Genomic DNA, 56931 nt, shown 5'->3' with positions numbered 1-56931 from the left:
AAGGCAATCTGATTCCAGGCGTGGCGACTCGCTGGCAGAGCAATGATAATCGCGTCTGGACATTTACCCTGCGCGATAACGCCCGCTGGTCCGACGGAACGCCGGTAACGGCGGAGGATTTCGTCTATAGCTGGCGGCGGCTGGTTGATCCTAAAACCACCTCCCCGTTTGCCTGGTTTGCTGCGCTGGCCGGAATCGCCAATGCGCAAAATATTATTGATGGTAAAGCTGCGCCGGATACCCTCGGCGTCACCGCCGTGGACGCGCGTACCTTGCGCGTGCAGCTGGATAAACCGCTGCCGTGGTTCAGCAATCTGACGGCGAGCTTTGCTTTCTATCCGGTGCAGAAGGCTAACGTGGAGAGCGGCGACAACTGGACGCGTCCGGGAAGCCTGATTGGCAACGGCGCGTATGTCTTAAAAGATCGCGTGGTGAATGAAAAGCTGGTGGTGGTTCCCAATACGCACTACTGGGATAACGGCAAAACGGTGATCCAGCAGGTCACATTTACGCCCATTAACCAGGAATCGGCGGCCACCAAACGCTATCTGGCCGGCGATATCGATATCACCGAGTCGTTCCCGAAAAATCTGTACCAGAAGCTGCTGAAGGATATTCCGGGGCAGGTCTATACCCCGCCGCAGCTGGGCACTTATTATTACGCGTTTAACACGCAGAAAGGGCCAACCGCCGATGAGCGCGTCCGCCTGGCGCTCAGCATGACTATCGATCGCCGTCTGATGGCGGAGAAAATTCTGGGTACCGGCGAGAAACCGGCCTGGCGCTTCACCCCGGACGTGACCGCAGGTTTTACCCCGCAGCCGACGCAAATCGAGAGCATGAGCCAGGCCGAGCTGAATGCCCAGGCCAAAGCGCTGCTGCAGGCGGCGGGCTACGGTCCGAACCGTCCGCTGAAGCTGACGCTGCTGTACAACACCTCGGAGAACCACCAGAAAATCGCGATTGCGGTAGCTTCCATGTGGAAGAAAAATCTGGGCGTCGACGTGAAGCTGCAAAATCAGGAGTGGAAAACCTATATCGACAGCCGCAATACCGGCAACTTCGATGTGATTCGCGCCTCATGGGTCGGGGATTACAACGAGCCGTCGACGTTCCTGTCGCTGCTCACCTCGGCCCACAGCGGTAATATCTCCCGTTTCAACGATCCGGCCTACGACAAAATTCTGACCCAGGCGGCGCTGGAAACATCGGAAAAGGCGCGCAATGACGATTACAACGCGGCGGAAAAAATCATTATGGCGAAAGCGCCCATCGCGCCGATTTATCAGTACACCAACGGGCGTCTGATTAAACCGTGGCTGAAAGGGTATCCGATAGCCAATCCGGAGGACGTGGCCTATAGCCGCACAATGTATATCGTGAAGCACTGATGCGTACTGACCTCCTGCTAACATCAGACAACCATCGCTAAACCCACAACTGGCGCGGCTTACAGCGCCAGTGTCTCCTTTCGCATTCTGAGTATCTTCATCCAGGTCGTTTCAGCCCCAAACTCCCACTTTCCGATGCTGTTATTCGTTCAGGATTAAAGCAGTGCCGTCAACTCAGTGAACAACTCTAGCTCGCACGCGTTGCAGGCGTCGCAACGTAATAGTACTGGCACCAGCAACCAGAGGCACGCCTTGCCCGGCTGTTGCTAATACAACAGGCTGTGTGCATCAGTTGGCGCATTCGCAACAGCTCTTGCGCAAGCCTATTTTTTAAAACCATTGATTAACATGAATTAAATAATGCGCAGCCTTTGGCATGATTATCGCTAACACCCATATAACAAAATTAAAATAAGTCTTCGATAAATATCGAATATGGTTATATAGGAAATGGATAATGACGCAGAAAGCTGACGATAATATCAACATATTGGCGTTCTCTCGCCGTAGATTGCTCTCGCAGAGCAACCTTAGCGGAGAAAGCGAGGAATGGCCTGGCGACTATCGGCAGGGAACGCTGCGCCAGCGCTTCCTGCATCATCTGCGTAGCTACTGGGATGTGTATCGTTATCGGAAAGCGCCACAGGTGGCCGATCGTGCTGCCGCCATTGCCGGAGAAACGCTGGCGACGCTGGGTTTCAGCCTGTCCGCCCGATGTCCCGAGTCCTGATTTTTTCCCCTTTTATCCTTTTCATTAATAAGCGTGTGCCAGTACCTGGACACACCGTGGAGAGCGCTATGCCATCGCAACGAGAGATTCGCCTTAACGCGTTTGATATGAACTGTGTCGGTCACCAGTCGCCGGGCCTGTGGGCCCATCCGCGCGACCGCTCCTGGCAATATAAAGATCTGGAATATTGGGTCGATCTGGCGCGCCTTCTGGAGCGCGGCAAATTTGACGGCTTGTTTATTGCCGATGTGCTTGGCGTTTACGATGTATTTAACGGCAACGGCGATGCGGCGATTCGTCAGGCGACGCAGGTGCCGGTAAACGATCCGCTGGCGCTGATAACCCCGATGGCGCTGGTGACGGAACACCTTGGCTTTGGTCTGACCGCATCGCTGTCATTTGAGCATCCCTATCCATTTGCCCGTCGGCTGTCGACGCTCGATCATCTGACCAAAGGACGGGTGGGCTGGAATATTGTTACCTCGTATCTGGAAAGCGGCGCCCGCAATATTGGGTATCAGGCGCAGACCGACCATGATGCGCGCTACGACTACGCCGATGAATACCTCGACGTCGTGTATAAACTGCTGGAAGGCAGTTGGGAAGACGGCGCGGTTTTGCGCGATCGTGAACGGGGAATTTTTAGCGATCCGCAGAAAATCCATCCGATTAACCATCAGGGCAACTTTTTCTCCGTTCCGGGCATCCATCTGTGCGAGCCGTCGCCGCAGCGCACGCCGGTTCTCTATCAGGCGGGGGCCTCCAGCCGCGGAAAACAGTTTGCCGCCACGCATGCCGAGTGCGTTTTTGTCGCTGCGCCGTCGAAAGTTCTGTTGAAGAAGACGGTCGCGGATATTCGTCGTCGCGCCGCGGAAGCCGGGCGCGATCCGCGCAGCATTCTGATTTTCAATCTGCAAACGGCGATCGTGGGCGAAACCGATCGCGAGGCGCAGGCCAAATGGCAGGAATACAAATCATACGTTAGCTATGAGGGCGCGCTGGCGCTGATCTCCGGCTGGACCGGTATTGACTTCAGTCAGTATCGGCCGGACCAGGTGCTGAAATACCTGCATACCAATGCCATTCAGTCGGCGGTTGAGGCGTTTTCCACCGCCGACCCGAATCGTCAATGGACGGTGGAAGCGCTGGCGGACTGGGTGGGCATCGGCGGCTTTGGCCCGCTGCTCGTCGGCAGTGCGGAAACGGTGGCCGATGAACTGCAATCCTGGGTCGAGGAAACCGATGTCGATGGCTTCAATCTGGCCTACGCCGTGACGCATGAAACCTTCCGCGACGTGGTGGAGCTATTAATACCAGAGCTGCAAAAACGCGGCGTCTTTAAGCAGGATTACCGGCAAGGCACGCTGCGCGAAAAACTGTTCGGCGCCGGGCCGCGCCTGACCGCGCCGCATCCGGGGGCAGACTACCGTCGCGGCGTGCGAAACGATGTCGGGGCGAAGGAGACGGCGGCATGATTGATATCGATAATCTGCATAAACGCTACCGCACGGCGGATGGCCGCGTCAGCGAGGTTCTGAAGGGATTATCGCTCAGGGTGCCCGCCAGCTCCATCACTGCGGTGGTAGGTCCGAGCGGTGCGGGGAAATCGACCCTGGCGCGCTGCATCAGCCTGCTGGAACGCCCCGATAGCGGCAGTATCAAGGTTAACGGCAAAGATTTGTCATTACTGTCAGGGGAGGCGCTGCGGCGTGAACGGCGCGCGATCGGTACCGTTTTTCAATCCTCAGCGCTGCTGAATCGCAAGACGGCGTGGCAAAACATTGCGGTGCCGCTGGAGTATCTGGGCGTGGTGGAACGCGACATTAAGGCGCGGGTCGGTGAATTACTGGAGAGCGTAGGGCTGAGTCACAAAGCGGAGGCCTATCCGTCCCAGCTTTCCGGCGGACAGCGTCAGCGCATTGGTATCGCTCGCGCGCTGGCATTACGTCCGTCGGTACTGCTGGCGGACGAGGCCACGTCTGGGCTGGATCCCCAGGCGACCGCCACGGTGCTGGGTTTGCTCCGACAGCTACGTGATGAGTACCGGCTGGCGATAGTCCTGATTACTCATGAAATGGATGCGGTACGCGCCGCGGCGGATGCGGTGGCGGAAATCCGCGATGGCGCGATAGTCCAGTACGGGCAGGTGAAAGAGCTGCTGGCCCGTCCGGATTCCCTGCTTGGTCAGCAGCTATTGCCGCTGTCGCCCATCGCTGTTAACTGCGATCTGCTGCTGCGCCTGAGTTATCGCTGGGATGTGCCGGTGGCGACTGACTGGATCAGCCGTCTGAGCCACCAGCATGCGCTACAGATAGATTTGCTCGGCGGCCATGTGGAAGTGATCAACGGTCAACTGGCGGGGCGTTTACAGGTCGGCGTCCGATTTCAGGGACAACGACTGTCAGTGGATCGAACGATCGCGCTTTTAGCGCAGCTGGGCATTGCGGCGGAAATCCTTGCACACGCCCCCGAGCTACAGGAGGCGGTATGAAACCGACAGTGATAAGCCAGGATACGCCGTGGCATGAAATCCATACATTGCTGCTGCCTGCTTATGGGGAAACCTGGCTGATGGTTGCCATTGTGATGCTGTTTGTGGTGACCCTTGGCGGCGTGGTGGGCGTGGTGTTATTCAACGCCTCGCCGCGAGGATTATTTCCGCATCCCGCGCTTTACCAGGTGCTTAACTGGGGCGTCAACATGGGACGCTCTCTGCCCTTTCTGGTGTTAATGGCGGCGATTATCCCGTTTACGTTCTGGCTTACGGGCACCACTATCGGCATCCCTGCCGCGGTGGTACCGATGATTGCCGCTGGCGTGCCATTTTTTGGCCGTCTGGTGGAAAACGCCCTGCGCGAACTCCCGGAGGAGGTTACCGCGGTGGGGCTGGTGTGCGGCGGTTCGCGCTGGCAGATAATCCGCCACGCGCAGCTCAGCGAGGCGCTGCCTGCGCTGGTGGCGGCGGTCACGCTTAACCTGGTGTCGATGATCGAATATTCGGCGATTGCCGGCACTATCGGTGCGGGCGGAATCGGCTATCTGGCGGTCGTGTACGGCTATCAGCGTTTCGACAATCACATCATGATCGCCACCATTGTCGTGCTGATCGCCACGATTCAGATCATTCAATTCTTTGGCGACCGTCTGGTCAATAAGCTTCGCCACACTCAGGGGATTTCTTCATGACAACAGAACAGTTTGAACTCCGTAAAGCCCGCCGCTGGCCATGGCTGGCGGCGCTGGCAGCGATCGCGGCGCTGGCCGTCGCGTTCTGGTGGTGGCGCGGATACGCGCAGGCGCCGCAGGTCGTTTTCGGTACGACGTTAAAAATTCACTACGAACCGGCGATGGCGGGCGAGCAGCGAATTATTGAGTACATCAGTCAGCATATTGCGCCCGATTATGGCCTGAAGCTGGAGGCGGTGGGCGTACAGGATCCGGTACAGGCGGACAGAGCCGTGGCGGAGGGGCAGTATGCCGGCACTATCTATCAACATCAGTGGTGGCTTAAGCAGGTGGTGGACGCCAACGGCTTTGCGCTTTCGACGACCGTGCCGGTTTTTCAGTGGGCCTTCGGGATCTATTCCGACCGCTATAAATCGGTACAGGATTTGCCCGTCGGGGCGACCCTCGTCGTACCGGATGATGGCGCTAACCAGGGGCAGGCATTATGGTTGCTGCAAAGGATAGGGTTAATCTCACTCGATCCGGCGGTTGAGCCGCGCACGGCGAAACTGAAAAATATTGTCGGCAACCCGCACAAGTTCAATTTTAAAGAGCTGGATTTATTAACCATGCCGCGTGCGCTGAATTCGGTGGATGCCGCTATTGGTTATGTCTCACAATTTGATGCCGGAAAAGTCCCGCGAGAAAAAGGCATATTATTCCCGCCTGCGCCTAAAACGTTTGCCTCGCAATTAGTCATCGGTACACCGTATTTATCGCAGGAGAATATTGTCAAATTAAAACAGGCTTTTTCCGATCCGCGTATTCAGACGTGGTTAAAGACCACTGACGATCCGCTGGTCAAAGACGTACTGGTTCCGGTCTCAGCAAACTAAGACATCATTGATGAAACGATAATAACCGGACGGGCATTTGCTCGCCCGGTTACTGGCGTCATTATTTATTAACTTATTGAATATATTGATAATTATATGATTATTTATTGTTTTTAATATGCTAAAGCCCGGCTTATAACCAGAGTCACCTGCACAATTATATAAGGTAAATAATATGAGTACTCTGTCTGTTGATAATGCTGGCGCCGTTTCGGCACCGGTGAGTAGCGTCGGGGATGTGGCGCGATTAATTAATTCCGGCAGGGAGCAGAGTAAATATGCGCGGATGATTGTATTCCTCGCGCTCGGCGGTGTATTCCTCGACGCTTATGATTTAACCACGCTCTCTTACGGTATTGATGATGTGGTGCGGGAATTCCAGCTCTCGCCGCTTTTAACCGGCATTGTCACCTCGTCAATAATGGTCGGCACGATTATCGGTAATTTAATCGGCGGCTGGCTGACGGATAAATATGGCCGTTATTCGGTGTTTATGGCCGATATGCTATTTTTTGTGGTATCGGCGATTGCGGCAGGACTGGCGCCGAATATCTGGGTATTAATCGGCGCGCGGTTCCTGATGGGGATTGGCGTCGGGATCGATCTCCCGGTCGCCATGTCTTATCTGGCCGAGTTTTCCCGCTTTAGCGGGAAGGGTAATAAGGCCGCGCGGCTCGCGGCCTGGTGTCCGATGTGGTACGCCGCCTCGACGGTCTGTTTTTTAATCATCTTTGGGCTCTATTTCCTGTTGCCAAAAGAACATCTGGACTGGCTGTGGCGCGCATCGCTGCTGTTCGGCGCGGTTCCGGCGCTGCTGATTATTGCCGTGCGCAGTAAATTCATGAATGAATCGCCGTTATGGGCGGCCAACCAGGGCGATTTGACCTCGGCTGTGCGTATTCTGCGCGACTCTTACGGGATCAACGCTCACGAAGCACCGCCAGAACGTCCTGCTCCACCGCCTAAAGTGAGCTTTCGCGTGCTATTTGCAAAACCGTACCGCGAACGCACTATTGTCGCCGGGGTGATGAACGTCTGTATCTCATTTGAGTATACGGCGATCGCCTTTTTCCTGCCGTCCATTCTCGCCCAATTCCTTGGCGCTGGCGTGTTCGAAACCATCTCCGCCTCGCTGGGACTCAATGCGCTGTTCGCCTTTACCGGTGGGCTGCTGGGGATGCACCTGGCATGGAAATACCCGTCGCGACACGTCGCGATCGCCGGGTTCGCACTGCAGTTTATCGCCCTGATCGTCCTCGCGCTGGTGGGGCAGCCGCAGGCCGCGCTGGGTGTAGCGCTGGCGATTGCGATGCTGGGGCTGTGGCTGTTTGCCGAGGGCTTTGGTCCCGGCGCGCAGTTGATGATCTATCCGGCGCTTTCATACCCAACCGCGATTCGCGCCACCGGGGTCGGCTTTAGCCGCGCACTTTCCGGTATTGGCAGCGCGCTGGCGCTGTTTGTGCTGCCGCTGCTGCAGGCATCGCTCGGTACGCAAATGTTCTGGGTCGTATCGCTGGCCGCCATTATCCCAATTTTCTTCCTGCTCGCGGTACGCCATGAGCCTACCCAATATGACATTGACGACAGCCACCATTGAGGAACAGAAAATGACTTTATTCTCTACCGGCACTGACTATGAACAGCTGGCGGCGACCTTCCGACCGATTTTTGCCCGTATCGCGCAGGGGGCGGCGGCGCGCGAACAAAACCGCATCCTGCCCGATGAGCAGATCCGCTGGCTGAAAGAGGCCGGATTTGGCACGGTACGCATTCCGCGGGAAAAGGGCGGCTGGGGCGCGTCGTTGCCGCAATTAATTGCGCTGCTTATTGAGCTGGCTCAGGCCGACTCCAACCTGCCGCAGGCGCTGCGGGCGCATTTCGCCTTCGTTGAAGACCGCCTCAATCAACCTGACTCGCCAGCGCGCGATCGCTGGTTCCGTCGCTTCCTCGACGGCGAGCTGGTGGGCAGCGGCTGGACCGAAATCGGCGCGGTCAGGCTGGGGGAGGTTTTCACCCGCGTAACGCCCGTTGAAGGCGGCTGGCGGCTGGACGGTGAGAAATTCTATAGCACAGGTACGCTGTTTGCCGACTGGATAGATGTTTTCGCCCGGCGCAGCGACAACCAGGGCGATGTGATTGCGCTGGTCAGCACGAGCCAGGCCGGCGTTGAACGCGAGGATGACTGGGACGGCTTCGGTCAGCGTCTGACCGGCAGCGGTACGACCCGCTTCAAACAGGCGCAGGTGGAGCAGGAGCACGTCTACGACTTTGCGCAGCGCTTTCGTTATCAGACCGCGTTTTATCAGCATATCCTGCTGGCGACGCTGGCGGGAATTGGCCTGGCGGTTGAGCGTGACGTCGCCGAAGGCGTGAAAAAGCGGACCCGGATGTACAGCCACGGCAATGCCGCCGTGCCGCGCGACGATGCGCAGGTACTCCAGGTTGTGGGACAAATCAGTAGCTGGAGTTGGGCGACGCGGGCGGCGGTATTGCAGGCGGCGGAATCGTTGCATCAGGCCTACCTTGCGCATGCCAGCGGCGACGAAGCGCTCATTGAACAGCGCAATCGCCTGGCTGAAGTCGAAGCGGCGCAGGCGCAGGTGATTGCCAGCGACTGGATCCCGCGTGCGGCCACCGAGCTGTTCAACGCCCTCGGCGCGTCGGATACGCGAGTGAGTAAGGCCCTGGATCGGCACTGGCGCAACGCGCGCACCGTGGCATCGCACAATCCGGTGATTTATAAGGCGCGAAATATCGGTAACTGGCTGGTTAACGGCGAAGCGCCAACCTTTATCTGGCAGATTGGCGACGGCGAGAAATCACAGGGCTGAGAAACACGGCGAAGGAGCCTCTCCGTAAGGATCGTTGGCACCCCCATCACGATTGAGCGGGGGAGCATCCCCCGGATCATGGACGACTGGGGGCAGCGATCGTGCCGGGTCTGGCTGGCTAACACCCCAGTATATTGGGTACGGATAAAGTAACGGGGCTACACTTCTTTCATCAACATTGTACGTAAGGGAAAACGACATCAGGGCAGCGGTGGGCTGGAGACGCTGGTGCAGGACGGCGACCTTTTTCGCAGATCTTGCAATACGGTCTGACTCTTAAACAACAAATAGCTACCGAAAATGCGGCAAGAAACTGCCGCATGCCACTCTTTAACGTGTTAAGAAGATGGCTGAGGTCCAAATCCGGGACTGGTCCTTTTGCCTGGCACTGATGAAGAACGGATGTTCCCGTTTTTCTGACAGGATAAGTTCAGAAAGTGGAATTTCGCCGCTGATATCACGTGGAAGCGGCTGTTCGGTAACCAGTTCAATATCTACCTGAAGTTCGGTGCCTGGAAGCGTAAAAGTCTCTTTGCCTGCAATCAGAAGCGTTTGACCATCAATATCCGTTTCAAAAACCGGCGCCCAGGCATGTGGTTGTGGCAAAAGCGGATCGCCCACTTTGATATAGCTACTGATGTCCAGATGAACGTGTATTTTTGCTCCGGCCAGCCCACCGGTACTGACAGTAACTGTGTCGCTGTCACCATTGGTGTCGGTCCGCAAGCCAATCTGTGTATGACTTTTACGCCAGACGGTCTGCTCCGGGTGATCTGCGCCCGAGAGGGAAAACGCATTGATTGGTGTCCCTGTGACCTCAATATGTCCCGTCCAGTAAGCACCCCGATAGCGGTCCTTAATGCGTGCCCCCCCCAGACGCACCCGGAACTGATATTTAGAGCGCCCAAATTCCGCGTGCAAATCGCGATGCCATACCTCTCTTTCTCCATCGTAAAGCGTTACCGCTTCCCAGCCCGCATCGCCTAACAGACGATAACGCAGTACATCTGCTGAACTGAATTCCGCTACATCTCCCATCAGCGCATCGCCCGCACGCAACTCGGCATAGCTTCGTTCACCTGTTGTGGCATAGGTGTGGCGGGCACGAAGCGCTGCAGCCACACCTTTTCTGTCGAATCGTTCAGCAAGTACGCCAGTCAGGCCTCCACGGGATCCGAAGACGGCTGTCGCAGGCACGCCACCACCACATCGCCCCTGATGTTCATCGCTGTTGGCGGTCGCGCCCAGACGATAGCCCCGTTCGAGCGCCTCGGCATAGACCCAGTGAAACTGCCCCCAGGCGGAACCGACTTCTATCAAGCGCTCCAGCTCCGGGTGATGCCAGTCCAGGTTGCAGCGGCGCCCGCCAACATGCGGGATTAACAGATGTTTGTGCGGTTCGCGTGCGTAGGCCGCATAAAGTTCATCAAGTGGCCATGCACCCGGTTTGATGGTTCCGGCAGTGAACTCATTCCACTCGAATGAACGCACCAGCCGCCCCAGATTATCAAACGGGAACTGAGGTTCATCATCTTCAAGGAACACCACATTATGATCGCCACCGGCGCAGGTATTACCGCACCACTCGGTACCGGAATAGCAGACAAAACTGTCTGGCTGGTTCAGCGCATTAATCAGCTTTACCGCCTGCTTCCAGCGCGCTTCAGTCACATTAAAATCGTTGGCGGTATAGCCTAGAATATCGAGACCGGCGACATCACGCCCGTAGCTGAGGTTATACAGCGTGTCGTTGGTACCAACCGTGTCATCAGAATGCACATGAAGATCGGCATAGAGCGGGCGCAGACCTGTGGCGGTTTCCTCTACCGTTATCCATCCTTTGCCTTCCAGCAAGGGCAGCGTGCCCAGTGCGGCGCTGAACGACCATTCTCCTGCGCAGAGATGCAAATCGCTGATACGCGCAATCGCCCAGCCCTCTTCGGCCAGCCGGAAATCATGATGCTCTGTTTCACCTCCCGATGAGGTCAGCGTCAGGCATCCTGCCAGCGGCAGGCTCCGGCAGGTATTCCCCCAGCGGTCATCCAGCCGGACGATAACGGAGAAAGGCGTTTCAGGTGCCAGTAACCTCGGCGCGATCGCGGCAAGAGAAGCGGGCTCACCGGGCACGATATCCAGCAGCGTATCGCCGGGCACCTCAGCAAATTTTGAGCTCCCCAGCGGATCAACAAACAGGCGGAAGCGGAAATCTTTCTCAACGAAACTCTGTACACGCGTACCGCCCCCGCCATGGCGCCGATCGCCCAGGCGGATAATGATTTTGTCTCCCGGATTGATGTAGCCATCAATAATGTCGATCAGAATGGCTTTCTGGAACGGACGCTCGTGCCCCTTCAGATCAAAACGCACCTTCAAATGCTGGACCGTGGCAGGGCTCTGTCCTGGCACTAGCGGGCCTGCCTGATACTCGGCGCTGACATAGTTGGCTGCCGAGGGATCGCTGGTCTGAAACAGCGCCCAGTCCGAGTAAAATTTAAAGGCGAGCTTCAGCCATGCGCCGTCAGCAAGCCCGCTGGCGCCCACGGTATATACCAGTTGGATCTCTTCCCACGCACCGGCAGTCAACTGAGTATGCGAGCAGGCCACACTGCCCAGAAACGGTCGGGCTTTATTCTGCTCATACAAGCCCTTCGGAGCGATGTAATCGCCTGCATCACGGATATCGAACTGACTCACATTAACCTCACAATTATTGGGCGCGCCAGCGCTGATAGCGCTGTTCAATGCGGCGAAAAACAAGATTTTCCATTAACCAGGCGATAAGCCCGATAAGGCAAATTCCCAGTAGTACCTGACTGCTGTTACCCGTCTGTCCGCCCATGGCAACCATCCAGCCTATGCCCTGAGAGGCGCCGAGCATTTCTGCTGCCACCAGCGCACGCCATGCCTGGCTGAATCCGATGCGCAGTGCGGCGGTGATAAATGGCAGGGAACTGGGCAGATAGACATGAAGAAGCAGTTGAAACGGTCGAGCTCCCAGCGTGCGTGCTGCACGCACTTCACCGCCACGGATGCCGCGGATCCCCTCCTGAATGGCCAGACACATCGGGAACAGCGCAGCGATGACAATCACCACCACGATGGAAACGAATCCCAGGCCGAAGATCAGCAGCATCAGCGGTGCCCATGCGATGGGCGGGATAGCCATAAACAGGCTGTTCAGTGGCGTAAGGAACTCCCTGACGCGATCGGAAAGTCCGGCGCTGACGCCAAGAATCAGTGCCAGCAGCACGGCAGTCATAAAGCCGGTGAATTCTTCCAGCAGGCTGGCCTGTAGCTGACCCCAGATGGAACCATCACTGAACCAGCGTATGGCTTCCCGCCATACGTCCCAGGGTTGCGGCAACACATAAGAGGGATAGTGACTCGCAACGATAACCCAGACCATGAGTAACGCGGGCAGGGAAGCCCAGCCCCAGTTTGGTTTGAACTTCACTGCGTTATCCCTGCTTTTGTCAGCCACTGCGTATCAACAAATTCATTCAGCTCTGGCGCCTTTTGCATGTAGCCCAGCGTCTGTGAGTCCTTCATCAGCTGCTCAAAAAAGGCGCCATCTTTCTTCGTCAGTGACACAGACCACTCAATACGTTTACGGGCTTCCTGAACCAGCGCCTCCGGCGGCAGCGTTTTACCGTCAGCGGTTTTAATGGCCCGCAGCTTAAACGCATCGGCCATGATCCGATCGGCTTCTGCAGGATGCTGATTGATAAAATCCACTGCTTTCTGATGCGCACGGATAAGCTTCACCACATCGTCCGGGCGGTCCTTCAGGGTCTCCGGTAACGCCATCAGTACATACCACGGATAACCCGGTTGGACTTTGTTTACATCGAGCAGCAGTCTGGCGTCGCCGCGCAGCAGTGCTTCGCTGACAAAGGGCTCCCAGGTGAAGGCTGCATCCACAACGCCCTGCTGCAGCGCAGCGGGCATGTTACCGGCGGGCATACTCAGGATCTGAGCATCTTTGTCAGCAACCAGACCTGCCTGCTGTTGCAGCACCACACCGCGCAGCAGAACATCCATTCCGCTCCCTTTTTTGACGCCAGCGATGCGTTTGCCTTTTAGGTCAGCCAACCGGGAAATAGCACTCTGTGCGGGAACGATCAGCGCGGCCTGTCCGCTGTTCACCTTAGCGATAATTTGCCCCTTGAGCCCGCGCGAAAACCACTGGAATACCGGTGTCGCACCCATATAGGCTGCATCAAGTTCATGCGCCGCCAGCGCCTGACTGATGACGGGACCATCACCAAAGGATTTAAGCTCGACGGTCAGCCCTTCCTGCTGATAAAAACCCTCTTTCTCGGCGATAAGTGCAGGCGCGTTGGCCAGCGCATAGACCCAGCCAATACGCAGCGGCTGGGAATCCGCAGCGTCAGCAGCATTGAATAAAACCCCTGATATCAGCACAGCAAGAAATGATTTACCCATTTGATTGATGTTCCGTTTTGTTAGAGTGAGTGGTTGTCGGACTGCTGCATCACATCGGTAATGCGCTTCAGTAATTCATTACGATACATGGCAAAAGCCGGAAGCTGTCGCGTCTCCAGATTGCTTCGCGGGCGCGGTAAGGCGATGGGCAATTCGCTGTGTACGCCGCCGGGTGCACGATTCAGAACGATGACGCGGTCAGCAAGAAACACAGCCTCTTCAATATCGTGGGTGATGAAGACCGTTGTCTGCCCAATGGCGGACCAGAGACGTAGTGTCTCCTCGTTCATGTCCCCACGGGTGATGGCATCGAGCGCAGCAAATGGTTCGTCCATTAACAGAACATCCGGCTCCAGCGCCAGCGCGCGAGCCAGTGACACGCGCTGCTGCATGCCCCCGGACATCTGGTGCGGCAACTGATGTGCGGCATGTACCAGGCCCACACGTTGCAGATATGTCATAGCGCGTCGGCGCTGAGAGGCCACGTCCTCGCGCCTTTGCATCCGCAATCCGAACCGGACATTCTCCAGCGCGGTCAGCCAGCCAAAGAGCTGTGGCTGCTGAAAAACATAGCCAAGCCGATGGTTTTCCGGCGTGGTACGCTCACCGCCAATCCGCACGGCTCCCCGCTCTGGCTCTGTGAAACCGGCCAGCAGATTGAGTAACGTGCTCTTACCGCACCCCGAGGGGCCCAGCAACACCACAAACTCTCCCTGGCGGGCATGAAAACTGAAATGGCTGAATACCGGCGCGCCGCCGGGATAGCGAAAAGTGATATTGTCTACCGCCAGTGCGTATGGTTGAGAATTGGTCATGCTGAGCGTCATGTATAAGAAATAATGAGATGTGGTTATAATACGTATTAATACAAGTTGATCTAAGATCGCTTCTGACTAAACTAGATCCGAACGGAATACGAGAGACGGAACCTGAATGACACTGGTGCGTGAAAACATTACATCGCTCTACCGGCAGATTGCCGATACCCTGCGGCAGGAAATTGCCGCTGGGCATTTTCAACCTGGCGGAAAACTGCCCTCTGAAGCTGCGCTTGAACAGCGCTTTGCGGTCAGCAGGGTGACGGTACGGCTCGCGCTGAAGCATCTGACAGAGCAGGGGATTGTCGAGCGCAAGCAGGGAAAGGGAACCTACATATCGGGCAAGAAGGTTGCACATGGCATCAACGTCATGCGTAGCTTTCATGAGTCGCTAAAGCAGCAGGGGCTGAATGCCACTATGCGTTTGCTGGTCAAAGAGGAGGTGCCAACGCCAGAGTCGCTGCAATCGCTGTTTCAAATGTCCCGGACGCTGACGTTTATTTCACGGCTGCATCTGGTGGATAATGATCCCATTGCGGTGGGTTACAGTCATTTCCCGGCATTTCCTCATGAGCTGAGCTGGGAAGAGACCGAGAAGGAACCGACCTGGGTCCTGTTAGAAAAAGCCACGCAACATCACATCAGTCGCTCCGATATTGCCATCCGGCTGGCCTTCGCGGATAAGGGACTCTTTGACGTGCTGGGAACCGATAAAAACGCGCCGCTATTTTTACTGGAGCGAACATCCTGGTTTGAAAACGGGCAGTGCGCTGAGAACTCTCGCTTTTTCATTCGTCCGGAACGCTACGAGTTTATTTTGAGCAACAGCTGAAGTAGGGGCTCTGATTCTCACCGGTGATTTAATTTGACTGGGTATTCAGAGTATTGGCAATCCGGTCATGAACCTCGCGATCTGGATGATGTTCATCATTCTGTCATCAGTATATGCGGTGAATGTCATTAGCCCTTAATCTTCTTCGTAAATCATCGTAGCTACTATTGAATGAGCGCTGACAGGGGGATACATGGATTCTGCATACGCGTTTAAGAATTTGGTTTCAGGAACGTCCCCCCGGAAAGTGAAGGCATGTTTCTTGTCAGGCCCACATGCGAGTCAACAGGGCACTCCCTGATACTTCGTGTTTTGTTATGACACCACCTGATCTCTGTATGTCCTGTTTATCGCTGCGCTTTGCTATAACCTCTTCTATACACAGCGTATTAACATCGTTGCCCTTGCGCGATATTCAGCACAGAGCCACAGAGACACCTATGGATATTGATAAACTCACAAAACTGATCGAACTGGTCGAAGCGTCAGGCATCTCCGAACTGGAAATTTCTGAAGGCGAAGAGTCTGTTCGCATCAGCCGCACCGCGCCGAATGTCGGCTACCCAATGATGCAGCAGGCTTATGCTGCGCCGATAGCCCAGCCTTCGGTAGCCGCTGTCGTACCAGCCGTAACCGCTACGGAAGCACCGGCTGCCGCAGCGGAAATCAGTGGCCACATCGTACGTTCCCCAATGGTTGGTACTTTCTACCGCACCCCGAGCCCGGACGCGAAAGCCTTCATCGAAATCGGTCAGAAAGTTAACGCGGGCGACACCCTGTGCATCGTTGAAGCCATGAAAATGATGAACCAGATCGAAGCCGATAAATCCGGCGTGGTGAAAGCCATTCTGGTGGAAAGTGGCCAACCGGTAGAATTTGACGAGCCGCTGGTCGTCATCGAATAACGAGGCGAACATGCTGGATAAAATTGTTATCGCTAACCGCGGCGAGATCGCACTGCGTATTCTTCGTGCCTGTAAGGAACTGGGCATCAGGACTGTCGCCGTGCACTCCACCGCGGATCGCGATTTAAAACACGTACTGCTGGCGGACGAAACGGTCTCTATCGGTCCGGCACCGTCCGTTAAAAGCTATCTTAACATCCCGGCGATCATCTCTGCTGCCGAAATCACCGGCGCCGTGGCGATCCACCCGGGCTACGGCTTCCTTTCTGAGAACGCCAACTTTGCCGAACAGGTTGAACGCTCGGGCTTTATCTTTATCGGCCCGAAGGCCGAGACCATTCGCCTGATGGGCGACAAAGTGTCCGCGATTACCGCCATGAAGAAAACCGGCGTGCCGACCGTTCCGGGCTCTGACGGTCCGCTGGGCGATGATATTGACGTGAACCGCGCACATGCCAAACGCATCGGTTACCCGGTGATTATCAAAGCCTCCGGCGGCGGCGGCGGTCGCGGTATGCGCGTCGTGCGTAAAGATGCCGACCTGGCGCACTCCATCGCCATGACTCGTGCGGAAGCGAAAGCCGCTTTCAACAACGACATGGTGTACATGGAGAAATACCTGGAAAATCCCCGTCACATCGAGATCCAGGTGCTGGCAGACGGCCAGGGTAACGCCATCTATCTGGCCGAGCGCGACTGCTCCATGCAGCGCCGCCACCAGAAAGTGGTGGAAGAAGCACCGGCGCCGGGTATCACCCCGGAATTGCGTCGCTATATCGGCGAGCGTTGCTCGAAAGCCTGTGTGGATATCGGCTATCGCGGGGCGGGTACTTTCGAGTTCCTGTTCGAAAACGGCGAGTTCTACTTTATTGAAATGAACACCCGTATTCAGGTAGAACACCCGGTAACCGAGATGATCACCGGTGTTGACCTGATCAAAGAGCAACTGCGCATCGCAGCCGGCCAGCCGCTGTCCATCAAGCAGGAAGAAGTTGTGGTTAAAGGCCATGCGGTGGAATGTCGTATCAACGCCGAAGATCCGGACACCTTCCTGCCGAGCCCGGGTAAAATCACGCGCTTCCACGCACCGGGTGGTTTTGGCGTTCGCTGGGAATCGCACATTTACGCCGGCTATACCGTGCCGCCGTATTACGATTCCATGATCGGTAAACTGATCTGCTACGGTGAGAGCCGCGACGTGGCGATTGCGCGCATGAAGAATGCGTTGCAGGAGCTGATAATCGACGGTATCAAAACCAACGTGGAGTTGCAGACGCGCATCATGAACGACGAAAATTTCCAGAACGGTGGCACCAATATCCACTATCTGGAAAAGAAACTTGGCTTGCACGAGAAATAATTCCTTCCCGCAAGCTTCTCCCTCTCCTGCATGGAGAGGGAATTGTTCATTCCCTTCATATTTCCAGTTTTTACTGCTGGACTTATCCGCAATCACGGTGAGTTGAACTGCTTTTAATTTTCCTGGTAATAAATTTCCCGTATGACATTATAGCAATCTTGTAAAAGCTACACCCCTTCGCCAGGAGTAACCTGAAGTCGGTTAAAACGGTTTCTATTCTGTGACTTACGGAGGTGTGTTTTGTCTGAACTGTCTTATGTGTCCGGTGCGCGTCACTCGGCGTGGTCCATCTATCTGGCGCAAGTGGAACGTGTCCTGCCCTTGTTGGGGGAACTGAGCCACTGGGCCGATACCCTGCGTCATCCGCGCCGCGCGTTAATCGTCGATATTCCGCTGGAAATGGATGACGGCAGCGTACGCCATTTCGAGGGCTATCGGGTCCAGCACAATTTATCGCGCGGGCCGGGCAAGGGCGGGGTGCGTTTTCATCCTGATGTCACTCTGGAAGAGGTGATGGCGCTCTCCGCCTGGATGACCGTCAAATGCGCGGCGCTGAATTTGCCCTTCGGCGGCGCGAAAGGCGGTGTGCGCGTCGACCCAGTTACGCTGTCACATAAAGAACTGGAGCGCCTGACCCGGCGCTATACCAGCGAAATCGGTATTTTTATCGGGCCACAGCAGGATATTCCGGCACCGGATGTCGGTACCAATGCGCAAATCATGGCGTGGATGATGGATACCTGGTCGATGAACGTTGGCAAGCCCTCCACGGGCGTGGTCACCGGTAAACCGGTCCATCTGGGCGGTTCGCTGGGGCGCGTTAAAGCAACCGGACGCGGCGTGTATGTGACGGGCTGCCAGGCGGCGCAGGCGCTGGGTATCGACGTGGCGCAAAGCCGTGTGGCGGTGCAGGGCTTTGGCAACGTTGGCAGCGTCAGCGCCGGGATGTTTCATCAGCACGGCGCACGCGTTGTCGCGGTACAGGATCAGTTCTGCACGCTCTATCACCCAGACGGCATTGATATACCGGCGCTGATTGCCTGGCAAAAGGCGCATGGCAAGATCCTCGGTTTTCCTGGCGCTGATACTGTGGCGGATGAAACGTTCTGGACGCGGGATCACGACATACTGATCCCGGCGGCGCTGGAAGGACAAATTACCGCAGAACGCGCTGCCGCTTTATCCTGCAAGCTGGTGCTGGAAGGGGCTAATGGCCCGACACTGCCGGAAGCCGATGATATTTTGCAGGCGCGGGGCGTGGTGGTCGTACCGGATGTTATCGCCAACGCGGGTGGCGTCACCGTCAGCTACTTCGAATGGGTACAGGATTTTTCCAGTTTTTTCTGGAGTGAAGAGGAGATCGACAAACGGCTGGATACCATTATGCAAAGTGCGCTGGAAACCGTGTGGAATAAAGCGCAGACACTGAATATAACCCTGCGTACTGCCGCTTATGCCGTGGCCTGCGAACGTATCCTGTTGGCGCGTAAAGACAGAGGATTATATCCGTAATATTCGATCGGTTCGCGCCGCCATGGAATGCTCCCGGATGACGGCGCGAACGCCTTATCCGGGCTACTTGCCTGCACGGTTGGAGCCCCGATAAGCGAGGCGCCACCGGGGATATTCATGAATGGCGGTTCAGGATTATGAGGAACGCATGATTTGCCCTTTGCGCTGACGCCTATCGCACCAGATAGTGAAGATCCCGGCGACAGCAACGATAGCGGCCCCAATCAGTGTGGCGTGTCCGGGCAGACTGTCGAGAAACAGATAGCCAATCACCATCGACCACACCAGCGTGGTGTAATCAAACGGTGCCAGCAGTGATGCATCGGCATAGCGCAGGCTGAGTGTCACCAGAATTTGTGCCACACCGCCAAAAAAACCACAGCCAAATAGCAGCGCCCACTGCCAGCCTGTTGGACGTGACCAGCCAAATAGCGCAGACGACAGGCCAATTAGCGTCGTCATTAATGAAAAATAGAAGACGATGGCGCCTGGCGTCTCGATACCATTTAAAAAGCGAATTTGTACACTGGAGGTTGCCGAACAGACTGCCGCCAGCAGCGCGAACACCGCCCCTAAGGCTGCGCCGTCAAGAGTAAGCCCCGATGAGCGCAAAGCGTGGCCCAGCGTCAGGTTTGACGACAGCATAATGACGATGCCGCTAAAGCCAACAACTACCGCCAGCCAGCGGGAAAAACGGACATTTTCTTTCAGCAGGAGTGCCGCCATCAGCACGGTAAAGAGCGGAGCGGCATAGCTGATGGCGGTGGCATCAGCCAGCGAAATATAGACCAGCGCCAGGTAGTTAAAATACATGCCACCGGTCCCGGAAAAACCGCGAATAAAATGGCCGAAAATATTGCGGGTTTTGAGGCTTTTCATGACGTTGCCCTGCAGCTTTAGCCACAGTAGCAGCGGGAATAATGCGACAAATGAACGGAAAAAAATCACTTCTCCGGTGGGGATGGCGCCGTTGAGCCCTTTGACGCAGGCCAGCATTAATGTCGCGCACAGTGCTGACATTATTTTCAGCAACATCCCGAGTTTGGCATTCATTATCTTACCTTTGATTTGACAACGTACAGATGTGGATGAAACCCAACCTTAGAACGTCGGGAAAGTGCGCTGATAAGATAATTTGCCTCTGTCTGAATAACTTTTTCTTATTACCGTAACGGCGCGTTTTCGCATGGTATCCGTCATATAAATTGTGTATCCCGCGACAGGGTTTCCCTCTTATACCGTCGAAAATAAAGCCCGTATATTCCAGGGTATACGGTCTGCCATACCGAATGAAATCTGTAATACAACGGCGTGTATTCAACGAGTTAGCACTTTGGGGAAAACATCATGACAGCAAAGAAATTATCTGCCGCTCTGGCATTGCCACTTTTACTGACCAGCATTGGGGCCAGTGCTGATCTGCTCTCGGATATTACTGCGCATGGCGATCTGAAATGTGCGGTCTACTCCGACGTACCGCCATTTTCATCGCCGGATGTCAAAACGCGTCAACTGGTGGGCATGGACGTTGACCTTTGCACGGCGCTGGCAGAGAAAATGGGGCTGAAATTAACGCTGGTGCCGACCTCTGTTGAGGCACGCATTGCGGTTATCGCAACAGGCCGTGCCGATGTACTGATTGCTAACCTTGCCTACACCAAAACGCGTGGCAATCAGATCCAGTTCAGCGACCCGTACTATGTCGCCAAAGAGATGCTGCTGGTGAAAAAAGAGAACGCGGATAAAACCCTCGCGGATTTTAAAGGCAAACGTATCAGTGCCACCAAAGGCACCACCTCTGAGCAGTCGATCCATATTAAAGGCGGCAAGGCCGTGACATTCCAGGATGCGGCATCCGCTTTCCTCGCACTGGAACAAAACAAGGTGGTCGGCTTTGTGACCAACACCATGACCGGCATTAAGATGATCTCCCAGGCGAAAAAAGACGGTGTTGAGCTTGCGATGATCAAAGAACCTATGGCACTGGAGCCGATTGGCGTGGGCATGAAACGTGACGAACCCGCGCTGCTCAACGCGGTTAATACCAGCCTGAAAACCATGGACAGCGATGGCACCATCGACAAAATCTGGGACAGCTGGATTGGGCCAAATACCGAGTACAAGATGGTGCGCGAAGAGCGCGTACAGCCACTGTCGAACCTGAAATTTGAACCGCTGGAATAAGTTATGGCCTGGTTAGAGCAACACGCGTCTGTTTCTTTAGCGGCGGAGATCACGCTCTCGACTATGGGGAGTCGTGCCTGGCTAGTGGAAGCGCCGGGGGAATTTAGCCTGGCCGCGCAACGGCGAATCTGGTCCCTGGCGCAAAGGCTCTCTCAATGTGATGACGTCGAAACGCTGATTCCCGGCGTCACCAATTTACTGGTGTTGCTCAGACAGACGCCGGAAGAGGGGGACGCATTCCCGCATCGGCTACGTGAATACTGGCGAGAAGCGCGGGAGGTGCAGCCGCAGGGGCAATTGATTGAGATCCCGGTGCACTATGGCGGCGAACTGGCAAGCGATCTTGCATCGGTGTGCCGCCACACCGGTTTTACGGAAAAAGAGGTGATCCGCCGCCACTATCAGGGGGAATACACCGTGGTTGCGTTGGGCAGCGCGCCGGGGTTTGGTTATTTGCATGGTCTGGATCCTTTGCTGGCGACGCCGCGTAAAAAAGTGCCGTCGCTCAATATGCTCAAAGGGACAGTGACCATTGGCGGTGCGCAAACGGGCGTGTCGGTATTGACCGGGCCGAATGGCTGGAACGCGATTGGTTTTGCCGAACTGGAGGTGTTTGATCCGCATGCGGCCAACCCCGCGTTGATGGCCCCTGGTGACAGCATCCGTTTTTTACCCGAAAGGATAGAACTGTGATCGAAATCGAACGCACGGGCTCGCTAAACACCGTGCAGGATTTGGGGCGTTTTGGTTTCCGCCACCTTGGCGTGTCAGTCAGCGGCGTCATGGACCCGCTGGCCTTGCGGGCAGGTAACGCGCTGTTGGGCAACGATGACAACGCTGCCGCCATTGAAGTGCAGATGTTTCCATTTCGTGTGCGCTTTCATGAAGCAGTAACCATTGCGTTGACAGGGGCTGACTGCCGGGCGCGTCTGGATGATACCGATCTGCCACCCTGGTGGGGCTGCCAGGTTAAAAAAGGCCAGGTACTGGAGATGCGTTATCCTCGTTCCGGTAGCCGGGGGTATCTCTGTGTGGCCGGTGGCATCAATGTGCCCGAGGTGTTAGGTTCGCGCAGCACCGCGCTGCGAGGCGGATTTGGCGGCGTTGAGGGGCGTCCGCTGGAGGCAGGAGATCGACTTCCCCCTGGCCCGGCAACGTGCAAGCCGTTGCCTGAAGGCGGTGTGGGTATTGAGCCGCCGGAACTGGCGCTACGTGATGTTTTTGCCGCCCCGGTGAAGGGAATTGTGCCGGTGCGGGCGATTCCATCCGGCGAGTATGCGTTATTCGCGGCGGATCATCTGCGTTTCTGGCAGCAACCCTGGCAGATTTCCCGCCAAAGCAACCGCACCGGTTATCGCCTTGCCGGTGAACCGATTTTCCCCTCCCGCACGGTTGAGATGCGTTCTTATGGGCTGATTCCGGGCATTGTGCAGGTGCCGCCAGCAGGGGAGCCGATCATACAGTTAAGCGATGCGAATACCGCAGGTGGTTATCCCAAAATTGCCTGCGTGATTGAAGAAGATCTCTGGCGGCTCGGCCAGCTACAGGCCGGGCAGTCGATTCAGTTAATCCAGAGTGATGCGAAGCAGGCTATCGTGGCGCGGCAGGCGACTGAACGCTGGCTGGCACGGTTGCGCGATTTTTCGCGTTCGCTTATCAGCGTGAATGGGAAATAAACAATGATGAAAATAGATGTGAACTCCGATATGGGAGAGGGCTTTGGTGTTTATCAACTCTGTGACGATGAAGCCCTGATGCAGGTCGTCTCTTCGGCTAATATCGCCTGCGGTTTTCATGCGGGGGATCCGGCCATCATGACGCAAATGGTACGCCTGGCGAAGCTTCGGGGTGTTGGAATTGGCGCGCATCCGGGGCTGCCGGACAGGTCAGGATTTGGACGTAAAGAGATTGCCTTTAGCCCGGATGAGATTTGCCAGCAGGTGGTGTACCAGATTGGCGCGCTGCAGGCGATTGCGAAGCATGAAGGGGCGACGGTGTCGCATGTGAGTTTCCATGCGGCAATGGGCAATATGATTAACCGCGATGAAGCACTGGCGCGTCAGGTGATGCAGGCGATTTATCGCCTCGACCCGAGCCTGATCGTTTTTTCCCAGCCAGACACCCTTATTGAGCAGGCGGCGAAAAGTGTCGGTTTACCGGGGTTAACGCTGTTTCTGGCTGACCGGGCCTATGATGCCACCGGGCGTCTGGTGCCGCGCGGCAAGCCAGGTGCGGTAATCAAAGAAGAAGGTGCCGTGCGAGGGCGGGTTCGCCAGTTTTTGCAGGAAGGGACGGTGACCACCATTGAAGGGTATCCTCTTGCGGTACGCGCCCGCTCGATTCTGGTACACAGCGACACGCCGGGTTCATTAGCGCTGGCGAAGATTGTACGCAGCGAGATTGAAGCCTGTGGCGGCATCGTGGCTCCGGCGGCGGAAGTGTTACAGCAGTAGCGTTGGTTGCAGTGTGTTTTAAGCCTGACAGGCGTCAACGCCGTCGGGCTTTTTTTATGGCGAGGAATGTGAATATCGGGATCGGGGGGCGGGCATCAGGCCCGGTGTTACAGCGAAAATCCCGGCTAAGCGAAGCGCCAGCCGGGGTTAATGCTTATTGGCATCCCTCGCAAAACGAGGCGAGACGCTCGCAGCCGGTTTGCAGCCGCTCCATGCTGGTGGCGTAAGAGAGGCGAATATACGGACTCATACCGTATGCCGCCCCCTGAACGGTCACCACGTGTTGCTCTTCAATCAGCGCCATCACAAAATCCGCGTCGTTGTTAATTTGCCGTCCGCCCGCGCTGGCTTTCCCTATAAATGCCGCGATATTGACGAACAGATAGAACGCGCCCTGCGGCTTGTGGCACACCAGACCGGGGATTGCCGCCAGTTTCTCCAGCACGAAATCGCGCCGCTCGCGATAGATAGCCGCACGCTCTTTCAACAGATCCTGTGGGCCATCCAGCACCGCAATTGCCGCTGCCTGTGCCAGCGTGGTGATCCCCCCGGCGTTCTGCGTGTTCACATTGCTCATCGCTTTAATCAGCGGAGCCGGTCCTCCGCAGAACCCGAGACGCCAGCCGGTCATCGAGTAAGCTTTCGACACGCCATTCACCGTCAGCACCCGGTCATACAGTCGGGGTTCAACCTGCGCGATCGTCAGGAAGACGCAGCCGTCATAAATCAGGTGTTCATAAATATCGTCAGTCAGGATCCAGACATGCGGATTATCCAGCATCACATCGGCAATCCCCTGCAGCTCTTCGCGGCTGGCGACGGACCCGGTGGGGTTGCTCGGGTAGTTCAGCAGCAGCCATTTAGTTTTGCCCGTGATGGCCGCGGCGATATCGCCAGGTAGCGGTTTAAAGCCGTTTTCTTCGTAGCACGGCACCGGAACGGGCGTCGCGCCCGCAAATTTCACGATATCGGCATAGCTGATCCATGATGGCGACGGGATCACCACTTCGTCGCCAGGGTTTAACGTGGCCAGCATGGCGTTGAAGATCATCTGCCGCGCGCCGCCAGTGGTGATTATCTGGCTGACATCATAATCCAGCCCGTTATCACGCCTGAACTTGCGCTGAATGGCGGCACGTAACGCGGGCGTTCCGTCCGTTGGCGGATAACGCGTATCGCCAGCCAGCGCAGCGGCGTAGGCGGCTTCAATGGCGTGCGGTGGGGTTGGGAAATCCGGCTCGCCGGTGGAAAGCCCCACCACGTCAATCCCCTGCGCGGCGAGATCGCGCGCTTTTTGCGTCATAGCAACGGACGCTGAAATAGCTATGTTTTTAAGTCGATCGGCAATATCAGGCATATCACAGGTGTTCCAGTTGATTCAGCGGGAACCGCGCTCTCGCACGGTGGATGAAATCTGAGAATAGGGAACAGGCCTGGCGAGCGGATAATACTGCTTTGTTGTGGGGACATAATGCAAAACAATGACTGAACAACAGGAAAGATACCGCAATGATGCAAGCCCGTGCCCTTTTGCACCGTGGGAGTGCGGGGAACGGATGGCAGAATGCGGGTCGGGGCGATGGCAGCGAGAGTTTGCCGCCATAAAGACATAAGCAGACTGTGTGGATACGCAATCATCAGAACTGGCACAGCCATTGCTTTATTGATGGAAAAGCCATCTCTGGAGAAAAGCTATGAATCTGCGTCGCCTGAAATATTTCATCAAGATTGTCGATGTGGGAAGTTTAACCCAGGCGGCGGATATCCTGCATATTGCTCAGCCCGCGCTTAGCCAGCAGCTCGCGACGCTGGAAGGGGAAGTCAATCAGCAACTGTTGATTCGCACCAAGCGTGGCGTGACGCCAACCACCGCAGGTAAAATCCTGTATACCCATGCGCAGGCGATTTTACGCCAGTGCGCGCAGGCGCAGAGCGCCATTGACCGCTCAGGCATGGAGCTGTGTGGCAATGTCTCTGTGGGGCTCGCCCCCGGAACCGCGGCGCAACAGCTTGCCATTCCGCTGATGCAGGAGGTACAGCGTCAGCATCCTGGCGTCGTGCTTTATTTCAATGAAAACTTCGGCACCACTTTAAGTGAGCTCATCATGAACGGGCGGATGGATATGGCGGTGATTTACGATAACCGCGCGATCCACGGACTGCGTTTTATTCCATTGATGAAAGAGCACCTGTGCTTTGTTTGCCCCAATGCGCTTGATAAGCCCATTAAAGAGATCGCGCTGGCTGATGTGGCGCGTTACGACCTGTTTCTGCCCCGCATTTACAACATCATGCGTAAAGTGGTGGATGACGCCTTCGTCAAAGAGGGGCTGGATTACCGGGTCGCCTGTGAAATTGAATCGCAAACCACCCTCAATGCGGCGCTGGCTGCCGGACTGGGATGCACGGTCATGCCGGAATCGGCCGCCCGCGCGATGTTGAAAGCCTCTGATGCCTGGATGGCAAAAATCATTGAACCGGATGTCCATGCGTCACTGTCGTTCTGTATTTCGGATCATCTGCCGCTGTCTGAACCTGCCGAAGCGGTGAAATCGATCCTGCTGTCACTGGTCTCGAACCGCACACCGGATAACCGCCCCCTGACGCTGGTGAGCTAATAAGTCTCCCTTATTGCCGTAAAGCGAAACCCTCTTACTGGCCAGTCACGTGTGCGGGATAGAGTGAAAGCATTCACTGAAGACAACAGCCAGTACCGGGTCGCTATGGAAAAAACAGTTACTCTTGAGGCGCTGACGCAGCTCATACAAAGCCTGCGCGCCACGTCAATTTCTCACCTTGTGCTAAAGGGCAGGGCGTGGTCCGTGTATATCACCACTACGCCGTCTATTGCTCCCCTTCCTGCGGCGGATGTACTGCCGCGTTTTACGCTAATGTGTTCTCCGGCACCTGGGCGGGTACTACTGCGCCATCCTCTGCTTGCAGAGAATTTCGCCGCTCCGGGTAGTCCGATCAAACAGCATGATTTACTGGCACTGGTCAAAGTGGGGGCACTCTATTTACCCGTACGCAGCCCGGTTGCCGGGCGGCTTGTTTCCTTTCATGTGAGTGAGGGAGATGCCGTGGAGTTTGGTCAGGAAATCGCGAAAATTCAATCAGATGACTCATTTCCCTCAGGATTATAAGTCCCCCTTATTGCCTCAAATCATTTATGTCTTATACCGCTGAGGCATAACTGAATAGAGTCAAAATACACAATAAATACGATGCGGCATCTCAGAAATGCCGTGATGACAGGAGAGGCAATATGCCATTTTCAGATTATAAAGTCGCCCTGGTCACCGGTGCATCCGCCGGTATGGGCGAAGCCATTGTCGAGCGTTTATGCCGGGAAGGGATTACGGTGCACGCCGTGGCGCGCCGTCGGGAACAATTAGCCACACTGGCGGAGCGGACTGGCTGTATTCCCCATGCCGTAGACGTGGCCAACCTCGACGCGCTGACGCGTTTATGCAGCGATCTGCAAGTGGACATTCTGGTTAATAACGCCGGTGTATCGCATCCCGGTTCAATTCTCAATGCCAGTGAAGAGGTGATTGAAACTCAGCTCAACGTCAACCTGCGCGCGGTTTTGCATCTGTGTCGTTTGCTGGTGCCAGGGATGATGGCGCGCGACCGCGGTCACGTTATCAACATCACGTCGATTGCCGCGATTTACAACTTCAAAGGCAACTCCGTTTATCACGCCACCAAAGCGGGCGTTCATGCGCTTTCACGCCAGCTACGCGTTGACTGCTACGGCAAGCGCGTGCGAATTACCGAAATCTGTCCGGGACGCGTGGCGACCGATATTTTCGGCAATGTTTCTGGAGATCATGAAGATGCGCGCAAGCGTTTTATCGATGGTTTTGAGCTGCCGGAGGCCAAAGACATTGCCGATTGCGTGGCCTTTGCCGTTAGTGCCCCGATAGCAGTGAACATCGGCAATATTGAAATAACGCCGACGCTGCAGGTACCCGGCGGGCTTTCTACGATGCGTCCAGGCGAAAGCGCAGTCTAAGCAGGTTAAGAGGAGGCTCATTATGGCGCTTGATTTTAGTACCATTTTAACAGGCCACTATGGCGAGATGATCGTGAAGGGCGCGACCGTCACGCTGGAACTGGCGTTGGGCGCCTGGCTGCTGGCTATGTTTATCGCACTGCTGCTGCTGGTTATCCGCCTGTCGGAAAACCGCATCGCTGTGCGTCTGGTGGCAGCTTACGTCTCGTATCACCGCAATGTGCCCACGCTGATTCAGTTGATGATGTGGTATTTCGCCATTCCGATGCTGCTGCCGGAGTCGGTACAGATGTGGATTAACGATTTCAACGCCGAGTTCCTCTTCTCGATGTTCGCCCTGGGATTATGCCAGGCGGCTTACTTTTCCGAAGATATTCGCAGCGGCCTGCGTGCCATTCCTGACGGGCAAAACGAGGCGGCGCGTGCGCTGGGCATGAACTATATGCGGGCAATGGGCTCGGTGATCCTGCCGCAGGGGATCCGCAATGCCTTGCCTGCACTGATTAACCACACCGTGCTGCTGTTTAAAAACACCAGCCTTGCGATGGTCATCGGGGTGACCGAGTTAACCTATGTGACGCGCGATCTTGAGAATCAGACCTTCCGCACTTTTGAGGCCTATGCCATTGGCACGTTGGGCTATCTGGCGTTTTCGCTGCTACTGATGGGGCTGGGTGCGCTGTTAGGCCGCCATTTTCAACGCGTGTACGCGAGGTAAATACCATGTTTGACGTTTTTACCATTTTGCAGGACCACGGCATGCTGTTCCTGATGGGGCAGTATCCGAACGGGCCGCTCGGGGGCGTTCTTTGTACGCTGTTAATTTCACTGCTGGCGGTCGTGCTCTCTTTCCCGCTGGGCGTGCTGGTTGGGCTGGCGAGGTTGTCTCCGTGGCGCGGGCTGCGCTGGGCGGCGGCCTGCTGGGTCTACACCCTGCGCGGTATCCCGCTGATGATGGTGGTGTTCTGGACCTACTTCTGCGTGCCCTTGCTGATTGGGCAGAATATCAGCGGTTTTTCCACCATGCTCTGCACGCTGGTTATCTACGAAAGTGCTTACATCGCCGAGATTGTCCGCGGCGGCATTCAGGCGTTACCGCAGGGGCAATATGAAGCATCACGCGCGCTGGGGATGAGTTATCTGAAAACCCTGCGACTGGTGATCTTACCGCAGGCATTGTTCAACGCATTGCCAAGCCTGGTGAGCCAGCTGGTGTCGATCATCAAGGACAGTACCCTGGGCTATGTGATTAACGTGCCGGAACTGACCTATGCGGCAAACCAGGTCAGCAACCAGCTCCTGACCAAGCCGTTTCAGGTCTTCGCCATCGTGGCCCTGAGCTACTACATCATCTGTTTCAGCCTGACATGGCTGGCAAACAGGCTAGAAAGCTGGATTGCCAACAAACGGCTCAATGCGCAGCCGCAGCAGGGAGAAGAGCAGAACGATCCTCTTTTCTTTGCCAACCGCAAACTTAATAAGGAAACATCATGATCCCGATGATTTTGTTTAATCAGGTCAATAAATGGTATGGCGATTACCACGCCCTGACTGACCTCAGTGCCGAAGTCAAAGCGGGGGAGGTGGTGGTGGTTTGCGGCCCCTCAGGCTCCGGGAAATCAACGCTGATTCGCACGGTGAACCGCCTGGAGCCTATCGAGCAGGGGCAGATTCTGTTTGATGGTATAGATATCCACGGCAGCAGCATGCGTCTGAACCAGTTGCGCACCCGTATCGGTTTCGTCTTTCAGAACTTCAATCTGTTTCCCCACGTGTCGGTGATGGAAAACATCATGATGTCGCCAGTAAAAGTGCTGGGCACCAAACGTTCTGAGGCGCGTAAACACGCCGGGGAACTGCTGGAGCGAGTGGGATTGTCGCATAAAGCTAATGCCTATCCGGCCCAGCTCTCTGGCGGGCAACAGCAGCGCGTCGCTATCGCCCGTGCGCTGGCGATGAAGCCGCCGGTGATGCTGTTCGATGAACCGACGTCGGCGCTGGATCCTGAAATGGTGGGGGAGGTCTTAAGCGTCATGCGCTCGCTGGCCCAGGAGGGGATGACGATGATGTGCGTGACCCATGAAATGCATTTTGCCCGCGATGTGGCCGATACCATCTGGTTTATGGATCAGGGGCAAATTCTGGAAAAAACAACGCCGAAGCAATTCTTTAGCGCACCGCAGCATCCGCGAGCACGGCGTTTCCTTAGCGATTTACTGAATTGAAGGCATTGCGGAGTCCTGGCAGGCGGGCTGCCGCCTGCTGGAAAAACATGTGTAACGGGGTGGCAAAGTTGGATTCGCGGCAAAGGCAGTTATGTTGCTGATCATGGTGAGCCAGCGTCGGCTTCATTCGAATATGATTTTGTGTCTGTTTGAGCTGGAGATTTGCCCATGCTGATCGGCTAACTCCTCGTCAAACCAGATAGGCATTCGTCCTGTCGAGAATGCCCATAAACCGATACGGTGATGTAAGCAAGCATAGCGGTGATCTCATTGAATTGGTTGCACATCAGTAGATCACAAAACGCTATGCTTGTCTTTTTCACCCGCCCATGAATGGGGATTCCTCAGTGCTTCTGCGGGGCTTTTCACTTAATCTTTCAACGAAATCCCTTTCATTGTTTCCCAGATCCTATGCTTATCCTGCTCGTGTAAATTCTTCTGCTGCACGGCGTGCATAAATGCCTCCGGGCCCTGTTCCGTCAGAGGTTGCCCGGACTTTAATCGTGCCGCCACACTTTGCAGAATACGATGACTAAGTTGGCCGATTTGCGTCCGGACATCCTGAAGCGGGCGAGGCTGCCAGTCAGTTTCCGGCGCGGCCAACCAGTCGGCGCGATAGCGGTACTGAATCGCCTTGGCGGCGTCCATCTGCGCCTGAATAAATGGCCTTACGCTCTCGCCTTTTAATCCCAGCGAATCAGCATCAGCAGTGGCGCTCTCCAGAACCTTCTTCTCTTGCTGTAGATCTTCAATCGCCTGGTGATGTTGCGCTTTATATCCGGCAACATCTTTCATCAAGGACAAACGTTCATTGATCAAATTGCCAATCGAAGGGGTTGAAGCAGAAATTGCCGTTGCAGAGAAACTTGCGGCAGCGAGAAGCAACACGGCTGTATAGAGCTTGTACGGCATCATAAATCTCCGACGTCGATAAACAGGAAGTCTGTAAAAGCGTTCCGGTCAGTTGAAGAAACATTTCGCAGAAAGCGTAGCTAGCGCATTTTACAGTCTTGTGATGATAAAAAAACCGTAAACCCGATCCGGGCTTACGGTTCTCTTTTACAGCGGGGTTAAAAATTACTTCGACACGTCCGCACCGAAGTATTTCTGGGAAATACGTTCGTAGGTGCCGTCGGCCTTGATCTCTTCCAGCGCTTTATCAATCGCCGCTTTCAGCTGCGGGTTGTTTTTGCGCAGCAACACGCCGGATTTCTCCGCGTCAGACTGGGTTGCGACAATTTTCACTGGCGCATCCGGTTTATGTTTTTTGAAGTCGAGGAACGACAGGTTGTCGTTGATGGTCGCATCGGCACGGCCCTGCACCACTAAATCCACAGATTGGTTAAAGCCATCGGTCGGCACGATATCCGCCCCGTATTTACGCGCGATCTGCGCATAGTTACTGGTCAGCGTGTGGGCTGATTTTTTGCCTTTCAGATCTTCAAAACTTTTAATGCTGCTTTTGTCATTGACGATCAGCACCGCTTTAGACGCGATATACGGCTCGGAGAAGTCGAATTTCTTCTGGCGTTCTGGCGTAATGCCGACCTGGTTAATCACCACATCGTAACGGCTCGCATCGACACCGGCGATCAGGCCGTCCCATTTCCCTTCTACGAACTGCGGGCTCACTTTCAGGCGTTTGGCGATTTCACGGCCAATCTCTACGTCAAAACCCTCCAGCGTGCCGGAAGCATTGTGGAAAGTGAACGGCGGATAGGTACCTTCAGTACCGATTTTCAGTACGCCAGCGGACTGAATCTTTGCCAAATCATCCTGCGCCAGCGCTGCGTGGGCAAAACCAAGCTGCATAATCCCGGCGACGACTAATGTTGCGAGTGCTTTCATCTGCATTACCCTATGTTGTTTTTATTAACTCGCCCCGGATTACGGGAGCGCGGTGCTTAAAGAGGCGATAAACTCCGCAGTTCGGGGTCTCTTCGCGTGTAAAAACAAATCGTTAGCGGAGCCGGACTCAACAATTTCCCCGGCTTCCAGAAACACCACCTGGCTGGCGATATTCGCCGCCAGACGCAAATCATGGGTCGCCATGATCATGGTTGTTCCTTCCAGCGCCAGCTGGCGCAGCACGGCCACCACTTCGCCGGAGAGCTCAGGATCGAGTGCGGAAGTCGGTTCATCGCACAGCAGCACCGCCGGTGACGGCGCCAGCGCGCGGGCAATCGCCACGCGCTGCTGCTGGCCGCCAGAGAGCGTATTCGGCAGGGCGTTGCATTTGTGCAGCATGCCGACTTTATCCAGCAGTTCTTCACCACGGCGGCGGGCGCGTTCGCGATCCCATTTATGCACCGTAATCAGCCCTTCGGTGATGTTGTCGAGGGCGGTCATATGCGGAAACAGCGCGAAGTTCTGAAACACCATGCCGGTCTGGCGGCTGATGCGACGAATATCCTGGCCTTTTATCCGCGTGTCCGGCGCGAATGTGATGCGCTCTTTGCCGATGGTCAGCTCCCCGGACTGAGGAATTTCCAGCAAATTAATGCAGCGCAATAAGGTGCTTTTCCCGCTGCCTGAAGGGCCAATCAGCGTGGTTACCGTGCCTTCTTCAATCGTTAAATTGATGTTCTTCAGCACCCGGCTGCCGTCGAAACTTTTTTCAATGCTGGAGAGCGTTATCATTGACCTGACCTTTTACTGTCGTACCCGCTAATTTCCGCTCCAGCTTCTCTTGCAAATGCGATAACACCGAACTGAAGAACAGATAAATAATCGCCGCTTCGCTGTACAGAATCAGCGGTTCATAGGTCACTGCCGCAATTTGCTGCGCGGCAAGAAACATCTCCGGTACGGTGATCACCGACGCCAGCGAAGTGTCTTTTACCAGTGAAATAAAGGTGTTAGAGAGCGGCGGTACGGCGATGCGCGCGGCCTGCGGCAGAATAATACGACGCAGCGACTGCGCCCATGTCATGCTGATGGAATGGGCGGCTTCCCATTGCCCTTTCGGCACGGCCAGCAGCGTTGCCCTGATCACTTCTGAGGTATACGCACCAATATTGACGGTAAAGCCAATCACCGCCGCAGGGAAGGCATCAATGGTTAGCCCAGCGCTCGGCAACGCGTAGAAAATCAAAAATAGCTGCACCAGCAGCGGTGTACCGCGAATCAGCCAGACGTAAAACCGTATCACCGGCTTTAAAAAGGCCGGGCCGTACAGACGCAAAAGTGCCACCGCAAACCCGAGCGACAGCCCAAGAATAAAAGAGATCAGCGTTAAGGGAATGGTGAATTTCAGCCCCGCGGAAAGCATTGGCCAGAAAGAATCAATCGCTAAGGGTAACCATGTTAGCACTGCACACCTTCCGGACATAGCATCTTGCCAGAAATTGCTGGCGGAATATTTTATTAGCCCGGCTTAATTATTTGGGGGCCGGATTAGTGAGAATTATATTCTTTGCGCCGTGTGCGAAAACAAATATATACGAATAACGTTATATAGAAAAAAGCTAAGCCATTCTTTTTTGATGCAAACCCGCCGTCGTTACCTGCCGTTTTATTACATCATTTGCGTGGAATTTCGCCATTAATGCACCATTTTTAATCGATTTGTCCGGAAATGGAAACCTCCAGACGCTGTTTCTATGAACAAAAGTGTTTCGTTGGAAACGTCGGGAGATCAGCAAACGGAAAACTTTTTTGCATACGGTAAAAATGACGATATTGGTTTTTATCAGTAAGAAAAAACTAATATAAGACATGGTGTTATGGGATGTGTACATAACGAAGCACTGATGGGAACCGGCTGCCTGCGAACGTCAGGCAACCGCTGCAACATTATCTGAAAGCCAGAGAGAAAAACCAGGGCGCGGGGGAATCGTTAAGCTGGTGGATAAGTTGCTGCTTTCAGAGGGATTTTGGGCCGAATACCGCCTGCGCCATCTCCACGAACCCCGCGCCGCCGGGGCCGAGCGTCACCCAGCGGGGGGCAACGGGGAGTTGATCCAGATACTGCCGGACAGTGCTGACGCCTACCGTGTGTTTGAAAAAAGCGAACATCGGCGCGTCGTTGGTTGAATCGCCGCTGTAGAGAATAGCTTCCCGCTCCCGATCGATATCGACGCCGTAGTGCTGAGCCAGAGTACGGCGCGTCATGGTCAGCTTGTCGTAGCCACCCAGCCAGCCCAGCACCCACAGATTGTTGACGGTAGCGTCGGCACCCGCCTGCCGCAGCGTGTTGACGATGCGGTGTTCCAGTACCGGGTCGGCAGGCCGCGCGAAGGCCAGGCTGGTCAGGCGGAAGGGCTGATCGTCCGCCAGACGGGCTTCCGGTAGCGCTGCCAGGACCCGGTCGGCGATGGTCCGCAGCCGGGCGGCGACGGATGCCGTGGCGTCGTCCGCGTGCCAGTAATGATGCTCGATGCCATGCCCGTCCGCGGTGCGGCGGAAAAAAAGCCCGCCGTTTTCGCCAATGACGCCGTCAACAGGCCACATCCGCGCCATCTGATCGCACCAGCCCGCCGGCGCGGCGGTGACCGGGATCACCCGTATCCCGGCGGACTGCAATTGTTCAAGCGAGGTATAGGCGGCGGCCGACAAACGGCCCTGCCAGGTGAGCGTTTCATCCATATCGGTGAGGACAAAACGTACTGGCTCGAATTCATTAGCGGGAGCATCGGATAAAGCGCGCATAGGGAACCTTAAACATCATGATTTAATAACGGAAATGTTACGTTAATTCCTCATAATCAATAGCTAAAAATCAGTTATGCTTTGCAATAAATTCGCTATAAATTTTCCCTCATTGTCCAACTGAACGGTGGCGTTAATGACTCCCTTTTTCACCCCGCCTCATTTTCGTACCATCGCGAACGAGCCGCTCTGGCGAGGGGGGGGACGCATCGATCGTATTCGCCGGGTGTGGTTGTTTGTCGAATGTGTTGATTTAAAAGTATTTACTCTTTTTAGCTATTCAAAGTCTATATGGTTATTTGTTTTTAATGTGGGTAATGCATAAAAGTGAGGTGGCGCAAAAAAGATTTATCGATGCGATTTTAAGAAGGATATTATTATGCCGGAAGCGGGTGAATTGTATCTCATGCCGAAAAGAGAAAATAACTGGCATTTAAATAATGTCGTCGATGAACTCCGTCGCGTTCGTCAGGCGTGGCGCGATGAACATGCGAAAAATAATTATCGTAATAAACGTAGTTTACCTTCCCGGGAAAGCGTTAATTCAGTCACCGATACCTTGATAAAAGTGCTTTATCCGATGCGATTAGGTGATATTGAATTACGCAAAGAGGGCGAAGATTATTACGTCGGTCATTTACTAGGCACCTCGCTTGACCGATTGACTGAAGAAGCGGTCCTGGAACTTTATTATCAGTCAGATGAGCAGGATGCGAGTCACACGCTGTCGCAGGAGGCGGTCAGGCGGGTTCAGCAGTTTGCCAACCGTTTGCCGGTCATCCGTCAGCGTCTCGATCGCGATATCCTCGCGGCGTATCAGGGAGATCCTTCCGCGCGCAGCATGGATGAGGTGCTGCTCTGCTATCCGGGAATTCATGCCGTGATGCACTATCGTCTTGCCCACGAGCTGCATCAGCTCGGTCTGCCTCTGCTGGCGCGAATGATATCTGAAAAAGCGCACAGCCAGACCGGAATAGATATTCATCCCGGCGCGCAGATTGATGACGGATTCTTTATCGATCACGGAACCGGCGTGGTGATTGGTGAAACGGCCATCGTCGGTAAACGCGTGCGTATTTACCAGGCGGTTACCCTTGGGGCCAAACGATTTATTGCCGGCGATGACGGGCAGTTGCAAAAAAACTATCCTCGCCATCCAATCATTGAAGATGATGTCGTTATTTACGCCGGTGCAACAATATTAGGACGAATTACTATCGGCGCGCGTTCCAGCATTGGCGGAAATATATGGCTGACCCGTGATGTTCCTCCGGATAGTCATGTGCAGCAGGCCCGGGTACAGCAAAAACATTTCAGCGACGGTGACGGAATTTAATTCCGCCGATAATAAAATGAAATGGCCAGCGCATCGGAATAAATAAAATAACAGCGTGATAATTATTATGAATTTACTTGAAACGATCGGCGCTACGCCGTTAATCACGTTACCCTCTTTTGCCGCCGAGCTACCTGGCGTAACGCTGCTGGCAAAAGCAGAGTTTATGAACCCCAGCGGCTCGGTGAAAGACCGCGCGGCGAAAGCGATGGTGCTGGACGGGATTGCTCGAGGGTTATTAACGCCGGGTAAAACGATTATTGATGCGACCAGCGGTAATACCGGCATTGCCTACGCGATGATTGGCGCGGCGCTGGGATATCACGTCCGGCTATATCTGCCGCAGAATACCAGCCCGGAGCGCAAACGTATTATTCGTCATTATGGCGCCACGATTGTGGAGACCGATCCGCTGGAAGGTTCTGACGGCGCCTATATTGAAGTTCAGGCACAAGTTGCTGCGCATCCGGAACGTTATTTTTATCCGGACCAATATAACAACCCCGTCAATCCGAATACGCATTTCGCGACGACCGGAAAAGAGATCTGGGAGCAGAGCGGGCAACAGATCACCCATTTTGTCGCCGGTATGGGCACCTCCGGCAGCTTCGTCGGCATCGCGCGGCGGCTTAAATATGAAAATCCGCGCGTGAAAACGCTCGCCGTACAGCCCGCTTCGCCATTCCACGGCATTGAAGGGACCAAGCATATGGGGAGCAGCATTAAACCGGGCATTCTCGACGAAACCCTGTTCGACGACGTTATTCCCGTCACCACCGAGGAAGCCTATGCGAGCACGCGGCGCCTCGCCCGGCGGGACGGCATTTTTGTCGGCATTTCCTCTGGCGCTAATGTCGCCGCCGCCGCGCGGCTGGCCCGCACGCTGCCGGCGGGATCGGTGGTGGTCACGCTGCTGTGTGATGTCGGCTCGCGTTATCTGACTGACGCTTTCTGGAATGAAACCCATGATTGAATTGACTCAAGAAATCACCAGGCTGATTGGCGCTGAAGGGGAAAAGGCCTATCCCAACGAATGCTGCGGTGCGCTCTTTGGCCACTTTTCCGCGCAGGGCGATGCCCGCGTGACGGCGATTTTCCCCATTGTTAATGCTCGCGAGTCGGAGGAGCAGTACCACCGTTTTGTCATCACCGCCGACGACTCCCTGCGGGCGGAACGCGCTGCGCTGGCTCAGGATGTGGACGTGATCGGCTATTACCATTCGCACCCCGATCACCCGGCCATTCCATCTGAATTTGATCGCGAACATGCGCTGCCGTTTTACGCCTATATCATCGTGGCGGTCGCGCAGCGCGAGGCGGGGGCGCTGACCAGCTGGCGGCTGACCCAGGACCGCCAGCGCTTTTTGCAGGAGGATGTGCAGATCGTTTTATGACGTGAATAACGGGCACAACGTTGCCGGAAACCAGAACAAAACACGGAGAGATTACCACTATGGCATCGACATTACTGATTCCCACTGCGCTACGCGCCTTCACCGACGGTCAAGGGAAAGTGATCCTCGAAGGCCACACCGTTGGGCAGCTGGTCGCAGCGCTGGCGGAGCGATTTCCTGACATTCAGCCGCATCTGTATGACGATACGGGCGCGCTGCGCAGTTTCATCAATCTGTACGTGGGAGAGAACAACATTAAAACCACCGGCGGGCTGGAGACTCCGGTTAGCGATGGGGCGGAAGTGCTGCTGGTTCCCGCCATTGCCGGCGGCGTCGGGAAGGCGATATGAGCAGACCGAGCATTATCCCGGATGACCGTCTGACGGAGCTGACGCATGCGGAAATTGCCCGCTATAGCCGCCATCTGCTGCTGCCGGAAGTCGGGCTTGAGGGGCAAAAGCGGCTGAAGGCTGCCCGCGTATTGCTTATCGGCACCGGCGGGTTGGGGGCGCCGGTGGCGCTTTATCTGGCTGCGGCGGGGGTCGGTAAGCTGGGGATTGTCGATTTTGATTTTGTCGACGTCTCCAACCTGCAAAGGCAGATCATTCACAGCACCAAAGATATCAACCGACCCAAAGTGGCTTCGGCGAAAGACAAGATTAAAGCCATCAACCCCGAGATACAGGTGGTGACCTATAACACCACCCTGAGCAGCAAAAACGCGCTCGAAATTATTGGGGAATATGACCTCGTCGTCGACGGTACGGATAATTATCCCACCCGTTATCTGATCAACGACGCCTGCGTTTTGCTGGGTAAACCGCTGGTCTATGGCTCCATTTTCCAGTTCGAAGGGCAGGCGAGCGTCTTTTATGCCGGGGAAGGACCGTGCTACCGGTGTCTTTATCCCGAGCCCCCGCCGCCGGGGCTGGTACCTTCCTGTGCCGAAGGCGGCGTTGTCGGCGTGCTGCCGGGGATTATCGGCACCATTCAGGCGGCGGAAGCGATCAAACTAATCGTCGGCGGCAGCGAGAGCCTGATTGGCCGCCTGTTGCTCTTCGATGTGTGGCAGATGAAGCAACGCGAGCTGCGGCTGGAGAGGGCTCCCGACTGCCCGGTATGCGGTGAGCACCCCTCGATTCATGCGCTCATCGACTACGAGGAGTTTTGCGGGCTGAAACCTGATGAAGCAGAAGTTCCGGTTGAAAGCGTCACGGCGCTTGAGCTTCACGCCTGGATAGAGGAGGGAAGACCCCTGCAGCTGATCGACATTCGTGAACCCCACGAAAGGGCGATTGCAAAATTTCCGCAGGCAAAGGTGATGCCGCTGGGCCAGATAGTCAGACGTATCGGTGAATTCGACCCGACGGTCGATGCGGTATTTCTGTGCAAGATAGGGCAGCGCAGTATTTTCGCCATTCGGGCACTCCAGCGCGCAGGTTATCAGGGGCGCGTGATGAATTTAAAAGATGGCCTAAACGCCTGGGCACGGGATGTCGATACCCGTTTGCCGCAGTACTAACCTTCAGCTCCACTCTTTCAAACACTAAGGAATCATTATGGCAGAACAAAAAGGCATTAATGCACTGGGGCGTGAAGCCGCGTATCAGTTAGCGAACGTGACCAAAACGGCACCGCAATTTGCGGCAATCACCCCGCGCTGGGTCAGCCGTTTTCTCGATTATAAGGGCCTGGAATCGGGAATTTACCGGGTGAACAAGGTCGTGGAGGGGGAGACGCCGCTGGATGTATTATGCAGCCAGGATCCGTCGCGCGTTGAAATACCCCAGGGCTATATCGAGTATCAGACCACGCCGCGTGAATACCAGCTGGATTCGATTACGACCATTATAAACGTCGATACCAAAATCGCCGATCTCTACAGCTCGCCCTACGACCAGGCCTCAGAGCAAATCGCGCTGGCGATTGAAAGCCTGCGCGAGCGCCAGGAAAGTCAGCTGATCAATAATGATGAATATGGATTGCTGAAAAATATCGACGACTCGCAGCGTATTCAGACCCGCAATGGCCGTCCAACGCCGGATGACCTGGATGAGCTGTTGTCCAAAGTCTGGAAGGAGCCCTCCTTCTTTCTGGCCCATCCGCGCGCGATTGCCGCATTTCAGCGTGAGGCCACGCGACGCGGCGTGCCGCCGGTCACCGTGAATTTGCATGGGGGCACGTTTATCCTGTGGCGCGGTATTCCGCTGATCCCTTCCGACAAGCTGTTTGTCGATGGTCTGAAAAACCCGAAAGGCCAGGGCGGAAAAACCAATATCCTGTTGATTCGTTCCGGTGAAAGCAAACGCGGCGTGCTGGGACTTTATCAGGAAGGGCTGCCAAACGAACAGTCTCGCGGTTTGTCGGTGCGCTTCCGGGGGATCGACGATAACGGCGTGGCTTCCTATTTACTCTCACTTTATTGCTCCGCTGCGATCCTGGCCGATGACGCCATTGCCGTGCTGGAGGATGTTGAAGTGGGTGAATATTATGACTACGAGTAATTTATTCACGCTTCCCTATGCGCCCGGCGGATGGGCGGGCGACGCGCCCTCCGCGCGTGATTATGGTCTGCCCGACGCGCGCGATCTGCAGGGGCTGCCTGACGACGCGCCCGCACGCCCGCGTGCAACCGAAGCCGCTTACGCGCCGCGGGTGCTGCCATTGGGCCAGGAGAGCAGGGCGGATATCGCGCCTCGCGGATTCGCGCCGTTACCCCCTTCCAGCGTAAAAACGGCGCCGCCGGCGCGGGTTGGACAGATCCCGGTAGAACGCATCCGCGCTGATTTCCCGATCCTTAGCGAACAGGTGGACGGACATCCGCTGGTGTGGCTGGATAATGCCGCGACGACCCAGCGCCCGAAGCAGGTTATCGATCGTATCAGCCACTATTATTTACATGAGAATTCGAACGTTCATCGGGCGGCGCATACGCTTGCCGCTCGTTCCACCGATGCTTATGAAGCCGCGCGTGAGAAAGTGTCGCGCTTTATCGGCGCCCGCGGCCCGGAAAATATCATCTTCGTGCGCGGTACCACGGAAGGGCTCAATCTGATAGCGCACAGCTACGTGAAGCCGCTATTACGACCGGGGGATGAAATTATCCTGACGTTGCTTGAGCATCACGCCAATATTGTGCCGTGGCAGCTTATTGCCCAGGAAACGGGCGCGACGATCCGCGTTGCGCCGGTTGATGAGCACGGTCAGCTGATCGTTGAGGAATATATCCGGTTGTTCAACGATAAAACCCGCTTTGTCTCCGCGACCCACGTTTCTAACGCGCTGGGTACCGTCACGCCGGTTCAGGAGCTGGTGCAGATCGCCCATCGTTTTGGGGTGCGCATTGCCATCGACGGCGCGCAGTCTATTTCGCATATCCCGACCAACGTGACGGCGCTGGATGCCGATTTCTTCGTCTTCTCCGGGCATAAAATTTTTGGACCGACCGGGATCGGCGTGGTCTATGGCAAGCAGGAGGTGCTGGAAGAGGCGCGCCCTTATCAGGGCGGCGGGAACATGATTGCCGACGTGACCTTCGAACTGACGCGCTATCAGCCCTCGCCGAATAAGTTTGAGGCGGGGACGGGCAATATTGCTGATGCCGTCGGGCTGGGGGCGGCTATCGATTATGTCACCTCGCTGGGGATAGAGAACATTGCGCAGTACGAGCACGCCTTACTGGAGTATGGCATCGAGAAGCTGTCGGCTATTCCGGGCCTGACGCTGGTCGGCACCGCGGCGAACAAAACCAGCGTCTTATCTTTCGTGCTGGCGGGTCATGAAAATGCAGCCGTGGGGCGCTATCTCAGTCAGGTCGGCATTGCCGTGCGATCCGGACATCACTGCGCGCAACCGATCCTGCGCCATTTTGGTTATGAGAGTACCGTCCGGCCTTCGCTGGCTTTTTATAATACGCCGCAGGAAATTGATTTTCTCGCAGAGCATGTTGCAAGGTTTGCTTCGCGGTAGCGGTGTCAAGCACGCCAGGGATGGACCATGACGACAATCCCACAAGCCCGCTGATTTCCCCGCGGGCTTTTATCATATCGTGGTAAGGATAAGGCGCGTTGCCGCGACTTCGGCAACACGGCGAGCCAGCCTGAAAGGCGCCGGCGGACGTTTTAATGGGGGGCGCAGTAGCTGCCTGAATGAATGTGGGGTTAACGCTGCATCCCCCAGCGCTTAATTGTGATCTTTTCCAGACTGGCGAATACGATGCCTTCCACCAGCAGACCAATCGCGATGACCGTTAACAGCCCTGCAAATACCCGGTCGGTGAACAGTTCGTTGCGATTCTGGAATATATACCAGCCCAGACCCCCTTCGCCGCTGGAGGCGCCGAATACCAGTTCGGCGGCAATCAGCGTTCGCCAGGCGAAAGCCCAGCCTATTTTCAAACCGGAAAGGATGGCGGGCAACGATGCCGGAATAAGAATCGTGATCACATAGCGTGGCCCACGGAGGCCATAGTTGCGCCCGGCCATGCGCAGCGTTTCCGGCACGCTGCTAAATCCGGACCAGGTATTCAGAGCGATGGGCCACATGACGGAATGTATCAGTACAAATATCAGGCTGGCATTTCCCAGACCAAACCACAGCAGAGCCAGCGGCAGCAGCGCAATTGCCGGCAGTGGATTGAGCATCGCGGTTAATGTGCTGAGCAGATCGCGACCAAACTGCGTGGTCACTGCCAGGGCGCTGGCAATCAGCGCCAGCGCGCTGCCGGCCAGATATCCTTTCAGCAGGGTACTGAGTGAATTGACGATTTTTTCCGGCAGTTCGCCATTGCGCAGGTCTTCACTGAACGCCTGCAGCGTCTGAAATACCCCGGGCAGCATCAGATCGTTTTGCTGTATTCGCGCGGCGATCTCCCATAGCGCCAGCACCAGGGCGACAATCACAGACTTACGCAGCCATGCCTGATTCCACAGGCGCTGGCTTAAGGGTAGCGGCGTTTCCACCGGCAGATTACGTAGCGGCGGTAATTCGCCTTCGAATTCAGGACGAATGTACGGTGGCTGGGACATACGCTGGCTCCTCGCCGGATGAGTGAGACGGACCGTTGCCGGTCGTCGGGAATAACAGATGGTGAATATGACGAGCCGCGTGTTGAAACGCCTCGCTGCCGAAATCATTAAGCGTGAACTGATGACAATTAAGCTCTGCCCGGACGCGTCCTGGATGCGGCGAAAGCACCACAATACGGCTGCCTACGACCAGCGCCTCTTCAATCGAGTGGGTGACGAAAAGCAGCGTAAAGCGCTCTTCTTCCCAGAGCGTCAGCAACTCTTCCTGCATCGTGCGCCGCGTCAGCGCATCCAGGGCGGCGAAGGGTTCGTCCATCAGCAGGATGCGCGGTTTCATCGCCAGCGCACGGGCGATGGCGACGCGCTGCTTCATGCCGCCGGAGAGCGTATGGGGCATCGCGTCAGCAAATTCCGCCAGACCGACTTTGTGAAGGAAATGCAGCGCCGTCTCTTTTGCCTGTGAGCGGCTGGCTTTGCGGCTGGCGAGCAGAGGAAACATGACGTTTTCCAGCACCGTTTTCCACGGCGGCAGCTGGTCGAACTCCTGGAATACCATCATGCGGTCCGGAGCGGGGGCGCTAACTGGCGTCCCTGCAAGCGAAATTTGACCGCTGCGCGGGGCAATAAAACCGCCTGCGGCTTTCAACAGGCTCGATTTTCCACAGCCTGAGGGGCCAAGCAGAATAAAGCGGTCCCCAGGCCAGACATCAAAACTGACATCGTGCGTCGCGCGTACCCGGCGTTCACGCGTGCGGTATTCAATATCGACATGGCTGACCTGCAGCAGCGGGCCATCAATTTGCTGATTGACCATCATAGCCTCCAGTATCGCGGTTTAGCTGCCGGGGTTTTCCCATGCTTCGTTAAAAAAATAATCTTTCCACGAGCCGGCCTTATTTTTCAGTATCCCAAGCTCATGGAGTTTTTCGGCATATACGCCAGTACGTTCAGGGGAAACCGTAAAGCTTATTTCGGGATCGTTAACAATTTTTTGTACCAGCGGTAAAGGCAGCCGCGATTTCTCAACGCGAATGTAAGTTTCGGCAGCGGCATTTTTGTCACGGTTAATAATACTTGCGGCTTCGCTGAGCGCGCGATAAAACGCTTTATAGGTTCTGGGGTTTTCATCATGGAATTTCTGGGTGGTATAGAGAACATTAAAGGTTGCCTGTCCCCCCAGTACGTCATAGGAACTGAGCACTTTATGCACGTTTTTATGTTCCAGCGCCTGATACTGGAAGGGCGGGCTGGAGAAATGGGTGGTAATCTCCGAGCCGCCGGCAATTAATGCCGCGCTGGCGTCCGGATGCGGTAAACTGACGCTAATTTTATCGAAGCGTTTGAAGTCCCCGTCACCATATAATTTCGCGGTCTCGATTTGTAATGTACGAGACTGAAAACCGACGCCTGCTGCCGGTACGGCGATCCGATCTTTTGCGGACAGATCTTTAATGCTTTTTACCGCCGGATTATTACTCAACAAATAATTGGGCATCGACCCCAGCGAGGCAATCGCTTTCACATTTTGCTTACCTTTGGTGCGATCCCATAGGGTGAGTACGGGGGGAACCCCCGCTGACGCAACGTCCAGAGCGCCAGAGAGCAGGGCCTCATTCATCCCGGTTACTCCGGAAATGGTGCGCCACTCTACTTTTATATCCAGCCCCTCTTTCTGACCCTCTTTTTCGATAAGCCGTTGGTCACGTACCACATCAAGAATTAAATAGCCGATGCCAAATTGCTGCGCGATACTAATGTTTCCTTCCGCTAATGTCGGCTGGCTTATCCCGCCCAGGGCGGAAAGCGCCAGCGTACAGGCGAGTATTCTGCTTGTTTTATTCATTTCAGTTTCCCAGAAAGGTGTTTCTCAGCCAAAAATCATGGGCAGAGGCGAGCGGGAAAGGAAGTGATTTAAATGAAAATGAATATCAGAGAAATGAATAACGATATTTGTGGCTTGTTATTTACCAGGCGGAAAAGCTTAGTCATTATTCATGTTTAGGTCATAAATATATTCTCAGTATAGTCGGGTTCATCTTTTAAATAGCCCTTATCAATGTAGGGGCAGTCATTGCGAGCCTCATCATGCCTTTATTTTCGGATCATCACTTACGTTCGCTTTTGCAGCGCCATCTGGTAAGGGTTGGCACCGGACCTGATATCGCTCAAAAGGTCGCGGATAACCTTGTCGAAGCCTCACTAAAAGGCCACGACTCTCATGGCGTGACCCTGTTACCGCGCTATATTCGGGCCATTCTGGCAGGGGATTTGAACCCTGGCGCCACGCTCACCATATTGTCTGATGCCGGACCGATCGTCTCTTTTGATGGGGGGCACGGCTTTGGCCAGGCGTTGGGCGAACAGGCCATGGCCGTGGGTATTGAGCGTGCGCGCGAGTTTGGGGTGGCAATCATCGGATTGTCTAATACCCACCATCTTGGCCGAATCGGCGCATGGGCGGAACAGGCGGCGGACGCCGGACTGGTCTCGCTCCATTTTGCCAACGTGGCAGCGCCGTCGGTAGTACTGCCTTTCGATGGACTCGGTGCCCGACTCGGCACAAATCCTTTTTGTGTCGGGGTACCGCTCGCGAACCGGCCCCCGGTTATCCTTGACTTCGCAACCAGCGCCATAGCAGGCAATAAAGCGCGCATCGCATGGAATGAAGGGCGAGCCATCCCTGAAGGATGTGCGGTAGATGCGAACGGACAACCCACCACCGACCCTGCGGTATTAATGACGGAACCGTTCGGTGCCTTGCTGCCTTTTGGCGGGCATAAAGGCGCAGGATTGTCGCTGATTTGTAGTCTACTCGGCGCTGCGCTGACCGGCGGCGAAACCGAAAGCCAGCAAATTCCGCCACGTGCCGGAATCATCAACAATATGCTGTCGATTTTATTTGATCCTGCGCGGCTGGGGGCGCAGGAGAGTTACCAGCAGGCGCTATTAGCGCAGGTGGACTGGGTGCGTAGCGGGCAGGAAGGGCGCAATGTGCAGATCCCCGGAGAGCCAGAATTGCGAGCGTATACCCGCCGTCGGCAAGAGGGTATCTGGATCGATGAGGTGAGCTGGCAGGCGTTTGTCGCCCTGGAAGCATTAAATACCTGAGGTTGTCTGCCTGGTTAAATACGTCTTTGGGTTATCTGTTCGAAGCGTTGGTATTATGTCCGGTTAATTAGTGCTGATGAACAAAATAAATAAAAGCACTATTTTATCTTTTTTTCTCATAACCATAGCTGAAAAACTTGGTAAGTCATCAGTGAGAAAATAAATATAGTCATACTTAATATTGTATGAACCTTTTATCCTCGCGGCAAAATTTTAATTTGCTGCGTAGTCATTTTTTACAGGAGTTATTATGCATCTGGCGCGTTTCCCCCGGCTTCATTTTGGCCACTTCCCGACCCCTCTGGAGCCTCTCACGCAGCTTTCACGCTTGCTGGAGGGGCCAAATATCTGGATAAAACGAGACGATTGCACAGGCCTCGCCACTGGCGGTAATAAAACCCGCAAACTTGAGTTTTTGCTGGGCGATGCCCAGGCAAAACAGGCGGATATTATCATTACCCAGGGCGCCACGCAGTCTAACCATGTGCGTCAGACCGTCGCGGCGGCAGCCAGACTGGGTCTGGAAACGCATATTTTTCTCGAACAACGCGTCACGACGCTGGGTGATGAGTATCAGCAATCCGGCAATGTGCTGCTGGACGGTTTGCTCGGGGGCAAAATTATCGCTCATCTTCCCGGCGGTACGGATATGCAGCAGGCAATGGAACAACACGCGGAAAGCCTGCGAGCCAGGGGCCACACCGCTTATGTCATCCCCGGTGGAGGCTCGAACGCTATCGGCGCGCTGGGCTACGTCTCCTGCGCGGAAGAACTGCTTTGGCAGTCCAGCCAGCTACGGCTGCGCATCGATCATATCGTTCATGCCACCGGTAGCGCAGGTACACAGGCTGGCCTGATTGCGGGCTTAACTGCCACGCACAGCGGTATTCCTCTCCTCGGGATTAGCGTCCGCGCTCCGCGCGAAAAACAGGAACACAACGTCTGGCGTCTGGCGCAGCAGACGCGGGAACTGCTCGGTGTACCGGGTGAATTGCCGCGTGAGGCGGTGGTGGCGAACAGTGATTATGTCGGCGAAGGCTATGGCTTGCCCACCGAAGGGATGCTTGAGGCGCTGCAGTTGCTGGCGCAGCACGAGGGGATTCTGCTCGACCCCGTCTATTCCGGAAAAGGCATGGCCGGATTGATTGATCTGATCCGTAAAGGTCATTTCCGCAGGGATGAGAATGTGGTGTTTATCCATACGGGGGGAAGTGCAGGTCTGTTTGGCTACCGTCAGGCCATCGCCGATTCTTTGCCATCATGAGTACACCATTTCTGCTGGGAATTCTTGGCGGCATGGGGCCGCTGGCGACGCTGGATCTGATGCATAAATTGCTGCGGGCAACGCCCGCCAGCAGCGACCAACAGCAAATTCCCCATGTGGTATGGAATGTACCGCAAATTGCGGATCGCCAGCGGGCGCTGGCGGGAACGGGGCCATCCCCGCTGCCGCAGTTGTTGTACGGTGTGGAACAGCTGAACCGCGTGGGCGTCAGTCATATTGCCATTGCTTGTAATACGGCGCACCACTGGTATGAGGCGCTGGCGCAGCATAGCGACGCACCGTTGCTGCATATTGTGGATGCCACGCTGGCGGTATTCGACGGGAAAGAGAAACCCCGGCGGGTCGGGATTATCGCTACCCAGGGCACGCTGGATGCCGGTTGGTTTCAGCACGGGTTTACCGCGATGGGGATCGAAAGCGTACAGCCAACGCAAGAAGAACTGCGGCAGTGGTTTGTGCCGGGATGCTATGCGGTAAAACGCGGCGAACTGCGTACCGGCGGAGAACTGCTGAGTCTACAGGCCCAGGCATTGCGCGATCGTGGCGCAGAGCGGCTGGTGCTGGCCTGTACAGAAGTGCCGGTTGCGCTGGCTGAGGTGACCTCACCGCATCTGGCCGTGTCAATTGATCCCGCAGAAGCGCTCGCCCGGCAGTGTGCCCGGCTATGGCTGGCGCAACGCGAGACATGGCATTAAAAACGTTGTTATTTAAAGGATAAATTAAATGAATAAAAGTCTCTGTGTCTTACTTGCAGCGGGTGGCCTGTGGGTTAATAGCAGCTTTGCCGAAACGCCAGCGGAAGTTCGGGTGGCATATAGCGGCGGTTCTCAGGTGCTGATGCTGGCTAAGGCCGATGGTTCTTTGGATAAGGCACTCAACAGCAAGGTGAAATGGGTGCAATTTGCGTCCGGTGCTGATGCGTTAAATTACTTTGCCAGCAATGCGATTGATATTGCTAATTTTGGCTCCAGCCCGGCGACGGCAGGCATTGTCAGAAAACTGCCGGTGGAAATTATCGGCGTCTCTGGCGTGATTGCCAGCTACGAGCGTTTAATTGGTAAAGACGGTATTGCCAGCATTAAAGATATTGAGGGTAAACGCGTAGCCTATCCGCCAAACTCGACGGCGCAATATGCGCTTGAGGCCGCTATCAGCGTTAACCATCTCGACCGCAGTAAAATAACATTATTGCCGCTGCGTCCGGCGGAAATGGTCGCAGCCTGGAAACGCGGTGATATCGACGCGGGCTATGTCTGGGCGCCGTTTGCTCAGGAACTGGAGACTTCTGGCGGGCATCAGGTGTTCGCAACCAAAGATCTGCAAAAAGATGGTTACCTGATTTATAACAACTACGTTGTGCGTAAAGCTTTTGCTGAGCAGTACCCGCAAACCGTCAGCGCGTTCCTGCGTGTTCATCAGCAAAAAGTCGATGAGTTTAAGAAAGACCCGGAGCGCGCGGCGGCCATTGTTGCGAAAGAGGTGGGTGCGCCGGTGACGACCGCCGTCAATACGTTGGGTGGGCTGGAATATCCCACGCTGAGCCAGCAGGGTACGGCGCAATGGTTGGGTAACGGTACGCAAACCACCGACAGCGGGATTGGGAAAGCGCTGACCAAAACCTCTCACTTCCTTGCTGATATCGGTGAGATTCGCCAACGTGATATCCCGGCCAGCTGGGACAGCGCCATTAACTCCCGTTATATCCGTGACGCAGCGGTAGCCGCGCAATGAGATTGAGTTATCACATTGCCATCAGCGTCGTTTCGGTCACTGTTTTCTTTATCGTCTGGCAGGTGGCGGCCTCGCGGCAATGGGTTGATCCGCTGCTGCTGCCATCGCTAACGGATATAGGCCTGACGACCGAAGAGTTGCTGGCGGATGGTTATCGTCAGGTGCCGCTGTGGGAGCATGTTGCCGTCAGCCTGGCACGTGCGTTAAGCGCTTTTTCTGTGGCAATCATCATCGGTATTCCTCTGGGATTATTGATGGGGCTGTCGGAAGGTCTGGCGGCGGTGCTGAATCCGTTTGTGCAGTTTTTGCGCCCGCTGCCCAAAATTGCCCTTATTCCGCTGGCGGTCGTCTGGCTGGGGATTGGTGAGGCCTCGAAGTTCTTTCTCATCTTTATTGCCACTTTCCTTAGCGTGGTGGTGGGGGCATCTGCTGCGGTAGAGCGTATTGGTCGTTCGCGCATTCGTGTGGCGCAAACGCTTGGTGCTTCACGCAAACAGATCTTTCTGCGCGTGGTGTTACCGGATACGTTACCGGAACTGTTCACCACCGTCAGGCTGTCGATTGGCATTGGCTGGACGTCGCTTATCGCGGCGGAGATGGTCGCTGCCAGTTCGGGGCTGGGTTGGATGGTCATTAACGCCAGTTCCTATTTACGCACCGATATCGTCATGCTTGGCATTTTGCTACTGGGTGGCATTGGCTACGCGCTGGATTTACTGCTGCTGGGGCTGCAGCGCCTGTTTGTACCCTGGGCGGGGAAAGAATAATGAGTGCTATCACGCTGGAAAACGTATCGCTCGCTTTTGCGGCGAAGCCACAGCCGTTCACGGTGCTGGAAGATATCAGCCTGTCGCTCCACAAAGGAGAATTTGTGGTGCTCCTGGGGCCTTCCGGCTGCGGTAAGTCCACTATTCTTAACCTGGTCGCCGGGTTTAACAAACCGGATCGGGGGCGGGTGGTGGCGGGGGGAAAACCGGTCCGCCAGCCGGGGCCGGATCGCGGAATGATCTTCCAGCAGCCTAACCTCTTTCCGTGGCTATCGGTACTGGATAACGTCACCTTTGGTCCTCGGCTGGGTAAGCATCGCAAAGATGAAATTAACGCCCGTGCGATGGAATGGCTTGGACTCGTTGGCCTGCAAGGCTTTGAGCACCATTCGCCCTGGCAGCTTTCAGGCGGTATGAAACAGCGGGTAGCGCTGGCGCGCGCCTGGCTACCCGGCCCGGATGTGCTGTTACTGGATGAACCCTTCGGCGCGCTCGATGCGCAAACCCGTCTGATGATGCAGGAACTGCTGCGTGAGGCCTGGCTCAATACCGGCACCACTCTGCTTTTTGTCACTCACGACGTGGAAGAGGCGCTATTCCTCGCCGATCGCATTCTGATTATGTCAGCAAACCCAGGAAAAATTGTTGAGGAGATCGCCCTGCCTTTTGGCCGGGAACGTGATATCGAGAATCTGTCTGAACACCCGGATTACAGTGGGATCAAACATCATGTACTGCACCGGGTGCGTAAGGAGGCTAAACGCCATTTAGGTTGAAAACGGCTGCAGCAAGCAAAGGGGTTATTTCCGAACTTATCATATCGTGGTTCCCGGTTGTTCTGGTCATATCGAATGACCAGACGGGCAGCGATCGCGTCTGGCCCTGCTTCGGCGAAAGTCTGCACCGTCTACCCCAAAAGCTGAGCTTACAGCATTGCCGATAATCTTTTTTAACTGCCATTAAAACCGATGCTGGCGCGATTTTTAGCGCCAGCATCGCCTTCAGAGGGTAATCCCCGATGATCCGTTCCGGCCTTTTATATTTGTCAGGTTTGCTACTGCAACAATTCGGCAAATTTCGCCAGCCATTGCGGATGAGCGGGCCAGGCGGGGGCGGTCACCAGATTGCCATCCACATGCGCCTGATCGATACCGATGTCGGCAAAATGTCCGCCGCTGAGCCGCACTTCCGGCGCGCAGGCCGGATAGGCGCTGCAGGTGCGGCCTTTTAATACCCCCGCAGCTGCCAACAGCTGAGGGCCGTGGCAAACGGCAGCAATAGGTTTACGCGCTGCGTCAAATGCCTGCACCAGTTTAAGCACTTCCGCATTCAGGCGCAGATATTCTGGCGCCCGGCCGCCGGGGATTAACAGCGCGTCGTAATCCTGTTCTTTCACCGTTGTAAAATCGGCGTTGAGAACAAAGCGGTGCCCGGGTTTCTCGCTGTAGGTCTGGGCGCCGTCAAAATCATGGATCGCGGTCATAATGAAGTCGCCTTTTGTTTTATCTGGACAGACCGCATCAACCTGATGACCGATCATTTGTAATGCCTGAAACGGCACCATAGTTTCGTAATCTTCGGCGTAATCGCCCACCAGCATCAGAATCTTTTTGCCCATCTTATTCACTCCTGTATGAAGAAAGGTGTCTAAGATATAGCCTGGCGGGAGAGGGAATGCGAACCTGGGGATGACGGACGGCTGGTGGGGCGTGCCGATCTGGCGGCGATGCGGCAAATGAATCCGCAGCTGCAATCCATTGAGTCCTGGCCGGCGGGAACAGGGCGCGTTGCTTTCGAACGGACGCTGGCAATCTCTGCCGGCCGGGCCTTTAAGCGGTAAACCCGTTTTTCCCGGCGCCAGGCAGGAATTAATGAGCGAGAGGTATTATTGTAAGCTCTGTTTTAATATATCCGCTGAATGAAATGCCGCTATTTCTTTTACGCTCAGCGCGAATCTATATGTTGTCCGGTTTAACCATCGATACCGGATATCTGAAGAGTATTATTTCTGAGTTTTATATTAATCCTGTCAGCCATTAATTATAGCCATATTAAAATCCACTACTGGACTTTTTTATGGCCGGTAAACGATAAAAAATAATTTATTTCTTACGCCCCTGTTCGCGCGCGTTTCAGCATACGGAACGACCAGTATTTGCGTTACATATTGATTTGCATCAATCAACGCTGCCTGTTCAGATATGAATTTAATTCACATTCCTCTGTCAGGTATACATCCTGCCTTTAATGTAAGAAAAGAGTTGTTATTACATACCAGCTTTGTTTGTCTCATGCGTTTCATTTTTACATTTGCCTTAAGATGCCTGAGGAAAGTCTTATAATGGACTTTGCAACCGGCAGGTTGATATTTTTTGGCGCTTTGCTCTACTATATCCGGGTCTTCACACACCGTTATCTTTAACACATTATTCCTCACGGGAAGGGACCGCTATGGCTGATACGTTCCAGAATGAGGTGCCCAAGGCACGCATTAATTTAAAGCTGGCTCTGCACACAGGAGGCGCGCAGAAGAAAGTCGAGCTGCCGCTGAAACTCCTCACCATCGGTGATTTCAGTAATGGCAAAGAAGACCGGCCATTATCGGAAAGAGCAAAAATCAACGTCAATAAAAATAACTTCAACAGCGTACTTTCGGAATTCAGCCCGGAAATCAGCCTCACGGTACAGAACACGCTGGTCGGCGATAGCGCCGAAGAAAATATTCAGCTCCGCTTCGCCGATATGAAAGATTTCGAACCGGAGCAGGTGGCCCGCCAGATTCCCCAGCTCCGCGCCATGCTGGCGATGCGGAATTTATTACGCGACCTCAAATCCAACCTGCTTGATAACGCCACTTTCAGAAAAGAGCTCGAGAAAATCCTGAAAGATCCGGCGCTGACGCAGGAATTACGCGACGAAATGAGCGCGCTGGCCCCGAAATAAACGGCGTGCGTTATTTAATGGATTAACCGGGAATATGCTGATGTCTGTAAATACTGAAACCGCCCCCGCGCAGGGGCAGACCGCTGTACTGGAAAAAGAGAGCGTTTACGCCTCCCTGTTTGACAAAATCAACCTGACCCCGGCGTCCCGCCTGGGCGATATTAACGACTTTCTGGATGATGCCGCGCTGTCCGACGCCCCGGCGGGCGAACGACTGACGGCGGCGATGCAGGTATTTATGGACTGCATCCGTCAGTCCGGAAAGACCGTGGAGAAGCTCGACAAGACCCTGATTGACCACCATATCGCGGAGCTGGATTATCAAATCAGCCGCCAGCTGGACGCGGTGATGCACCATCCTGAGTTCCAGAAGGTGGAATCCCTGTGGCGCGGCCTGAAGCAGCTGGTGGACAGCACCGACTACCGCCAGAACGTCAAAACCGAAATTCTGGACGTCTCCAAAGACGATCTGCGCCAGGACTTCGAAGACGCGCCGGAGCTGATTCAGAGCGGCCTCTACTGGCACACCTACACCGCCGAGTACGACACCCCGGGCGGCGAGCCGATTGGCTCGGTGATCTCCGCGTATGAGTTCGACGCCAGCCCGCAGGACGTGGCGCTGCTGCGCAACATCTCCGGCGTCTCCGCCGCGGCCCATATGCCGTTTATCGGCGCCGTGGGGCCGGCCTTCTTTCTGAAAGAGTCCATGGAAGAGGTTGCCGCCATCAAGGATATCGGCAACTACTTCGACCGCGCCGAGTACATCAAATGGAAATCCTTCCGCGACACCGACGACGCGCGCTATATCGGCCTGGTGATGCCGCGCGTGCTGGGCCGCCTGCCGTATGGGCCGGACACCGTGCCGGTGCGCAGCTTCAACTACGTCGAGCAGGTGAAAGGCCCGGACCATGAGAAATACCTGTGGACCAGCGCCTCGTTCTCTTTCGCGTCCAACATGGTGAAAAGCTTTATTAATAACGGCTGGTGCGTGCAGATCCGTGGCCCGCAGGCGGGCGGAGCGGTGAAAGATCTGCCGATCCACCTCTACGATCTGGGCACCGGCAACCAGGTGAAGATCCCGTCGGAGGTGATGATCCCGGAAACCCGCGAGTTTGAGTTCGCCAGCCTCGGCTTTATCCCGCTGTCGTACTACAAAAACCGCGACTACGCCTGCTTCTTCTCGGCCAACTCGGCCCAGAAGCCGGCGCTGTACGACACCGCCGACGCCACCGCCAACAGCCGCATCAACGCGCGCCTGCCGTATATCTTCCTGCTGTCGCGCATTGCGCACTACCTGAAGCTCGTTCAGCGTGAAAACATCGGCACCACCAAGGATCGCCGCCTGCTGGAGCTGGAGCTCAACACCTGGGTGCGCGGTCTGGTGACGGAGATGACCGACCCGGGCGACGAGCTGCAGGCCTCGCACCCGCTGCGCGACGCGAAGGTGGTGGTGGAAGATATCGAGGACAATCCGGGCTTCTTCCGGGTGAAGCTGTACGCGGTGCCGCACTTCCAGGTGGAAGGGATGGACGTGAACCTGTCTCTGGTCAGCCAGATGCCGAAAGCGAAAGCGTAAGGCGGGGACAGGGATGAAAACAGTACGACCGCTGTGGGGGCGGGGCCAGATGGTTTCCCCTCAACATTTTCAGCAGGAGGCCGCGCAAGCGGCCTGGCACACCGAGTGTGTCGCCCGACTGGGAGCAATACATCCCTGGGGGGTTGCGCGGACGGCTTTTGACGCCGCGCTGCTGAAACAGGGGAAACTGAAGGCCGACCACCTGTGCGTGCGTTTCGCTGACGGAACGCTCACTGATAGCGATAACGCCGATGCGTTGCCGCCCGTGATGACCTTACCGGAAACAGAAAGTCACGAACTGACGGTGGTTTTGGCGCTGCCCCATGAGTATGAAAACGGCGGCAACTGCCTGCAACCGGAGCAGAAAGCGGAGCGTCCTGTGCGCTGGCGTCTGGCCTGGCGGGAGGTGCGTAACCGCTATGGGGATGACAGCCGCCAGATTGCGGTAATGCAGCCGGAGCTGACGCTGCGTACAGAGGATAACGACAACGGCAATTACCAGACCGTCGCCGTGGCCCGTCTTAAGCGCGACAGCCAGGGAGACTGGTCGCAGGACGCGTCGTTTATTCCGCCGCTGCTGAACGTGCAGGCCAGCCGCTGGCTAACGGAGCAGACCGAATATCTGACGGGTCAGCTACGTGCGCGCCTGCAGCGCCTGATGTCTATGCGCCGGGAGAGCAACGAACGGATGGCCGACTTCGCGGTGGCGGACGTGTCGCTGTTCTGGCTGCTGAATGCGCTCAACAGCGCGGAGCCGGTGCTCAGCCATTTTGTGCGCTATCCGCAGGTGCACCCGGAGCGGCTTTATCAGGTGCTGGCCGGTCTTGCAGGCAGCCTGCTGACGTTTTCTCTTGATCACACCACCGCCGATATTCCGGTCTATCGTCATGAGCAGCTAACGGCGGTCTTCCCGCCGTTGTTTGACCTGCTGGGCGTGCTGCTGGAAGCCAGCCTGCCATCCCGGGTCGTGGCGATTGACATGGTCCGCGATGAGCGGCGCAAGCGCTGGCACGCCCGTCTCCACGATCCGAGACTGCGTGAAGAGGCGGATTTTTATCTCTCGGTACGCTCGCCGCTGCCGGTAGCGCAACTGCTGGAGCAGTTTCCGCTTCAGTGCAAAGCGGGTAGCCCGGATGAAGTCGACAGGGTGGTCAACGGTTCGCAGCCCGGCATTCCTTTGCGCGCGATGAGCCACGTCCCTGCGGCTATCCCGCTGCGCCTGGAAAACCAGTATTTCACCCTTGATATGGCCCATCCGGCGGCGCGGGCGATGCTGCTGGAAGGCAGTTGTGTCTTTTACGTCCCCGGTCTGCTGGGCGATCCGGAACTTGAACTGTTTGCGGTGCTGCGCTCATGAAACAGGACATAAATATCGACGCCCTGATGGCGGACGCGTGGCTGACGGTGACGGAACTGCGGTTCGGCGCAAGACTGGCCGACGGGGAGGGCGACCGCCTGTGGCGACATTGTGTAGATCATATTGAACAGGTGATGGCGAAGCTCGAGGCTGCGGACGTCAGCGAGGCGAGCCGTCGGCATATTCTCTACGCCTGGTGTGCGCTGCTGGATGAGACCGCCAAAGGGCGCGAAGGCGAGGATGATGCCTGCATCGTCTGGTATGACCGTCCGCTGCAGGCGAAATACTTTGGTGCTCTGGACGCCGGAGACGCGTTGTATGAACGGATGCGACAGGCTCTGCGCGAGCCCGCGCCGGATATGGCGGTGCTGACCTGTTTCCACCGGGTGCTGATGCTCGGCTTTAAAGGGTGTTATGCCCTGAATGAACCGGCTCGTGACCAGCTTGTTCGGGTACTGACCGAGCGCGTGCCGCCGTTTGAAACGGACCAGAGCCGTCCCGTACTGGCGGGTATCTCCGGGCGCAGCGGCCTGGCGGACGGGTTACGTCGCTGGCCGGTTTGCATCGGGCTGTCGCTGGTAGCGATCGCCGCGCTGTGGTGGGGTCTGAACCACTGGCTTGATTCCCTGATTGCAACCCTGCTGCCGGGGGCCGGGAAATGAACGTGCGCTATTTGCGCCTGTTATGGCTCTGGGGCGGGATCCTGGCGCTGCTGCTCTGCCTGCTGTTTCTGCCGCTGGCCTCCGGCGGGCGGATTCTGGCCGCTGCGCTGATACTGGCCGCCGTTATCGCCGGGCTGATTTTCGCCGGGCGCAGGCGGGAAGATCCGCTGGTAGATAACGCCTGGCTGGATGAGATACCGGACGCGCCGTATCGCCTGCCGGTGGTGCTGGTCTGCGGTGATATCGCCGGGTGGCCGGAGAGCGGGCCAGTTTACCGCACGGCACGGGGCTGCTGGTTAAACGTCCCGACGGCTGAACTGCAGCAGACGGTACGTATTCTTCTGTGGAAACGCCCGGACCTCGTATCGCAGCTGGCGGTGATGGTCAGCGTCTGTCCGCAGCTGCATCGTGATGAGGCGGCGCTGGCGGCCGGGCTTTATGAGCTGCGCTGGCAGCTGAGCCAGGTGCGGAGCGATTGCCGCCGGGCGGTGCCTTTACTGTTGAACAGTAAGGTGGCGGGGGCGTCTGTTCCACAACCGCTGTGGCAGACAGCGCAGGCCGGGGAGGCCATGCAGGTATGGCTGGCGGACGATGTGCCGTGCAGCACCGGGACATGGCTGGCGCAAAAGGACGGGACGGACCGCCTGGCTGCGCAGGTGAGGATGAATACGCTGGTTCGCCTGACTGAACAAACAATGATGGCCGCGCTGACGGCGGCGTCGGACGATATGCCTCCGGCGGACCCGGCGATGGTGGTATATCACATGACGCCTTCGGGGGCGCCGGTTCTGGCTGATAGCCTGTGGCAGCGCTGGTTGTCTCAACATACCGCCCTGAATTCGCTGCCCGGCTGGCAGCCCAATCCCTCATCAGCGGATGTCACGCTGCCGAATTTTATTCTGCCGCTGTTGCCACTGGGCGCCGGCGTGGCGCCGCTCAGCAGAACTTTACGGCGGGCATTCTGCCTGTTCACCCTTGCCGCCATCATCGCACTGTGCGCCAGCGCGTGGAACAACCGCCAGCTGCTGCAGCGGGTGGGGTTCGATATTCAGCATTACGCGCAGATTGCGATGGATGACTACGCCCCGAAAGCCCGCGCCGTGCAGATCCTGCGCGGGGATGCGCTGCAGCTGGATCGGTGGGCGCGCCACGGTGAACCGCTGGAAATGGGGCTCGGCCTGTATCACGGGGAGCATTTGCGCATGCCGGTGCTGGACGCCATTCGTTCCTATGTCCCGGCGCCTCCGCCACTGAAGCCTGCCGAGAAAACCGCGCCGAAAATCATCCGCCTCGACAGCATGTCGCTGTTCGACACCGGCAGGTGGGCGC

At 55.9% G+C, this 56931-nt stretch carries 54 protein-coding genes and 2 pseudogenes (1 of these 56 only partly in view); 41 read left to right on the top strand and 15 right to left on the bottom strand.

Going from position 1 to position 56931, the window contains the following annotated elements:
- The 8 genes and pseudogenes from ABLU87_RS03210 to ABLU87_RS03175 form a co-directional block, all read left to right on the top strand.
- Nucleotides 1-1391: the 3' portion of a peptide ABC transporter substrate-binding protein gene (locus tag ABLU87_RS03210; RefSeq protein WP_064358851.1), read on the top strand. Its footprint begins 226 nt before the window's first position; only the last 1391 of its 1617 coding nucleotides appear in the window; its start codon lies beyond the left edge, outside the window; the stop codon is at nucleotides 1389-1391.
- Between the two features lie 484 nt (nucleotides 1392-1875).
- Nucleotides 1876-2046, top strand: a pseudogene (locus tag ABLU87_RS03205) (FAD-dependent oxidoreductase); the annotation flags it as partial.
- A 143-nt stretch (nucleotides 2047-2189) separates the two neighbouring features.
- Entirely contained in the window at nucleotides 2190-3596 is a 1407-nt protein-coding gene (locus ABLU87_RS03200; RefSeq protein WP_122117199.1) for an LLM class flavin-dependent oxidoreductase, read from the top strand.
- Nucleotides 3593-4612, top strand: a complete 1020-nt coding sequence (locus ABLU87_RS03195; protein ID WP_196942128.1) for a methionine ABC transporter ATP-binding protein — start codon at nucleotides 3593-3595, stop codon at nucleotides 4610-4612. The genes ABLU87_RS03200 and ABLU87_RS03195 overlap by 4 nt, the downstream gene beginning before the upstream one ends.
- Complete coding sequence (locus tag ABLU87_RS03190; RefSeq protein WP_122117178.1) at nucleotides 4609-5307, top strand: methionine ABC transporter permease; 699 nt, start codon at nucleotides 4609-4611, stop codon at nucleotides 5305-5307. Before ABLU87_RS03195 ends, ABLU87_RS03190 begins: the two co-directional genes overlap by 4 nt.
- On the top strand, nucleotides 5304-6182 hold the full coding sequence (locus tag ABLU87_RS03185) for a MetQ/NlpA family ABC transporter substrate-binding protein (protein WP_014229036.1): 879 nt from the start codon (nucleotides 5304-5306) through the stop codon (nucleotides 6180-6182). Before ABLU87_RS03190 ends, ABLU87_RS03185 begins: the two co-directional genes overlap by 4 nt.
- A 175-nt stretch (nucleotides 6183-6357) precedes the next feature.
- Nucleotides 6358-7779 carry an MFS transporter gene (locus ABLU87_RS03180; protein WP_122117177.1) on the top strand — a complete coding sequence of 474 codons (1422 nt, stop codon included), beginning with the start codon at nucleotides 6358-6360 and terminating at the stop codon, nucleotides 7777-7779.
- A 10-nt stretch (nucleotides 7780-7789) separates the two neighbouring features.
- Nucleotides 7790-9013, top strand: coding sequence for an acyl-CoA dehydrogenase family protein (locus ABLU87_RS03175; RefSeq protein ID WP_122117176.1), 1224 nt, complete (start codon nucleotides 7790-7792; stop codon nucleotides 9011-9013).
- Between the two features lie 330 nt (nucleotides 9014-9343).
- Here ABLU87_RS03175 and ABLU87_RS03170 read toward each other — a convergent pair whose 3' ends face one another.
- Genes ABLU87_RS03170 through ABLU87_RS03155 form a run of 4 tightly spaced genes read right to left on the bottom strand, consistent with a single transcriptional unit; the run spans nucleotide 9344 to nucleotide 14274 of the window.
- On the bottom strand, nucleotides 9344-11707 hold the full coding sequence (locus ABLU87_RS03170) for a hypothetical protein (protein WP_348865989.1): 2364 nt from the start codon (nucleotides 11705-11707) through the stop codon (nucleotides 9344-9346).
- A gap of 13 nt (nucleotides 11708-11720) precedes the next feature.
- Nucleotides 11721-12467, bottom strand: a complete 747-nt coding sequence (locus tag ABLU87_RS03165) for an ABC transporter permease (RefSeq protein WP_025107014.1) — start codon at nucleotides 12465-12467, stop codon at nucleotides 11721-11723.
- Nucleotides 12464-13459 carry an ABC transporter substrate-binding protein gene (locus tag ABLU87_RS03160; RefSeq protein WP_014229041.1) on the bottom strand — a complete coding sequence of 332 codons (996 nt, stop codon included), beginning with the start codon at nucleotides 13457-13459 and terminating at the stop codon, nucleotides 12464-12466. The genes ABLU87_RS03165 and ABLU87_RS03160 overlap by 4 nt, the downstream gene beginning before the upstream one ends.
- Before the next feature lie 20 nt (nucleotides 13460-13479).
- Nucleotides 13480-14274: an ABC transporter ATP-binding protein gene (locus ABLU87_RS03155; protein WP_122117175.1), complete on the bottom strand. Its 795-nt coding sequence runs from the start codon at nucleotides 14272-14274 to the stop codon at nucleotides 13480-13482.
- A gap of 118 nt (nucleotides 14275-14392) precedes the next feature.
- On the opposite strand from ABLU87_RS03155, the gene ABLU87_RS03150 reads away from it, so the two are divergent.
- From ABLU87_RS03150 to ABLU87_RS03135, 4 genes are all read left to right on the top strand, one after another.
- A complete protein-coding gene (locus tag ABLU87_RS03150) occupies nucleotides 14393-15109 on the top strand; it encodes a GntR family transcriptional regulator (RefSeq protein ID WP_122117174.1) in 717 nt (238 codons plus the stop codon).
- 440 nt (nucleotides 15110-15549) lie between these two features.
- The gene (gene accB, locus ABLU87_RS03145; protein WP_122117173.1) at nucleotides 15550-16014 is read left to right on the top strand and encodes an acetyl-CoA carboxylase biotin carboxyl carrier protein; all 465 of its coding nucleotides are present in this window, start codon (nucleotides 15550-15552) and stop codon (nucleotides 16012-16014) included.
- Between the two features lie 10 nt (nucleotides 16015-16024).
- Nucleotides 16025-17374, top strand: coding sequence for an acetyl-CoA carboxylase biotin carboxylase subunit (gene accC, locus ABLU87_RS03140; RefSeq protein WP_122117172.1), 1350 nt, complete (start codon nucleotides 16025-16027; stop codon nucleotides 17372-17374).
- 240 nt (nucleotides 17375-17614) lie between these two features.
- Nucleotides 17615-18886 carry a Glu/Leu/Phe/Val dehydrogenase gene (locus tag ABLU87_RS03135; RefSeq protein ID WP_122117171.1) on the top strand — a complete coding sequence of 424 codons (1272 nt, stop codon included), beginning with the start codon at nucleotides 17615-17617 and terminating at the stop codon, nucleotides 18884-18886.
- A 135-nt stretch (nucleotides 18887-19021) separates the two neighbouring features.
- Here the strand turns inward: ABLU87_RS03135 and ABLU87_RS03130 are convergent, their stop codons facing one another.
- A complete protein-coding gene (locus ABLU87_RS03130) occupies nucleotides 19022-19939 on the bottom strand; it encodes a DMT family transporter (protein WP_014838242.1) in 918 nt (305 codons plus the stop codon).
- Between the two features lie 294 nt (nucleotides 19940-20233).
- Here ABLU87_RS03130 and ABLU87_RS03125 point away from each other — a divergent pair, with 294 nt between their 5' ends.
- From ABLU87_RS03125 to ABLU87_RS03110, 4 genes are read left to right on the top strand one after another with little or no spacing between them, the layout of a single operon-like run.
- Nucleotides 20234-21070, top strand: a complete 837-nt coding sequence (locus tag ABLU87_RS03125) for a transporter substrate-binding domain-containing protein (RefSeq protein WP_122117170.1) — start codon at nucleotides 20234-20236, stop codon at nucleotides 21068-21070.
- A gap of 3 nt (nucleotides 21071-21073) precedes the next feature.
- Nucleotides 21074-21763 carry a 5-oxoprolinase subunit PxpB gene (gene pxpB, locus ABLU87_RS03120; protein ID WP_122117169.1) on the top strand — a complete coding sequence of 230 codons (690 nt, stop codon included), beginning with the start codon at nucleotides 21074-21076 and terminating at the stop codon, nucleotides 21761-21763.
- Nucleotides 21760-22746: a biotin-dependent carboxyltransferase family protein gene (locus tag ABLU87_RS03115; RefSeq protein WP_046877364.1), complete on the top strand. Its 987-nt coding sequence runs from the start codon at nucleotides 21760-21762 to the stop codon at nucleotides 22744-22746. Before pxpB ends, ABLU87_RS03115 begins: the two co-directional genes overlap by 4 nt.
- A 6-nt stretch (nucleotides 22747-22752) precedes the next feature.
- The gene (locus ABLU87_RS03110; protein WP_046877381.1) at nucleotides 22753-23523 is read left to right on the top strand and encodes a 5-oxoprolinase subunit PxpA; all 771 of its coding nucleotides are present in this window, start codon (nucleotides 22753-22755) and stop codon (nucleotides 23521-23523) included.
- A 154-nt stretch (nucleotides 23524-23677) separates the two neighbouring features.
- On the opposite strand, the gene ABLU87_RS03105 is transcribed toward ABLU87_RS03110, so the two are convergent.
- On the bottom strand, nucleotides 23678-24880 hold the full coding sequence (locus tag ABLU87_RS03105) for a pyridoxal phosphate-dependent aminotransferase (RefSeq protein ID WP_122117168.1): 1203 nt from the start codon (nucleotides 24878-24880) through the stop codon (nucleotides 23678-23680).
- 337 nt (nucleotides 24881-25217) lie between these two features.
- Between ABLU87_RS03105 and nac the strand changes: the two genes are divergently transcribed.
- From nac to ABLU87_RS03075, 6 genes are all read left to right on the top strand, one after another.
- Nucleotides 25218-26141, top strand: a complete 924-nt coding sequence (gene nac / locus ABLU87_RS03100; protein WP_014838248.1) for a nitrogen assimilation transcriptional regulator NAC — start codon at nucleotides 25218-25220, stop codon at nucleotides 26139-26141.
- A 63-nt stretch (nucleotides 26142-26204) separates the two neighbouring features.
- Nucleotides 26205-26666, top strand: a complete 462-nt coding sequence (locus ABLU87_RS03095; RefSeq protein WP_224293025.1) for an acetyl-CoA carboxylase biotin carboxyl carrier protein subunit — start codon at nucleotides 26205-26207, stop codon at nucleotides 26664-26666.
- A gap of 122 nt (nucleotides 26667-26788) precedes the next feature.
- Nucleotides 26789-27541: an SDR family oxidoreductase gene (locus ABLU87_RS03090; RefSeq protein ID WP_122117167.1), complete on the top strand. Its 753-nt coding sequence runs from the start codon at nucleotides 26789-26791 to the stop codon at nucleotides 27539-27541.
- Nucleotides 27542-27563: 22 nt separating this feature from the next.
- Nucleotides 27564-28259, top strand: a complete 696-nt coding sequence (locus ABLU87_RS03085; protein ID WP_122117166.1) for an amino acid ABC transporter permease — start codon at nucleotides 27564-27566, stop codon at nucleotides 28257-28259.
- Nucleotides 28260-28264: 5 nt separating this feature from the next.
- A complete protein-coding gene (locus ABLU87_RS03080) occupies nucleotides 28265-29035 on the top strand; it encodes an amino acid ABC transporter permease (RefSeq protein ID WP_014838251.1) in 771 nt (256 codons plus the stop codon).
- The gene (locus ABLU87_RS03075; protein ID WP_014838252.1) at nucleotides 29032-29766 is read left to right on the top strand and encodes an amino acid ABC transporter ATP-binding protein; all 735 of its coding nucleotides are present in this window, start codon (nucleotides 29032-29034) and stop codon (nucleotides 29764-29766) included. Before ABLU87_RS03080 ends, ABLU87_RS03075 begins: the two co-directional genes overlap by 4 nt.
- A gap of 369 nt (nucleotides 29767-30135) precedes the next feature.
- Here ABLU87_RS03075 and ABLU87_RS03070 read toward each other — a convergent pair whose 3' ends face one another.
- The 5 genes from ABLU87_RS03070 to ABLU87_RS03050 form a co-directional block, all read right to left on the bottom strand.
- Nucleotides 30136-30681, bottom strand: coding sequence for a chorismate mutase (locus tag ABLU87_RS03070; protein WP_183129330.1), 546 nt, complete (start codon nucleotides 30679-30681; stop codon nucleotides 30136-30138).
- Nucleotides 30682-30843: 162 nt separating this feature from the next.
- Nucleotides 30844-31614 carry an amino acid ABC transporter substrate-binding protein gene (locus ABLU87_RS03065; protein WP_014229046.1) on the bottom strand — a complete coding sequence of 257 codons (771 nt, stop codon included), beginning with the start codon at nucleotides 31612-31614 and terminating at the stop codon, nucleotides 30844-30846.
- A 39-nt stretch (nucleotides 31615-31653) separates the two neighbouring features.
- Nucleotides 31654-32406 (bottom strand): amino acid ABC transporter ATP-binding protein, encoded by a 753-nt coding sequence (locus ABLU87_RS03060; RefSeq protein WP_025107019.1) that lies wholly within the window; start codon nucleotides 32404-32406, stop codon nucleotides 31654-31656.
- A complete protein-coding gene (locus ABLU87_RS03055; RefSeq protein WP_183129329.1) occupies nucleotides 32384-33079 on the bottom strand; it encodes an amino acid ABC transporter permease in 696 nt (231 codons plus the stop codon). Before ABLU87_RS03055 ends, ABLU87_RS03060 begins: the two co-directional genes overlap by 23 nt.
- Nucleotides 33080-33630: 551 nt before the next feature.
- Entirely contained in the window at nucleotides 33631-34416 is a 786-nt protein-coding gene (locus ABLU87_RS03050) for an HAD-IIB family hydrolase (protein WP_122117164.1), read from the bottom strand.
- 379 nt (nucleotides 34417-34795) lie between these two features.
- Here ABLU87_RS03050 and epsC point away from each other — a divergent pair, with 379 nt between their 5' ends.
- The 7 genes from epsC (at nucleotide 34796) to ABLU87_RS03015 (ending at nucleotide 41115) form a co-directional block, all read left to right on the top strand.
- Complete coding sequence (gene epsC, locus ABLU87_RS03045) at nucleotides 34796-35752, top strand: serine O-acetyltransferase EpsC (RefSeq protein ID WP_014229051.1); 957 nt, start codon at nucleotides 34796-34798, stop codon at nucleotides 35750-35752.
- A gap of 67 nt (nucleotides 35753-35819) precedes the next feature.
- The gene (locus ABLU87_RS03040) at nucleotides 35820-36725 is read left to right on the top strand and encodes a cysteine synthase family protein (RefSeq protein WP_025107021.1); all 906 of its coding nucleotides are present in this window, start codon (nucleotides 35820-35822) and stop codon (nucleotides 36723-36725) included.
- A complete protein-coding gene (locus ABLU87_RS03035) occupies nucleotides 36718-37146 on the top strand; it encodes a M67 family metallopeptidase (protein WP_025107022.1) in 429 nt (142 codons plus the stop codon). Before ABLU87_RS03040 ends, ABLU87_RS03035 begins: the two co-directional genes overlap by 8 nt.
- A gap of 59 nt (nucleotides 37147-37205) precedes the next feature.
- Complete coding sequence (locus tag ABLU87_RS03030) at nucleotides 37206-37496, top strand: MoaD/ThiS family protein (RefSeq protein WP_014229054.1); 291 nt, start codon at nucleotides 37206-37208, stop codon at nucleotides 37494-37496.
- Nucleotides 37493-38668 carry a molybdopterin-synthase adenylyltransferase MoeB gene (moeB, locus tag ABLU87_RS03025; protein ID WP_049084326.1) on the top strand — a complete coding sequence of 392 codons (1176 nt, stop codon included), beginning with the start codon at nucleotides 37493-37495 and terminating at the stop codon, nucleotides 38666-38668. Before ABLU87_RS03030 ends, moeB begins: the two co-directional genes overlap by 4 nt.
- A 37-nt stretch (nucleotides 38669-38705) precedes the next feature.
- The gene (locus ABLU87_RS03020) at nucleotides 38706-39650 is read left to right on the top strand and encodes a family 2A encapsulin nanocompartment shell protein (RefSeq protein WP_014229056.1); all 945 of its coding nucleotides are present in this window, start codon (nucleotides 38706-38708) and stop codon (nucleotides 39648-39650) included.
- The gene (locus tag ABLU87_RS03015) at nucleotides 39637-41115 is read left to right on the top strand and encodes a cysteine desulfurase (protein WP_014229057.1); all 1479 of its coding nucleotides are present in this window, start codon (nucleotides 39637-39639) and stop codon (nucleotides 41113-41115) included. The genes ABLU87_RS03020 and ABLU87_RS03015 overlap by 14 nt, the downstream gene beginning before the upstream one ends.
- Nucleotides 41116-41306: 191 nt before the next feature.
- Here the strand turns inward: ABLU87_RS03015 and ABLU87_RS03010 are convergent, their stop codons facing one another.
- From ABLU87_RS03010 to ABLU87_RS03000, 3 genes are read right to left on the bottom strand one after another with little or no spacing between them, the layout of a single operon-like run.
- Nucleotides 41307-42173: an ABC transporter permease gene (locus ABLU87_RS03010; protein WP_122117554.1), complete on the bottom strand. Its 867-nt coding sequence runs from the start codon at nucleotides 42171-42173 to the stop codon at nucleotides 41307-41309.
- Nucleotides 42145-42987: an ABC transporter ATP-binding protein gene (locus ABLU87_RS03005; RefSeq protein WP_025107026.1), complete on the bottom strand. Its 843-nt coding sequence runs from the start codon at nucleotides 42985-42987 to the stop codon at nucleotides 42145-42147. Before ABLU87_RS03005 ends, ABLU87_RS03010 begins: the two co-directional genes overlap by 29 nt.
- A gap of 21 nt (nucleotides 42988-43008) precedes the next feature.
- Nucleotides 43009-44016 carry an ABC transporter substrate-binding protein gene (locus tag ABLU87_RS03000; RefSeq protein WP_122117553.1) on the bottom strand — a complete coding sequence of 336 codons (1008 nt, stop codon included), beginning with the start codon at nucleotides 44014-44016 and terminating at the stop codon, nucleotides 43009-43011.
- A 242-nt stretch (nucleotides 44017-44258) separates the two neighbouring features.
- Between ABLU87_RS03000 and ABLU87_RS02995 the strand changes: the two genes are divergently transcribed.
- The 6 genes from ABLU87_RS02995 (at nucleotide 44259) to ABLU87_RS02970 (ending at nucleotide 49840) form a co-directional block, all read left to right on the top strand.
- Nucleotides 44259-45281, top strand: coding sequence for a malate/lactate/ureidoglycolate dehydrogenase (locus tag ABLU87_RS02995; RefSeq protein ID WP_064407203.1), 1023 nt, complete (start codon nucleotides 44259-44261; stop codon nucleotides 45279-45281).
- Between the two features lie 250 nt (nucleotides 45282-45531).
- Nucleotides 45532-46545, top strand: a complete 1014-nt coding sequence (locus ABLU87_RS02990) for a D-cysteine desulfhydrase (RefSeq protein ID WP_148850018.1) — start codon at nucleotides 45532-45534, stop codon at nucleotides 46543-46545.
- On the top strand, nucleotides 46542-47261 hold the full coding sequence (locus tag ABLU87_RS02985; protein WP_014229063.1) for an aspartate/glutamate racemase family protein: 720 nt from the start codon (nucleotides 46542-46544) through the stop codon (nucleotides 47259-47261). Before ABLU87_RS02990 ends, ABLU87_RS02985 begins: the two co-directional genes overlap by 4 nt.
- Nucleotides 47262-47289: 28 nt before the next feature.
- Nucleotides 47290-48297, top strand: coding sequence for a glycine betaine ABC transporter substrate-binding protein (locus tag ABLU87_RS02980; RefSeq protein ID WP_014229064.1), 1008 nt, complete (start codon nucleotides 47290-47292; stop codon nucleotides 48295-48297).
- On the top strand, nucleotides 48294-49064 hold the full coding sequence (locus tag ABLU87_RS02975) for an ABC transporter permease (RefSeq protein ID WP_014229065.1): 771 nt from the start codon (nucleotides 48294-48296) through the stop codon (nucleotides 49062-49064). The genes ABLU87_RS02980 and ABLU87_RS02975 overlap by 4 nt, the downstream gene beginning before the upstream one ends.
- Nucleotides 49064-49840, top strand: coding sequence for an ABC transporter ATP-binding protein (locus ABLU87_RS02970; protein WP_014229066.1), 777 nt, complete (start codon nucleotides 49064-49066; stop codon nucleotides 49838-49840). The genes ABLU87_RS02975 and ABLU87_RS02970 overlap by 1 nt, the downstream gene beginning before the upstream one ends.
- A 278-nt stretch (nucleotides 49841-50118) precedes the next feature.
- Here ABLU87_RS02970 and ABLU87_RS02965 read toward each other — a convergent pair whose 3' ends face one another.
- A complete protein-coding gene (locus tag ABLU87_RS02965) occupies nucleotides 50119-50682 on the bottom strand; it encodes a DJ-1/PfpI family protein (RefSeq protein ID WP_025107032.1) in 564 nt (187 codons plus the stop codon).
- A 69-nt stretch (nucleotides 50683-50751) separates the two neighbouring features.
- Here ABLU87_RS02965 and ABLU87_RS02960 point away from each other — a divergent pair.
- The 6 genes and pseudogenes from ABLU87_RS02960 to ABLU87_RS02935 form a co-directional block, all read left to right on the top strand.
- A pseudogene (locus tag ABLU87_RS02960) lies at nucleotides 50752-50904 on the top strand (NmrA family transcriptional regulator); the annotation flags it as partial.
- Between the two features lie 611 nt (nucleotides 50905-51515).
- Entirely contained in the window at nucleotides 51516-52007 is a 492-nt protein-coding gene (tssB, locus tag ABLU87_RS02955) for a type VI secretion system contractile sheath small subunit (RefSeq protein WP_196942223.1), read from the top strand.
- Between the two features lie 40 nt (nucleotides 52008-52047).
- The gene (tssC, locus tag ABLU87_RS02950) at nucleotides 52048-53583 is read left to right on the top strand and encodes a type VI secretion system contractile sheath large subunit (protein ID WP_025108179.1); all 1536 of its coding nucleotides are present in this window, start codon (nucleotides 52048-52050) and stop codon (nucleotides 53581-53583) included.
- Nucleotides 53584-53596: 13 nt separating this feature from the next.
- Nucleotides 53597-54940, top strand: a complete 1344-nt coding sequence (tssK, locus tag ABLU87_RS02945; protein ID WP_122117959.1) for a type VI secretion system baseplate subunit TssK — start codon at nucleotides 53597-53599, stop codon at nucleotides 54938-54940.
- Complete coding sequence (gene tssL / locus ABLU87_RS02940; RefSeq protein WP_122117960.1) at nucleotides 54937-55602, top strand: type VI secretion system protein TssL, short form; 666 nt, start codon at nucleotides 54937-54939, stop codon at nucleotides 55600-55602. The genes tssK and tssL overlap by 4 nt, the downstream gene beginning before the upstream one ends.
- On the top strand, nucleotides 55599-56931 hold a 1333-nt coding region (locus ABLU87_RS02935), incomplete at its 3' end, for an OmpA family protein (RefSeq protein WP_348870664.1). The genes tssL and ABLU87_RS02935, both read left to right, overlap by 4 nt.

Origin of the sequence: Klebsiella sp. CB_Kp196 (assembly GCF_040061575.1) — a bacterium.
In the GTDB taxonomy this organism is placed as follows: domain Bacteria; phylum Pseudomonadota; class Gammaproteobacteria; order Enterobacterales; family Enterobacteriaceae; genus Klebsiella; species Klebsiella michiganensis.
The sequence above is the reverse complement of the archived record's forward strand: the minus strand, read 5'-3'. Positions and strand labels throughout refer to the sequence as shown.

Excerpts from the sequence above, each read along its gene's own strand:
- ABLU87_RS03155 (WP_122117175.1), bottom strand. The coding sequence starts at position 14,274 with ATGACCAATTCTCAACCATACGCACTGGCGGTAGACAATATCACTTTT.
- ABLU87_RS03060 (WP_025107019.1), bottom strand. The coding sequence starts at position 32,406 with ATGATAACGCTCTCCAGCATTGAAAAAAGTTTCGACGGCAGCCGGGTG.
- ABLU87_RS03195 (WP_196942128.1), top strand. The coding sequence starts at position 3,593 with ATGATTGATATCGATAATCTGCATAAACGCTACCGCACGGCGGATGGC.
- ABLU87_RS03005 (WP_025107026.1), bottom strand. The coding sequence starts at position 42,987 with ATGGTCAATCAGCAAATTGATGGCCCGCTGCTGCAGGTCAGCCATGTC.
- ABLU87_RS03035 (WP_025107022.1), top strand. The coding sequence starts at position 36,718 with ATGATTGAATTGACTCAAGAAATCACCAGGCTGATTGGCGCTGAAGGG.
- ABLU87_RS03030 (WP_014229054.1), top strand. The coding sequence starts at position 37,206 with ATGGCATCGACATTACTGATTCCCACTGCGCTACGCGCCTTCACCGAC.
- tssB (WP_196942223.1), top strand. The coding sequence starts at position 51,516 with ATGGCTGATACGTTCCAGAATGAGGTGCCCAAGGCACGCATTAATTTA.
- ABLU87_RS03180 (WP_122117177.1), top strand. The coding sequence starts at position 6,358 with ATGAGTACTCTGTCTGTTGATAATGCTGGCGCCGTTTCGGCACCGGTG.
- ABLU87_RS02970 (WP_014229066.1), top strand. The coding sequence starts at position 49,064 with ATGAGTGCTATCACGCTGGAAAACGTATCGCTCGCTTTTGCGGCGAAG.
- ABLU87_RS03130 (WP_014838242.1), bottom strand. The coding sequence starts at position 19,939 with ATGAATGCCAAACTCGGGATGTTGCTGAAAATAATGTCAGCACTGTGC.
- ABLU87_RS03175 (WP_122117176.1), top strand. The coding sequence starts at position 7,790 with ATGACTTTATTCTCTACCGGCACTGACTATGAACAGCTGGCGGCGACC.
- ABLU87_RS03190 (WP_122117178.1), top strand. The coding sequence starts at position 4,609 with ATGAAACCGACAGTGATAAGCCAGGATACGCCGTGGCATGAAATCCAT.
- ABLU87_RS03020 (WP_014229056.1), top strand. The coding sequence starts at position 38,706 with ATGGCAGAACAAAAAGGCATTAATGCACTGGGGCGTGAAGCCGCGTAT.
- moeB (WP_049084326.1), top strand. The coding sequence starts at position 37,493 with ATGAGCAGACCGAGCATTATCCCGGATGACCGTCTGACGGAGCTGACG.
- accB (WP_122117173.1), top strand. The coding sequence starts at position 15,550 with ATGGATATTGATAAACTCACAAAACTGATCGAACTGGTCGAAGCGTCA.
- ABLU87_RS03015 (WP_014229057.1), top strand. The coding sequence starts at position 39,637 with ATGACTACGAGTAATTTATTCACGCTTCCCTATGCGCCCGGCGGATGG.
- ABLU87_RS03075 (WP_014838252.1), top strand. The coding sequence starts at position 29,032 with ATGATCCCGATGATTTTGTTTAATCAGGTCAATAAATGGTATGGCGAT.
- tssL (WP_122117960.1), top strand. The coding sequence starts at position 54,937 with ATGAAACAGGACATAAATATCGACGCCCTGATGGCGGACGCGTGGCTG.
- accC (WP_122117172.1), top strand. The coding sequence starts at position 16,025 with ATGCTGGATAAAATTGTTATCGCTAACCGCGGCGAGATCGCACTGCGT.
- ABLU87_RS03185 (WP_014229036.1), top strand. The coding sequence starts at position 5,304 with ATGACAACAGAACAGTTTGAACTCCGTAAAGCCCGCCGCTGGCCATGG.
- ABLU87_RS03150 (WP_122117174.1), top strand. The coding sequence starts at position 14,393 with ATGACACTGGTGCGTGAAAACATTACATCGCTCTACCGGCAGATTGCC.
- ABLU87_RS03105 (WP_122117168.1), bottom strand. The coding sequence starts at position 24,880 with ATGCCTGATATTGCCGATCGACTTAAAAACATAGCTATTTCAGCGTCC.
- ABLU87_RS03110 (WP_046877381.1), top strand. The coding sequence starts at position 22,753 with ATGAAAATAGATGTGAACTCCGATATGGGAGAGGGCTTTGGTGTTTAT.
- ABLU87_RS03080 (WP_014838251.1), top strand. The coding sequence starts at position 28,265 with ATGTTTGACGTTTTTACCATTTTGCAGGACCACGGCATGCTGTTCCTG.
- ABLU87_RS03070 (WP_183129330.1), bottom strand. The coding sequence starts at position 30,681 with ATGATGCCGTACAAGCTCTATACAGCCGTGTTGCTTCTCGCTGCCGCA.
- ABLU87_RS03125 (WP_122117170.1), top strand. The coding sequence starts at position 20,234 with ATGACAGCAAAGAAATTATCTGCCGCTCTGGCATTGCCACTTTTACTG.
- ABLU87_RS03065 (WP_014229046.1), bottom strand. The coding sequence starts at position 31,614 with ATGAAAGCACTCGCAACATTAGTCGTCGCCGGGATTATGCAGCTTGGT.
- ABLU87_RS03160 (WP_014229041.1), bottom strand. The coding sequence starts at position 13,459 with ATGGGTAAATCATTTCTTGCTGTGCTGATATCAGGGGTTTTATTCAAT.
- pxpB (WP_122117169.1), top strand. The coding sequence starts at position 21,074 with ATGGCCTGGTTAGAGCAACACGCGTCTGTTTCTTTAGCGGCGGAGATC.
- ABLU87_RS03090 (WP_122117167.1), top strand. The coding sequence starts at position 26,789 with ATGCCATTTTCAGATTATAAAGTCGCCCTGGTCACCGGTGCATCCGCC.
- ABLU87_RS03000 (WP_122117553.1), bottom strand. The coding sequence starts at position 44,016 with ATGAATAAAACAAGCAGAATACTCGCCTGTACGCTGGCGCTTTCCGCC.
- ABLU87_RS03050 (WP_122117164.1), bottom strand. The coding sequence starts at position 34,416 with ATGCGCGCTTTATCCGATGCTCCCGCTAATGAATTCGAGCCAGTACGT.
- ABLU87_RS02990 (WP_148850018.1), top strand. The coding sequence starts at position 45,532 with ATGCATCTGGCGCGTTTCCCCCGGCTTCATTTTGGCCACTTCCCGACC.
- tssK (WP_122117959.1), top strand. The coding sequence starts at position 53,597 with ATGAAAACAGTACGACCGCTGTGGGGGCGGGGCCAGATGGTTTCCCCT.
- ABLU87_RS02985 (WP_014229063.1), top strand. The coding sequence starts at position 46,542 with ATGAGTACACCATTTCTGCTGGGAATTCTTGGCGGCATGGGGCCGCTG.
- ABLU87_RS02975 (WP_014229065.1), top strand. The coding sequence starts at position 48,294 with ATGAGATTGAGTTATCACATTGCCATCAGCGTCGTTTCGGTCACTGTT.
- ABLU87_RS03085 (WP_122117166.1), top strand. The coding sequence starts at position 27,564 with ATGGCGCTTGATTTTAGTACCATTTTAACAGGCCACTATGGCGAGATG.
- ABLU87_RS02980 (WP_014229064.1), top strand. The coding sequence starts at position 47,290 with ATGAATAAAAGTCTCTGTGTCTTACTTGCAGCGGGTGGCCTGTGGGTT.
- ABLU87_RS02965 (WP_025107032.1), bottom strand. The coding sequence starts at position 50,682 with ATGGGCAAAAAGATTCTGATGCTGGTGGGCGATTACGCCGAAGATTAC.
- ABLU87_RS02995 (WP_064407203.1), top strand. The coding sequence starts at position 44,259 with ATGCCTTTATTTTCGGATCATCACTTACGTTCGCTTTTGCAGCGCCAT.
- tssC (WP_025108179.1), top strand. The coding sequence starts at position 52,048 with ATGTCTGTAAATACTGAAACCGCCCCCGCGCAGGGGCAGACCGCTGTA.
- epsC (WP_014229051.1), top strand. The coding sequence starts at position 34,796 with ATGCCGGAAGCGGGTGAATTGTATCTCATGCCGAAAAGAGAAAATAAC.
- ABLU87_RS03200 (WP_122117199.1), top strand. The coding sequence starts at position 2,190 with ATGCCATCGCAACGAGAGATTCGCCTTAACGCGTTTGATATGAACTGT.
- ABLU87_RS03040 (WP_025107021.1), top strand. The coding sequence starts at position 35,820 with ATGAATTTACTTGAAACGATCGGCGCTACGCCGTTAATCACGTTACCC.
- ABLU87_RS03010 (WP_122117554.1), bottom strand. The coding sequence starts at position 42,173 with ATGTCCCAGCCACCGTACATTCGTCCTGAATTCGAAGGCGAATTACCG.
- nac (WP_014838248.1), top strand. The coding sequence starts at position 25,218 with ATGAATCTGCGTCGCCTGAAATATTTCATCAAGATTGTCGATGTGGGA.